This window comes from Microbacterium esteraromaticum (genome assembly GCF_016907315.1).
Lineage (GTDB): Bacteria > Actinomycetota > Actinomycetes > Actinomycetales > Microbacteriaceae > Microbacterium > Microbacterium esteraromaticum.
On record NZ_JAFBBS010000001.1, the window covers coordinates 1,803,273 to 1,859,642 of the forward strand.

54 protein-coding genes (2 of these 54 running past the window's edge) are annotated in these 56,370 nt (G+C 69.1%); 26 read left to right on the forward strand and 28 right to left on the reverse strand.

Annotated elements, in window-relative coordinates:
• The 3 genes from JOE67_RS08720 to JOE67_RS08730 form a co-directional block, all read right to left on the reverse strand.
• Positions 1 to 116 carry the 5' end (the start) of a hypothetical protein gene (locus tag JOE67_RS08720; protein ID WP_204975142.1) on the reverse strand. The gene continues 331 nt to the left of window position 1, outside the view, so only the first 116 of its 447 coding nucleotides appear in the window; it begins with the start codon at positions 114 to 116; the stop codon falls past the left edge of the window.
• 95 nt (positions 117 to 211) lie between these two features.
• A complete protein-coding gene (nucS, locus tag JOE67_RS08725; protein WP_204975144.1) occupies positions 212 to 907 on the reverse strand; it encodes an endonuclease NucS in 696 nt (231 codons plus the stop codon).
• Between the two features lie 9 nt (positions 908 to 916).
• Positions 917 to 2,140: an MFS transporter gene (locus JOE67_RS08730; RefSeq protein WP_204975146.1), complete on the reverse strand. Its 1,224-nt coding sequence runs from the start codon at positions 2,138 to 2,140 to the stop codon at positions 917 to 919.
• A gap of 70 nt (positions 2,141 to 2,210) precedes the next feature.
• On the opposite strand from JOE67_RS08730, the gene JOE67_RS08735 reads away from it, so the two are divergent.
• A complete protein-coding gene (locus tag JOE67_RS08735; protein WP_204975149.1) occupies positions 2,211 to 3,284 on the forward strand; it encodes a LacI family DNA-binding transcriptional regulator in 1,074 nt (357 codons plus the stop codon).
• Positions 3,285 to 3,302: 18 nt separating this feature from the next.
• Here the strand turns inward: JOE67_RS08735 and JOE67_RS08740 are convergent, their stop codons facing one another.
• On the reverse strand, positions 3,303 to 4,118 hold the full coding sequence (locus JOE67_RS08740; RefSeq protein WP_204975151.1) for an aldo/keto reductase: 816 nt from the start codon (positions 4,116 to 4,118) through the stop codon (positions 3,303 to 3,305).
• 107 nt (positions 4,119 to 4,225) lie between these two features.
• Between JOE67_RS08740 and JOE67_RS08745 the strand changes: the two genes are divergently transcribed.
• Genes JOE67_RS08745 through mnhG form a run of 6 tightly spaced genes read left to right on the forward strand, consistent with a single transcriptional unit; the run spans position 4,226 to position 10,571 of the window.
• The gene (locus JOE67_RS08745) at positions 4,226 to 7,144 is read left to right on the forward strand and encodes a Na+/H+ antiporter subunit A (protein WP_204975153.1); all 2,919 of its coding nucleotides are present in this window, start codon (positions 4,226 to 4,228) and stop codon (positions 7,142 to 7,144) included.
• Positions 7,144 to 7,743, forward strand: coding sequence for a Na(+)/H(+) antiporter subunit C (locus tag JOE67_RS08750; protein WP_204975155.1), 600 nt, complete (start codon positions 7,144 to 7,146; stop codon positions 7,741 to 7,743). Before JOE67_RS08745 ends, JOE67_RS08750 begins: the two co-directional genes overlap by 1 nt.
• Entirely contained in the window at positions 7,740 to 9,293 is a 1,554-nt protein-coding gene (locus JOE67_RS08755) for a Na+/H+ antiporter subunit D (protein ID WP_204975157.1), read from the forward strand. Before JOE67_RS08750 ends, JOE67_RS08755 begins: the two co-directional genes overlap by 4 nt.
• Complete coding sequence (locus tag JOE67_RS08760) at positions 9,293 to 9,910, forward strand: Na+/H+ antiporter subunit E (protein WP_204975159.1); 618 nt, start codon at positions 9,293 to 9,295, stop codon at positions 9,908 to 9,910. Before JOE67_RS08755 ends, JOE67_RS08760 begins: the two co-directional genes overlap by 1 nt.
• Positions 9,907 to 10,176, forward strand: coding sequence for a monovalent cation/H+ antiporter complex subunit F (locus JOE67_RS08765; RefSeq protein WP_204975161.1), 270 nt, complete (start codon positions 9,907 to 9,909; stop codon positions 10,174 to 10,176). Before JOE67_RS08760 ends, JOE67_RS08765 begins: the two co-directional genes overlap by 4 nt.
• Positions 10,173 to 10,571 (forward strand): monovalent cation/H(+) antiporter subunit G, encoded by a 399-nt coding sequence (gene mnhG, locus JOE67_RS08770; protein ID WP_204975163.1) that lies wholly within the window; start codon positions 10,173 to 10,175, stop codon positions 10,569 to 10,571. The genes JOE67_RS08765 and mnhG overlap by 4 nt, the downstream gene beginning before the upstream one ends.
• Positions 10,572 to 10,634: 63 nt before the next feature.
• Here the strand turns inward: mnhG and JOE67_RS08775 are convergent, their stop codons facing one another.
• From JOE67_RS08775 to argG, 6 genes are all read right to left on the reverse strand, one after another.
• Positions 10,635 to 11,396 carry an alpha/beta fold hydrolase gene (locus tag JOE67_RS08775; protein ID WP_204975165.1) on the reverse strand — a complete coding sequence of 254 codons (762 nt, stop codon included), beginning with the start codon at positions 11,394 to 11,396 and terminating at the stop codon, positions 10,635 to 10,637.
• Between the two features lie 41 nt (positions 11,397 to 11,437).
• The gene (locus JOE67_RS08780) at positions 11,438 to 14,077 is read right to left on the reverse strand and encodes a penicillin acylase family protein (protein ID WP_204975167.1); all 2,640 of its coding nucleotides are present in this window, start codon (positions 14,075 to 14,077) and stop codon (positions 11,438 to 11,440) included.
• Between the two features lie 104 nt (positions 14,078 to 14,181).
• Entirely contained in the window at positions 14,182 to 16,365 is a 2,184-nt protein-coding gene (locus tag JOE67_RS08785; protein WP_338041544.1) for a YhgE/Pip family protein, read from the reverse strand.
• A complete protein-coding gene (locus JOE67_RS08790; protein WP_204975169.1) occupies positions 16,362 to 19,397 on the reverse strand; it encodes a YhgE/Pip family protein in 3,036 nt (1,011 codons plus the stop codon). The genes JOE67_RS08785 and JOE67_RS08790 overlap by 4 nt, the downstream gene beginning before the upstream one ends.
• Positions 19,394 to 20,008, reverse strand: a complete 615-nt coding sequence (locus JOE67_RS08795; RefSeq protein ID WP_204975171.1) for a TetR/AcrR family transcriptional regulator — start codon at positions 20,006 to 20,008, stop codon at positions 19,394 to 19,396. The genes JOE67_RS08790 and JOE67_RS08795 overlap by 4 nt, the downstream gene beginning before the upstream one ends.
• 230 nt (positions 20,009 to 20,238) lie before the next feature.
• Entirely contained in the window at positions 20,239 to 21,669 is a 1,431-nt protein-coding gene (argG, locus tag JOE67_RS08800) for an argininosuccinate synthase (protein WP_204975172.1), read from the reverse strand.
• A gap of 142 nt (positions 21,670 to 21,811) precedes the next feature.
• On the opposite strand from argG, the gene JOE67_RS08805 reads away from it, so the two are divergent.
• The gene (locus JOE67_RS08805) at positions 21,812 to 22,525 is read left to right on the forward strand and encodes a ZIP family metal transporter (RefSeq protein WP_204975173.1); all 714 of its coding nucleotides are present in this window, start codon (positions 21,812 to 21,814) and stop codon (positions 22,523 to 22,525) included.
• Between the two features lie 22 nt (positions 22,526 to 22,547).
• Here JOE67_RS08805 and JOE67_RS08810 read toward each other — a convergent pair whose 3' ends face one another.
• Together JOE67_RS08810 and JOE67_RS08815 are read right to left on the reverse strand one after the other, a co-directional pair.
• Positions 22,548 to 23,516: an acetylxylan esterase gene (locus tag JOE67_RS08810; protein WP_204975174.1), complete on the reverse strand. Its 969-nt coding sequence runs from the start codon at positions 23,514 to 23,516 to the stop codon at positions 22,548 to 22,550.
• 19 nt (positions 23,517 to 23,535) lie between these two features.
• Positions 23,536 to 24,459, reverse strand: a complete 924-nt coding sequence (locus tag JOE67_RS08815) for an N-acetylglucosamine kinase (protein ID WP_204975176.1) — start codon at positions 24,457 to 24,459, stop codon at positions 23,536 to 23,538.
• Between the two features lie 171 nt (positions 24,460 to 24,630).
• Here JOE67_RS08815 and JOE67_RS08820 point away from each other — a divergent pair, with 171 nt between their 5' ends.
• Positions 24,631 to 26,160: an FAD-dependent oxidoreductase gene (locus JOE67_RS08820; protein WP_204975179.1), complete on the forward strand. Its 1,530-nt coding sequence runs from the start codon at positions 24,631 to 24,633 to the stop codon at positions 26,158 to 26,160.
• Between the two features lie 201 nt (positions 26,161 to 26,361).
• On the opposite strand, the gene JOE67_RS08825 is transcribed toward JOE67_RS08820, so the two are convergent.
• The 3 genes from JOE67_RS08825 to JOE67_RS08835 form a co-directional block, all read right to left on the reverse strand.
• Entirely contained in the window at positions 26,362 to 26,547 is a 186-nt protein-coding gene (locus tag JOE67_RS08825; protein WP_204975181.1) for a hypothetical protein, read from the reverse strand.
• 25 nt (positions 26,548 to 26,572) lie between these two features.
• Positions 26,573 to 27,583 carry a glycosyltransferase family 2 protein gene (locus JOE67_RS08830; protein WP_338041545.1) on the reverse strand — a complete coding sequence of 337 codons (1,011 nt, stop codon included), beginning with the start codon at positions 27,581 to 27,583 and terminating at the stop codon, positions 26,573 to 26,575.
• A gap of 131 nt (positions 27,584 to 27,714) precedes the next feature.
• Positions 27,715 to 28,395 (reverse strand): sortase family protein, encoded by a 681-nt coding sequence (locus tag JOE67_RS08835; RefSeq protein ID WP_204975191.1) that lies wholly within the window; start codon positions 28,393 to 28,395, stop codon positions 27,715 to 27,717.
• A 181-nt stretch (positions 28,396 to 28,576) separates the two neighbouring features.
• On the opposite strand from JOE67_RS08835, the gene JOE67_RS08840 reads away from it, so the two are divergent.
• Positions 28,577 to 30,127, forward strand: coding sequence for a helix-turn-helix transcriptional regulator (locus tag JOE67_RS08840; protein WP_204975193.1), 1,551 nt, complete (start codon positions 28,577 to 28,579; stop codon positions 30,125 to 30,127).
• A 276-nt stretch (positions 30,128 to 30,403) separates the two neighbouring features.
• On the opposite strand, the gene JOE67_RS08845 is transcribed toward JOE67_RS08840, so the two are convergent.
• The 9 genes from JOE67_RS08845 to JOE67_RS08885 all read right to left on the reverse strand — a co-directional run bounded on the left by JOE67_RS08845 (position 30,404) and on the right by JOE67_RS08885 (position 38,026).
• On the reverse strand, positions 30,404 to 30,997 hold the full coding sequence (locus JOE67_RS08845; protein ID WP_204975195.1) for a TetR family transcriptional regulator C-terminal domain-containing protein: 594 nt from the start codon (positions 30,995 to 30,997) through the stop codon (positions 30,404 to 30,406).
• Positions 30,998 to 30,999: 2 nt separating this feature from the next.
• Positions 31,000 to 31,557 (reverse strand): hypothetical protein, encoded by a 558-nt coding sequence (locus JOE67_RS08850; protein ID WP_204975197.1) that lies wholly within the window; start codon positions 31,555 to 31,557, stop codon positions 31,000 to 31,002.
• A 125-nt stretch (positions 31,558 to 31,682) separates the two neighbouring features.
• The gene (locus JOE67_RS08855) at positions 31,683 to 32,792 is read right to left on the reverse strand and encodes a phage holin family protein (RefSeq protein WP_204975199.1); all 1,110 of its coding nucleotides are present in this window, start codon (positions 32,790 to 32,792) and stop codon (positions 31,683 to 31,685) included.
• Positions 32,786 to 33,565, reverse strand: a complete 780-nt coding sequence (locus JOE67_RS08860) for a hypothetical protein (RefSeq protein WP_204975201.1) — start codon at positions 33,563 to 33,565, stop codon at positions 32,786 to 32,788. Before JOE67_RS08860 ends, JOE67_RS08855 begins: the two co-directional genes overlap by 7 nt.
• Positions 33,562 to 34,560 carry a VWA domain-containing protein gene (locus JOE67_RS08865; RefSeq protein ID WP_204975202.1) on the reverse strand — a complete coding sequence of 333 codons (999 nt, stop codon included), beginning with the start codon at positions 34,558 to 34,560 and terminating at the stop codon, positions 33,562 to 33,564. The genes JOE67_RS08860 and JOE67_RS08865 overlap by 4 nt, the downstream gene beginning before the upstream one ends.
• Entirely contained in the window at positions 34,557 to 35,597 is a 1,041-nt protein-coding gene (locus JOE67_RS08870) for a VWA domain-containing protein (RefSeq protein ID WP_239528055.1), read from the reverse strand. Before JOE67_RS08870 ends, JOE67_RS08865 begins: the two co-directional genes overlap by 4 nt.
• Positions 35,588 to 36,076, reverse strand: coding sequence for a hypothetical protein (locus JOE67_RS08875; RefSeq protein ID WP_204975203.1), 489 nt, complete (start codon positions 36,074 to 36,076; stop codon positions 35,588 to 35,590). Before JOE67_RS08875 ends, JOE67_RS08870 begins: the two co-directional genes overlap by 10 nt.
• Positions 36,063 to 36,953 (reverse strand): DUF58 domain-containing protein, encoded by an 891-nt coding sequence (locus JOE67_RS08880; protein ID WP_204975204.1) that lies wholly within the window; start codon positions 36,951 to 36,953, stop codon positions 36,063 to 36,065. Before JOE67_RS08880 ends, JOE67_RS08875 begins: the two co-directional genes overlap by 14 nt.
• Before the next feature lie 8 nt (positions 36,954 to 36,961).
• Entirely contained in the window at positions 36,962 to 38,026 is a 1,065-nt protein-coding gene (locus JOE67_RS08885) for an AAA family ATPase (RefSeq protein ID WP_204975205.1), read from the reverse strand.
• A 92-nt stretch (positions 38,027 to 38,118) separates the two neighbouring features.
• On the opposite strand from JOE67_RS08885, the gene JOE67_RS08890 reads away from it, so the two are divergent.
• Complete coding sequence (locus tag JOE67_RS08890) at positions 38,119 to 38,442, forward strand: hypothetical protein (RefSeq protein ID WP_204975206.1); 324 nt, start codon at positions 38,119 to 38,121, stop codon at positions 38,440 to 38,442.
• A 142-nt stretch (positions 38,443 to 38,584) separates the two neighbouring features.
• Here the strand turns inward: JOE67_RS08890 and JOE67_RS08895 are convergent, their stop codons facing one another.
• Positions 38,585 to 39,286, reverse strand: a complete 702-nt coding sequence (locus JOE67_RS08895; protein ID WP_204975207.1) for a Pr6Pr family membrane protein — start codon at positions 39,284 to 39,286, stop codon at positions 38,585 to 38,587.
• A 33-nt stretch (positions 39,287 to 39,319) separates the two neighbouring features.
• A complete protein-coding gene (locus JOE67_RS08900) occupies positions 39,320 to 40,249 on the reverse strand; it encodes a DMT family transporter (RefSeq protein ID WP_204975208.1) in 930 nt (309 codons plus the stop codon).
• Between the two features lie 222 nt (positions 40,250 to 40,471).
• Between JOE67_RS08900 and JOE67_RS08905 the strand changes: the two genes are divergently transcribed.
• The 7 genes from JOE67_RS08905 (at position 40,472) to JOE67_RS08935 (ending at position 47,907) form a co-directional block, all read left to right on the forward strand.
• On the forward strand, positions 40,472 to 41,758 hold the full coding sequence (locus JOE67_RS08905) for an adenylosuccinate synthase (RefSeq protein ID WP_204975211.1): 1,287 nt from the start codon (positions 40,472 to 40,474) through the stop codon (positions 41,756 to 41,758).
• A 113-nt stretch (positions 41,759 to 41,871) separates the two neighbouring features.
• Positions 41,872 to 42,978, forward strand: a complete 1,107-nt coding sequence (locus tag JOE67_RS08910) for a lactonase family protein (protein WP_204975213.1) — start codon at positions 41,872 to 41,874, stop codon at positions 42,976 to 42,978.
• A 179-nt stretch (positions 42,979 to 43,157) separates the two neighbouring features.
• Positions 43,158 to 44,567: a dihydrolipoyl dehydrogenase family protein gene (locus JOE67_RS08915; RefSeq protein WP_204975215.1), complete on the forward strand. Its 1,410-nt coding sequence runs from the start codon at positions 43,158 to 43,160 to the stop codon at positions 44,565 to 44,567.
• A gap of 175 nt (positions 44,568 to 44,742) precedes the next feature.
• Positions 44,743 to 45,564 carry an ABC transporter ATP-binding protein gene (locus JOE67_RS08920; RefSeq protein WP_204975216.1) on the forward strand — a complete coding sequence of 274 codons (822 nt, stop codon included), beginning with the start codon at positions 44,743 to 44,745 and terminating at the stop codon, positions 45,562 to 45,564.
• Positions 45,561 to 46,238: an ABC transporter permease gene (locus JOE67_RS08925; protein ID WP_204975219.1), complete on the forward strand. Its 678-nt coding sequence runs from the start codon at positions 45,561 to 45,563 to the stop codon at positions 46,236 to 46,238. The genes JOE67_RS08920 and JOE67_RS08925 overlap by 4 nt, the downstream gene beginning before the upstream one ends.
• Positions 46,235 to 46,963 carry an ABC transporter permease gene (locus tag JOE67_RS08930; protein WP_204975221.1) on the forward strand — a complete coding sequence of 243 codons (729 nt, stop codon included), beginning with the start codon at positions 46,235 to 46,237 and terminating at the stop codon, positions 46,961 to 46,963. The genes JOE67_RS08925 and JOE67_RS08930 overlap by 4 nt, the downstream gene beginning before the upstream one ends.
• A gap of 20 nt (positions 46,964 to 46,983) precedes the next feature.
• The gene (locus JOE67_RS08935; RefSeq protein ID WP_204975223.1) at positions 46,984 to 47,907 is read left to right on the forward strand and encodes an ABC transporter substrate-binding protein; all 924 of its coding nucleotides are present in this window, start codon (positions 46,984 to 46,986) and stop codon (positions 47,905 to 47,907) included.
• 59 nt (positions 47,908 to 47,966) lie between these two features.
• Here JOE67_RS08935 and JOE67_RS08940 read toward each other — a convergent pair whose 3' ends face one another.
• Positions 47,967 to 49,277, reverse strand: a complete 1,311-nt coding sequence (locus JOE67_RS08940; protein ID WP_204975225.1) for an AI-2E family transporter — start codon at positions 49,275 to 49,277, stop codon at positions 47,967 to 47,969.
• 94 nt (positions 49,278 to 49,371) lie between these two features.
• Here JOE67_RS08940 and JOE67_RS08945 point away from each other — a divergent pair, with 94 nt between their 5' ends.
• From JOE67_RS08945 to JOE67_RS08975, 7 genes are all read left to right on the forward strand, one after another.
• Positions 49,372 to 49,719, forward strand: a complete 348-nt coding sequence (locus JOE67_RS08945) for a hypothetical protein (protein WP_204975227.1) — start codon at positions 49,372 to 49,374, stop codon at positions 49,717 to 49,719.
• Between the two features lie 4 nt (positions 49,720 to 49,723).
• Positions 49,724 to 50,029: a chorismate mutase gene (locus JOE67_RS15660; RefSeq protein ID WP_204975230.1), complete on the forward strand. Its 306-nt coding sequence runs from the start codon at positions 49,724 to 49,726 to the stop codon at positions 50,027 to 50,029.
• A gap of 254 nt (positions 50,030 to 50,283) precedes the next feature.
• The gene (locus JOE67_RS08955; RefSeq protein ID WP_204975232.1) at positions 50,284 to 51,177 is read left to right on the forward strand and encodes an SIS domain-containing protein; all 894 of its coding nucleotides are present in this window, start codon (positions 50,284 to 50,286) and stop codon (positions 51,175 to 51,177) included.
• 31 nt (positions 51,178 to 51,208) lie between these two features.
• A complete protein-coding gene (locus JOE67_RS08960; protein ID WP_204975234.1) occupies positions 51,209 to 52,195 on the forward strand; it encodes an ROK family protein in 987 nt (328 codons plus the stop codon).
• Positions 52,192 to 53,160: a 1-phosphofructokinase family hexose kinase gene (locus JOE67_RS08965; RefSeq protein ID WP_204975235.1), complete on the forward strand. Its 969-nt coding sequence runs from the start codon at positions 52,192 to 52,194 to the stop codon at positions 53,158 to 53,160. Before JOE67_RS08960 ends, JOE67_RS08965 begins: the two co-directional genes overlap by 4 nt.
• A complete protein-coding gene (locus tag JOE67_RS08970; RefSeq protein ID WP_204975236.1) occupies positions 53,157 to 54,023 on the forward strand; it encodes a class II fructose-bisphosphate aldolase in 867 nt (288 codons plus the stop codon). The genes JOE67_RS08965 and JOE67_RS08970 overlap by 4 nt, the downstream gene beginning before the upstream one ends.
• Positions 54,024 to 54,042: 19 nt before the next feature.
• Positions 54,043 to 54,816, forward strand: coding sequence for a DeoR/GlpR family DNA-binding transcription regulator (locus JOE67_RS08975; protein WP_204975237.1), 774 nt, complete (start codon positions 54,043 to 54,045; stop codon positions 54,814 to 54,816).
• Positions 54,817 to 54,966: 150 nt separating this feature from the next.
• Here JOE67_RS08975 and JOE67_RS08980 read toward each other — a convergent pair whose 3' ends face one another.
• The gene (locus JOE67_RS08980; protein ID WP_204975238.1) at positions 54,967 to 55,680 is read right to left on the reverse strand and encodes a phosphotransferase; all 714 of its coding nucleotides are present in this window, start codon (positions 55,678 to 55,680) and stop codon (positions 54,967 to 54,969) included.
• A gap of 277 nt (positions 55,681 to 55,957) precedes the next feature.
• Between JOE67_RS08980 and JOE67_RS08985 the strand changes: the two genes are divergently transcribed.
• A protein-coding gene (locus JOE67_RS08985) for a carbohydrate ABC transporter permease (RefSeq protein WP_204975239.1) crosses the window boundary here: on the forward strand, positions 55,958 to 56,370 show its 5' portion. 580 nt of this gene lie beyond the right edge of the window; the window shows 413 of its 993 coding nt (coding positions 1–413); the start codon lies at positions 55,958 to 55,960; its stop codon lies beyond the right edge, outside the window.

Consider the following 56,370-nt stretch of genomic DNA (forward strand, 5'->3'; position numbering starts at 1 on the left):
AGGGACTTCTGGTGATGCGCCACCGCGTCGAACACCGAGCATCCGGTGGCGAGCAGAGCGACGGGCAGCAGGAGGGCACCGGCGAAGGCGGCGCGGAGAGCGGGACGGTTGGTCATGCTTCCAGCCTCGCGGCGCCCGACTCCTGGGTCATCGGTCCGCGGAGTGACCCGCATACACCGCACGGATGATCCCGGCGCGGCCCAGATGCGCGTCAGAACAGGCGGGGGATGCCCGATTCGATGCCCTTCATGCCCTCGTAGTCGAGCACGACGCAGCGGATGCCGCGGTCTTCTGCGAGCACGCGGGCCTGCGGCTTGATCTCCTGCGCAGCGAACACGCCCGTGACGGGAGCGAGATGCGGGTCGCGCCCGAGCAGCTCGAGGTAGCGGGTGAGCTGCTCGACGCCGTCGATGTCTCCACGGCGCTTCACCTCGACCGCGATCGCGGCGCCATGGGCATCCCGCACCATCAGGTCGACGGGACCGATCGCCGTCGGATACTCGCGGCGCACGAGGGTCGCGCCCTCGCTGATCAGATCGACCTGCTCGGCGAGCAGGCGCTGCAGGTCGGCCTCTACGCCGTCTTTCTGCAGGCCAGGGTCGATGCCCAGCTCATGGTTGGAGTCGTGGATGATCTCGTAGATCTGCACGCGCAGTGCGTCGCCGGTCTTCTTGTGGGTGACGCGCCAGACCTCGATCACGCCGGCACTGGCCTCTTCCTCGCCCGGGATCTCGGGGGCGAGCGAGCACGGCGGGCTCATCCAGTTCAGCGGCTTGTAGCTGCCGCCGTCGGAGTGCACGAGCAGACTGCCGTCACCCTTGTGCACCAGCAGACGCGTGGCGAGGGGCAGATGGGCGTTGAGCCGGCCGGTGTAGTCGACCGAGCAGCGGGCGATGACGAGACGCACCCGAAGAGCCTACTTCGTCGCAGCGGGCTCGATGGTCTTCAACGGCTTCGCAGCCGACGAGAACAGACCCGACATGACCACGAGCGCCACCAGGATGAAGAGGGTGTTGAGCAGGCCGAAGTGCTGGCTGATCACGCCCAGGACCGGCGGGCCGCCGAGGAACGCGACGTAGCCGATGGTGGCCGCGGCGCTCACGCGCGCTGCGGCCTTAGCCGGGTCGTCGGCGGCGGCCGACATGCCGAGCGGGAAGCCGAGCGAGGCGCCGATGCCCCAGAGCGCCGCCCCCAGCAGCACCAGCGGAAGGCTCGGGGCGAGGATGAAGAGCAGGATGCCGGATGCCGCCGTCACCGCCAGCACGCGCAGCACGCCGACCCGGCCGAAGCGGTCGACGAGCGGCCCGCCGAACAGCCGGACGACCGTCATGCCGACGGAGAAGACGGTGAGCGCCAGGGCGCCCATGCCGACCTCCTGCTCGTGACCCTCGACGACGCCGAGGGTGATCCAGTCGTTGGCGCCGCCCTCCGCGAACGACATGCCGAGCATGACGACGCCCAGCGCGTAGGTCCGTGGTTCCCGCCACACCTCGAGCGCAGTGTGCATGCGCTGACGGAAAGGCGGCTTCTCGTCTGGTGCCGGATCGAGCGCCGCCTCGCGCGCGGGCACCTGGAAGAAGCAGACGACCGCGGCGGCGATGATGACCGCGCCGACGACGCCGGCGTGGGTCGCGACGTTCATCGAGAGCAGGGCCGCGCCTGCCCCCGCTCCGGCGCCGATGACGGTTCCGAAGCTGAAGAACGCGTGGAACACCGGCAGGATCGTCTTGCCCATCTGCTGCTCGATGGCCGTCGCCTCGACGTTCATCATCACGTCGACCGAGCCGTTGCCGAATCCGAAGAGGATCAGCCCGGCGATGACGACGGGAACCGATCCGAAGATGTCGGTGCCGAGCCCGATCAGGATCACTCCGGACCCGAACAGCGCCATGCCGATCAGCATCCCGAGCCGTGCGCCCGTTCGGGCCATGACGATCGGGCCGGTCGAGATGCCGATGATCGACGAGATGCCCATGCCGAGCAGCAGCAGGCCGATCTGCGCCTTGTCGATCTGCAGTGCGGCGGCGATGCTGGGCACGCGGGAGGCCCAGGTCGCGATCGACAGCCCGCTGGCGAGGAAGATCGCGAAGATCGCGATGCGCCAGCGGACGAACTGCGAGCGGGTGAGGGCTGTCTCCATCCGCCCATCGTAATCGAAACGATTCGATCCGCCAGAATCCGCCCGTGAGCGATCGGGTTATCCTCGGATCATGAGCACCGGAACGCGTCGAGCGACCATCGCCGATGTCGCGCGCGAGGCGGGGGTCTCGACCTCCACGGCTTCGGTCGTGTTCAGCGGCAAGGTGAACGTCGCCGATGCGACTCGCGAGAAGGTGCTCGCCGCGGCAGCGGCTCTGGGCTACACCGGACCCGATCCTCGCGCGGCCTCGCTTCGGACGGGCCGCAGCGGCATCGTCGGCGTCGTGCTGGGGGGAGAGCTGCGGCACGCGTTCCTCGACCCGGTGACGACCGTGATGATGGACGGCCTGACCGATGCGCTGGCCTCGATCAGTGCCGGCATCCTGCTGCTGCGCGACGACCCTCGCGACGACGAGCCGCCCCCCATCGCCGACGCTCCCGTCGACGCCGTCGTGCTGATCGGATGCTCGACGCGCACCCGCGAGGTGCTCGACGTCGTACGGCAGCGCGGCCTGCCCGTCGTGGTCATCGAGGGCGACGCGGGAGACGATGTGCCCGAGGTCTCTCTCGACAATCGACAGGCGAGCGCACGCATCGCGCAGTACGTATTCCAGTTGGGGCATCGGCGGGTGGCGACGATCACTCTGCCGCTGGATCCCGCCCGCGAGCGCGCGCCGCTCACTGCGCAGCGCGTGACCGCGGCGACCGTTCCGGTGACGCTCGACAGGCTGAGCGGGTTCCGTGAGGCGTACCCAGACGCCCCCGGCATCTCTGCAGGCGGAAGCCTGGTCGACGAGGGCTACCTCGTTGCGCGCACGCTGCTCGCCAGCGATGACGGTGTGCTTCTCGACGACCGGCCCACGGCGATCGTCGCGCAGAGCGATCTGCTCGCGGTCGGCGCCATCCGGGCCGCCGAGGACCTGGGCCTGCGGGTGCCCCACGACCTCAGCGTGGTCGGATTCGACGGCATCGCCGCCGACGGCCTCGGCTCTCTCGTGCTGACGACCATGTCGCAGCCGGCGCTCGCGAAGGGCCGCGCGGCCGGTGAGCAGATCGCGCGCATGCTCAAAGGCGAGCGCGGCGAATCGGTGCACTTCACGTGCGAGTTCCGCGAAGGCGACACGGCGGCGCCGCCTGCCGCCTGACCGCATCCGCCGTCGGGATCAGAGCATCTCGAGCGGAACCGGATGCCGGGGTGCGGGAAAGAGCCGGTCGATCTCGGCCTGCACGTCGGCGGACAGGGTGACGCCGAGCACGGCGGCGTTCTCACGAGCGTGCGCCACCGATCCGGCCTTCGGAATGGCCAGGACATCGCCCTCGCGGACGACCCAGGCCAGAACCAGCTGGGCGGGGGAGAGGCCGACGGATGCAGCGAGCTCTGCAAGCCGCGGATCGTCGAGCATCCGTGCCTGCTCGAGCGGGGAGTATGCCATGACCGGAATGCTCTGCGCCCGCAGCAGAGGGAAGAGATCGACCTCGGGTCCGCGGCGCGAAGGGTTGTAGAGCACCTGGTCGGTCGCGCATCCGGGCGGCAGCTCGGACATGTCGTCGAGATCGAGGTTGCTCACGCCCCACGCCAGGATGTCGCCGTCATCCATGAGGCGCTCGAAGGCAGCCACCGTCTCGCCGAACGGCACCGCACCCCGCCAGTGCAGCAGGTACAGGTCGAGACGGTCGGTGCCCAGGCGGCGGAGGCTGGCGTGAACCGCTCTGCGCACGCCGGCGGCCGAGGCGTTGTACGGCAGCACCTTGCTCACCAGGAACACGTCGTCGCGCCGTCCGCGGATCGCCTCCCCCACGAGATCCTCAGCGCGTCCGTCGCCGTACACCTCAGCGGTGTCGATGACGCGGAGACCGGCATCCAGCCCTGCCCGGATCGCGGCGATCTCGTCGTCTCGACGAGTCGGCTCGTCGCCGACGAACCACGTGCCGATGCCGATCTCGGGCACCGTGGGGCCATGCGGGAAACGGATGCTCATGCGCTCACATTACGAGCCGGCGACGCCGCGGGCGCGGATGCACCCGTAGAATAGAGTCACATCGCCCGCCTGTGCCGGAAGGCCTCGACGAGCTTGAGGAGCCGCTTATGCTGTTGCTCCTCGCCGTGTTCCTGGCAGGGTCTCTGGTTCTCCCCCTCCTGGTGCGCTGGCTCGGAGCACAGGCATTCGTGCTCGGCGCGCTCGTGCCCGCTGCAGCCTTCGTGCACGCGCTCACCCAGACGCCGCGCGTGCTGGATGCCGCGGATGCGCCCTTCGAGAACTACGCGTGGATCCCGCAGCTCGGGCTCAACCTCTCGATGCGCATGGACGTTCTCGGCTGGGTGCTGACGCTCATCGTCACGGGCGTCGGCGCGCTCGTGCTGCTCTACTGCCGCTGGTACTTCTACGACGACGGGCGCGAGGTCGCGCAGTTCGCCGGCGTGCTGCTGGGCTTCGCGGGCGCGATGTACGGACTGGTGCTCACCGATGACCTGGTCATGCTGGTCATGTTCTGGGAGCTCACGAGCATCCTGTCGTACCTGCTCATCGGTCATTACCGCCGCCGTGCAGCCAGTCGTCGTGCCGCCCTGCAGGCGCTTCTCGTGACGACCCTCGGCGGACTGGTGATGTTCGTCGGGGTGGTCCTGCTCGTCGTCGACGCCGGCACCTCCAGCATCCGGGAGCTGCTGGCCCTCGCCCCGACTGGGCCCCTGGTCGACGCCGCGATCGTCATGCTGCTCATCGGCGCCATCTCGAAATCGGCGCTCTTCCCCTTCCACTTCTGGCTGCCAGGCGCCATGGCCGCGCCGACCCCGGTCAGCGCCTACCTGCACGCCGCCGCGATGGTGAAGGCCGGTATCTACCTCATCGCGCGCTTCGCGCCGATCTTCGCGCTGTCGGCGCCCTGGCGCCCCATCGTCATCACGCTGGGCGTCTTCACCCTGCTGCTCGGCGGCATCCAGGCGCTGCGCGAGACCGACCTCAAGCGCATCCTCGCCTTCGGCACCGTGAGCCAGCTCGGCTTCTTCGCGGTCGTGGTCGGCTATGGAACGCCGGCTGCGGCTCTGGCCGGCCTCGCCCTCGTGATCGGTCACGCCCTGTTCAAGTCGGCCCTGTTCCTCATCGTCGGCGTGATCGACCGCCAGCTCTCCACGCGCGACATAGACGAGCTCTCGGGTGTGGGCCGCCAGGCGCCCGTGATGGCGACAGCGGCGTTCATCTCGGTCGCCTCGATGATGGGCATCGCGCCGACGATCGGCTACGTCGCGAAGGAGTCGACCCTCACCGCCCTGCTCGAAGACGCCCAGCACGGCTCTGTCTGGGGATGGGTCGCGCTGGCCGGCGTGACACTGGGCGCGATCCTCACCGCGGCCTACGGATGCCGCTTCCTCTGGGGCGCGTTCTGGCGCAAGAAGGATGCCGCCGGCGTCTCCATGCCCGAGACGGCATGGCCGGATCCGCCCGTCGGCTTCCTGTCCGCCCCGATCGTCCTCGCCGGCCTCACCCTCGCCGCAGGCATCGGCGCACCGGCGGTCGACGTCGCCCTGCAGGGGTACGCGACCACGCTCGGCGACGAGGAGCCGGGTCACCTCGCCCTGTGGCACGGCATCGAACCAGCCCTTCTGCTGTCGATCGGCGCGATCATCGCAGGCATCGGGGTGTTCGTGCTCAGCATCCGCACCCGCTGGGACCGCAGGGCCCGCGTGCTGCGATTCACCGCAGCCGACGCGTACTACCTCGTCATGCGCGGTGTCGACCGCCTCTCAGTGCTGACGACGAGCCTCACCCAGCGCGGTTCGCTGCCGCTGTACGTCGGCACGATCTTCGTGGTGCTGCTCGCCGCCGAGGCCACCGCTCTCGTCGCCGCCATGCCCGATCGGGTGGCGCTCTCGGCCTGGCACACGCCGGTGCAGATCGTCGTGGCGCCGGTGATGGCCGTCGCCGGCATCGTCGCCGTGCGTGCACGCAAGCGCTACACGGGCGTCGTGCTCGTCTCGGTCACCGGCCTCGGAATGGTCGTGCTGTTCGCGACGAGCGGCGCTCCCGACCTCGCCCTCACGCAGATCCTCGTCGAGACGGTCACGATGGTGACCTTCGCCCTCGTGCTGCGTCGTCTGCCGTCGCGCATGGGAGAGCACAACGCCTCGGTCGGTCGCATCCCGCGCGCCGTGCTCGCCGTGGGAGTGGGCGTCGTCATGGCCTTCGTCGCGATCGTCGCGACACAGGCGCGCATGTTCGACCCGATCTCACTCGACTTCCCGCAGCTCGCATACGAGCTCGGCCACGGCAAGAACGTCGTCAATGTCGCCCTGGTCGACCTGCGCGGATGGGACACGATGGGCGAGCTGAGTGTGCTCGTGCTGGCCGCCACCGGTGTGGCGTCGCTGGTCTTCGTCACCCATCGCGCCGACCTGCTCTCGGCCACCCGCGACCTGCCCGAGACCAAGCGCCGCTCCACGGCGCGGCGGCCCATGGTCGAGACCGACGAGGGCCTGCGCTTCCAGACCGCCGAGAACAGCGACGCCCCTCGTGCCTGGCTGGTGGGCGGACAGCAGGTGAAGGCCGAGAACCGCTCGATCCTGCTCGAGGTCATCGTGCGCGTGCTGTTCCACACGATCATCCTCGTGTCGATCTACCTGCTCTTCGCGGGCCACAACGGGCCTGGCGGCGGCTTTGCCGGCGGGCTGGTCGCCGGCATGGCGCTCGTGATGCGCTACATCGCCGGCGGACGCTGGGAACTGGGGGCCGCGGCTCCGACCGACGCCGGGCGCCTGCTGGGCGCCGGTCTCACCCTGGCCGTCGGCGCTGCTCTTCTGCCCCTGTTCTTCGGGATGGCTCCGCTGCAGAGCACCGTGTGGGAGGCCGAGGTACCGCTGCTCGGCCACCTCGAGTTCGTGAGCTCGACCGTCTTCGACGTCGGGGTCTACCTCGTGGTGATCGGTCTCGTGCTCGACGTGCTGCGCAGCCTGGGCGCCGAGGTCGATCGGCAGGCCCTCGAGATGCGCAGCAGGGGGGTGGTGATCTGATGGATGTCTCGCTGACCCTCATCGTGATCATGGCCGTGCTGTTCGCCTCCGGCGTCTACGCCATGATGGAGCGCAGCCTCACCCGCGTGCTCATCGGCTTCCTGCTGCTCGGCAACGCGACCAATCTGCTGCTGCTGATCGTGATGGGCGTGCCAGGTGCCGCGCCGTTCTACGGCGAGAAGGGCGCGGTCAGCGACCCGCTGCCTCAGGCCCTCACGCTCACCGCGATCGTGATCACCTTCGCTGTCTCGGCGTTCCTGCTCGCTCTCATCTACCGCTCATGGCAGCTCGGCCAGGCCGACACCGTCGAGGACGACCTCGGCGACATCGCGGTGCGCGAGCGCACCGATGCCGAGGAAGACCTCATCGACGACGAGTCGTCGCTCGAGGACGAGGAGGCCACCACCGACTTCGTCGGCGTCAGCACCGCCCCGATCACCGTGCTCAACATGCGCGATCATCCGTCGATCGTCGACGACGCACCGGTGGATGTTCCGGATGCCCGAGACGCGGCATCCCGGCATCCGGATGCCCGTGCCGCAGAGCCTGACGGCGGACCCGCTGATGAGAAGCCTGACGAGAAGGGGGAGCAGCCGTGAACGCACTCGTTCCCCTGATCGTGATGCTGCCGCTGCTGGGGGCGGCCGTCACCCTGATCTTCGGCCGCAACCCGCGTCTGCAGGTCGTGGTCACGACCGGCACGCTCGTCGCGGTGTCGATCATCGCGGCCGTGCTGCTGGCGGCGGTGGATGCGGCGAACGAGCCTTTCGCCGTGTCGGTGGGCGGCTGGCCGGTTCCCTTCGGGATCATCCTCTACGTCGACCGCCTCGCCGCGCTGCTCGTGCTCATCTCGAGCATCGTGCTGCTCGCGGTGCTGCTGTTCTCGATCGGTCAGGGCGCCGCCGACGGCGCCGAGGAGACCCCGATCTCGATCTTCAACCCGACGTATCTGATCCTCGCCGCCGGCATCTTCGACGCGTTCATCGCGGGCGACCTGTTCAACCTCTACGTCGGATTCGAGATCCTGCTGGTCGCGTCGTATGTGCTCATCACGCTCGGCAGCACCGAGTCGCGCATCCGCACGGGCGCGGTGTACATCGTCGTGTCGCTGGTCTCATCGATCCTGTTCCTCGCGGCGATCGCCATGATCTACGGCGCAGTCGGCACGGTGAACATGGCCCAGGTCGCCGAGCGCGTGGCGCAGCTGCCGCAGGAGACGCAGCTCGTGCTGCACCTCATGCTGCTGATCGCGTTCGGCATCAAGGCCGCCATCTTCCCCGTGTCGTTCTGGCTGCCCGACTCGTACCCGACCGCCCCCGCACCCGTCACGGCGGTCTTCGCCGGCCTGCTGACCAAGGTCGGCGTGTACGCGCTGATCCGCACCGAGACGCAGCTGTTCGCGAGCAACGACATCAACATGCTGCTGCAGATCGTGGCGCTCGCGACCATGGTGATCGGGGTGCTCGGCGCGGTGGCGCAGGCCGAGCTGAAGAGGATCCTGTCGTTCACCCTGGTGAGTCACGTCGGCTACATGATCTTCGGCCTGGCGATCGCGACCGAGGATGCCATCGGCGCCACCGTGTACTACATCGTGCACCACATCGTCGTGCAGACCACCCTGTTCCTCGCCGTCGGACTCATCGAACGCAAAGCGGGCAGCACGTCGATCCTGCGGGTGAGCGGGCTGATGAAGGCCGCCCCTGTGCTGGCGGTGCTGTACTTCGTGCCCGCCATCAACCTCGGCGGCCTGCCGCCCTTCTCGGGGTTCATCGGCAAGGTCGCGCTGTTCGAGGCCGCCGCCGGCGTGGGCACGCCCATGATGATCGTGCTGATCTTCGGCGGCATCCTGACCTCGCTGCTCACGCTGTACGCGCTGATGCGCGCCTGGAACCTCGCCTTCTGGCGCGAAGACGACGGCGCCGCCGACAACGACGGCCGGATCGAGTACCTCGGCAACGCGCCCGCAGCCGACGAGCAGGGCGAGACGCGTGAGATCCCCGCGATCATGACGTATGCCACCGCGGGCATGGTCGCGGTGACCGTGGCGCTCACCGTCTTCGCGGGCCCGCTCTACGCGCTCTGCGACCGTATCGGCGCCGGACTGCTGACACCGGTGACCCTCGAGCAGATCGACGAGGGGGCCGGCTGATGCGCGAGACCCGGCGTCGCATCGTGCGCGACATCCTTCTGCAGCTGCCGTTCATGATCTGGCTGGTGCTGCTGTGGCTGCTGCTGTGGCACCAGTTCACGCCCCTGGCGGTGGTCACCGGCATCCTCGTGGCGGTCTTCGTCACGCGCGTCTTCCGCCTGCCGACGGTCGAGCTGGTCGGTCGTGTGAACCTCTGGCACTCGCTGGTCTTCATCGTGCGCTTCCTCGGTGCGGTGGTGATGGGCGCCGTGAGCGTCACGATCCAGGTGTTCGACTTCCGCCGCCAGCCGGGATCCGCGATCATCCAGGTGCCGCTGCGATACGCCGACGACATCGTCACCACGCACGTCGCCGTCACTGCATCCCTCATCCCCGGCTCGCTCGTGGTCGAGAGCGACCGCGACCGGCGCATCCTGTACCTGCACGTCATCGGCGTGCGCAACCGCGAAGAGGTCGAGGCGTTCCGTGCCGAGGTGCTGCGCTGGGAGCGACGCATCGTGCGCGCCGTCGGCACGCCCGAGCAGTACGAGGCGCTGAAGCGCGATCTCGCATCTGAGCGGTCGACGCAGTCGAGCCCGTCCAGCCCGTCGAACTCGCCGAAGGGGGGCATCAGGTGAATCCGCTGCTCATCGCGATCCTGGTCGTCTTCGGCCTCGCCGCCATCCTCTGCGTGATCCGCATCATACGAGGGCCGTCGATCCTCGACCGCACCGTCGCGTCGGACGTGCTGCTCACCGAGGTGATGTGCGTGCTGGGCGCCGACATGGCGATCAACGGGCACACCAGGAACATCCCCGTGATGCTGATCATCGCGGCTGTCGGCGTCTTCGCATCGATCTCGGTCGCCCGCTACGTCGCACGAAGGGACAACACGGCACCATGAGCGTGACATCCTTCCTCGAGATCGCGGTTCCCGCGCCCGTCGCCGAGACCATCGCGCTGGTGCTCGTGCTGCTCGGCGCGATCCTCTGCCTGTCGGCGGCCGTCGGACTGCTGCACTTCCGCGATGTGCCCAGCCGGCTGCACGCGGGAACCAAGCCGCAGGTGCTCGGCCTCGTGCTCATCTGCCTCGCGGTCGCGGTCGCGCAGCGCACGATCGGCGGCATGCTGCTCGGACTGGTGATCGTCATCCCCGTGATCCTGCTGCAGTTCGCGACTGCGCCGCTCTCGGCGCACATGGTCGGACGGCAGGCGTACCGCAACGGCACGATCCAGGCCCACAGCCTCGTCGTCGACGAGTACGCCGAGTCGAAGCAGACCCCGCCTGCCGCCGGCTGACGGGGGCGGGGCGCCGGGCCTCTGGGTCGGAGCGGTCTTCGTCGGAGCGGTCTTCGTCGGAACTCAGAGGTCGCGGACGAAGTCCCTGATCGTGGCGGCAGCGCCGCCGGAGTCGCTGATCAGCGTGCCATGGCCGTGGTCGGGGATCTCGGCGAAACGGGCATCGGGAACCATGTCGAGGATCTCACGGCACCACTTCATCGGCGCCAGCGGGTCGCGCTGCCCTCGTACGACGAGCACGGGAACACCCACGCGAGGGTAGGCGTTCTCGGGGCGGTGCACGATGGTCGCCTTCATCTTGCGCACGAGGTTCGGCCCGCCGCGCAGATACTCGCGCGCCCCTCGCCACAGCACGACGGGCCGCTCGTGCAGCAGATCCCAGAGCAGGTAGCCGGCCTGGGCCCGGATGCTGCGCGACGCGCTGTTGACCGTCGGCCCGGCGAGCACGAGCGCCGAGACGACGTCCGGATGCCGCACCGCGAGCTCCGCGGCGATCTGGCTGCCCATCGAGTGGCCGAGGATCACGGCGTCGTCGATGCCACGGCTTTGCAGGAACGCGGCGACGTGGTCGGCGAGCCGCTCCATCGTCGGCGTCTTCGGAGGCTCGGGCGCTTCACCGAAGCCTGGCAGATCGAGCCCGATGATCCGGCCGTCGAGGTGGGTCGTGAGGTCGAGGTAGACGCTGCGGCCCATCCCGATCCCGTGCAGCAGCAGGATCGGGCGAGGTCCGGTGCCGAAGTCCTCGTAGACGAGCGTGGCCCCGGCGTGCGTGAATTCGCCGATGTTGGCGGGCGTGCCCTCGGGTGCGAGCAGTCGTTCCGGCATCCCTCTACGCTACCTGGCCGGATGGGCTCGCCCGCCGCGGACTACCCGGCGGGAGCGAGCACCAGCCGGTCGACCGTGGCCTTCGCGACGGCCTTCTTCGAGAACGCCCAGGGCTTCTGCACGCCCTTCGCCCAGTCGTCGGTCTGGTCGGTGTAGTGGGCGTTGAACGCGTGCCCGCTCGCGCCGGTGAGGTGGTTCCACGTCGAGGAGTCGAAGTCGTCGAGATCGATAACCATCCGCATCGACGGCACAGTGACGGTCGCGTACGACTCGCCGAGGTGCCATCCGGTCGCGTTGACCACCGACGCGCCGCCGCCCACCGGATAGGGGCCGCGGTTGAACAGCATCTCGATCGGCGCGATGCCCGAGGTGCCGAGTGTGCCGTGGGTCAGGGTGAGTGCGTGCAGGTCGCCCCAGCGCCAGGCGGTGACATCCTCGCCCTGCAGCCCGGCCAGCTCGTCGTAGGCCTGTTCAGCAGACAGAGCCAGCATCGACTTCATGTCGTCGACGCCGAGCTTCTCGTTCGCCCAGAGCGGGTCGTTCTCGTCTTCGAGCATCGCGCCGATGACCGTGAAGAGCCGGCCCTGGTCGCTCACGGGCATCGGAACCTCGCGGTCGACGAACACGTTGTGCGCGAGGTTCGACCAGAGCACGTTGGCGTAGGCGGCCGCCGCCGAGCCCGGCGTGTTCTGCGCGTCCCAGGTGCGCAGCAGATCGACGGCGGCACGGGGGCCGGTGCGGTCGACGGGCACGTCGGACATCGCCGCGGCCAGCTGCTTGCCGATCCACATCTCGTCGTCCATCTGGATCTCGCGCATGTCCTGCGCGGTCAGCGGCGCGGCGGCGGCGCGGCGTTCGATGAGGTGGGCGATGCGCGCCGCGCGGTAGCCGTAGTCCCAGTCCTTCGAGAGGAAGTACTTGTAGTCGTCGCCGACGATCGCGTTGTTCGCGGTGACGATGTAGCCCTCCGGCGGGTTGTACGACACGGGCAGCTCGTCGAAGGGGATATAGCCCTTCCAGTCGTAGGTGCTGTCCCAGCCGGGCTGGGGCAGGGTGCCGTCGCCGGCTCCGCGGATGGGCAGGCGACCGGGCGCCTGGTAGCCGATGTTGCCTTCGAGGTCGGCGTAGATCAGGTTCTGCGCCGGCACATCGAAGAGGGATGCCGCGCGGCGGAAGCCATCGAAGTCCTCCGCGAGATTCATGGCGAAAAGGGCGCTCGAGGTCGTGCCGGCATCGAGCGCCGTCCACCGCAGGCTCAGGGCGGTGTCTCCCGCGGGGATCTCGGGCGCTCCCTCGAGCACGAGCGGCTGGTCGCCTGCGCTGACGACCGGGTCGTCGGCGATGGCGGTGAAGTCGTCGGTGAGACCGGAGATGATCGGGCCGTGGGCCGTGCGGCGGATCGTCAGCGGCACGTCCTTGCCGCCGGCGACCTTGATGACGTCCTCTTCGATCTCGAGCGGCTGCTTCTTGCCGTCGCGCCAGTACGCGTCGCCGTCGATCTTCTCGACGTAGAGGTCGGCCACGTCGGTGGTCAGGTTCGTGAAGCCCCATGCCATCTTCGCGTTGTGCCCGATCACGACACCGGGCATGCCCGAGAAGGTGAAGCCGCCGACGTCGAACGGGCAGGCCTCGGTCACCTCGCGGCAGGTCAGCTGCATCTGGTACCAGACCGAGGGCAGTGCTGCTCCGAGGTGGGGGTCGTTGGCGAGCAGGGGCTTCCCGCTCTCGGTGAGGTCGCCCGAGACGACCCACGAGTTCGATCCGATGCCCTCGCCGGCGCCCCCGAGAAGCATGCTCGCGGCTTCGATGACGCTGTCGGCCTCCTGCCATTCGACGGTGCGCAGCGCATCGGTCACCTCGGCGTCGCCCCCGGTGAAGGATGCGGGCGTCGCGTCGGTCGTGACGGGCTCGACCGCCGAGATCCTCGGCACGATCACGGGGTTCTCGTCGAACGGGTAGTCGGGGTAGATCTTCTTCACGAGCGCGCCGGTCTGCTCGCTCGTCTCTCCGGCGGCGGCGAGGCGTGCGGCGAGCAACGCTCGATCGGTCTCGTCTTCGATGTTGGTGCGGAGGTCCCAGGCCATCGCCTTCAGCCAGGCCACCGAGTCGGCCGGCTGCCATGGTTCCGGCTCGTAGTCGGGGTTCTGCATGCCGAGAACGGCATACTCGAGCGAGAGCTCGGCCCCCGACCGCGACGACAGATATGCGTTCACACCGTCGGCATACGCCTGGTAGTAGCCGAGGGTGGTCTCATCGAGCGCCTCGACCTCCTTCTCGGCGGTCTTGCGCCAGCCGAGGGTGCGCAGGAACTTGTCGGTGTCGACCTGCGAAGCGCCGAACATCTCCGAAACCCTGCCCGAGGTGACGTGGCGGCGGAAGTCCATCTCGAAGAACCGGTCCTGGGCGTGCACGAAGCCCTGTGCGAAGAGCAGGTCCGACGCGGTGGAGGCGGTGATGGTCGGGATGCCGCGGTCGTCGCGCTGCACGATCACCGACTTCTCGAGGCCCTTCAGCGTCACCTCGCCCGAGGTCTGCGGGAAGGAGCGCTGGATGGTCCATGTCACGAAGAACGCGGCTGCGACGGCGACGACGACGAGGGCGGCCACGACGAGGAAGGCGATCCTGCCGATCCGGGCTGAGAGGCTGCGAGCGGGTACGGCGGTCGGAATATCGGTCGTCATCGGCGGAAAGTCCTCAAGGGTAGGTGGGACTGCGTGTCACGGAGTCCGGGTGCGCGTCTCGGGAAGGCGCGTGCCCTGGCATCCTACCCACTCGCCGAGCGACTTCACATGAGCTTCGTCGACTTCAGTGCGGCCAGCATCTTCTGGTTGCTGTGGATGAACGGCAGCCGCAGCACCAGCCCGAGCAGCAGCGCCGGGATCGCGAACGATGCCAGCCAGCCGAGCGACACCCAGTAGTCGTTCTGGTAGATGCCGGCGATGGCCGACCTCATCGCCGCCACAGCGTGTGTCGCGGGCAGGAAGGGGCTGATGTTCTGGAACCACTGCGGTAGCACCTGAAGGGGGTAGGCGCCGCCCGACCCCGAGATCTGGATCACCAGCAGCAGCACCGCGAGCGCCTTGCCGGCGTTCCCGAAGGTGACCACGAGCGTGTAGATGATCAGGGTGAACACCAGGCCGGCCACCCACCCGGCGAGGATGAGCAGGAACGGATGCTGGGGCTGCACCTGCGTGAAGAAGACGCTGCCGAGGCAGACGAGAGAGCTCTGCAGGAAGGCGACGAGCGCGAAGATTCCGAACCGTCCGAGATAGGTCTCGGTGGGGGAGAGGTCGGGAAGGCCGGTGGAGCCGTCGCGAGGAGGATCGACCCGGATCGCGACCGAGGTGAGCAGGGCGCCGACCCAGAGGGCAAGCACGGTGTAGAGCGGCGTCATGGCGGCGCCGAAGCTGACGACCGAGTACACCGGCACGCGCGTCAGCTCGACCGGCTCGGCGAGATGCATCGCGAGGGCTCGCGGATCGGCGCCGATGGCCTTCGTCAGCTCGCTGAGGTCGCCGGTCTCGATCGCGGTCGACAGTGCTGCGCTCAGCTCGCTGAAGCGGTCGGCGGTGTCGGTGAGCGATTCGGAGATGCCGGTGGTCAGCTTCTGGGCATCCGCCAGTGCCGAACCGGTCGACGACGATCCGGTGAGCGACCCCGCGGCCGAAGACAGGTCGTCCGCGATCGAGTCGACGCCGGCGCTGATGCTGGACAGGGTAGACGCCAGCGAGTCGAGCTTGGGCTGCAGGCTGTCGGTGTACGAGCGTCGGGCGTCGTCGACGGCGGCCTTCGCCTGGGCGGTGAGCTTCTTGATCTCATCGCGGGTCGCCTGACTCGACGCGTTCGAGTCGGTCACCTGCGACGCTGCCTCGTCCAGGCGGTCCTGCAGCGACTGCTGGCGCGCGATGGCGGCGTCGATGCGCGAGACCGTGGCGTCGAACGCATCGACGAGGTTCTCGGGAAGCACCGGACGCACGTCGTTCACGAGTCCGTCGCGCAGGTTCTGCTGCTGGTCGATCTGCACCTGCACCCGGTCGGCGAGGGCGCTGATCGTGCCGGCGGCGCTGGCCGACTGCGAGCCCATCGCGGCATACACGTCATCGATGCTGTCTGAGACCCCCTGGTAGCTCGCAGAGGTCTGCTTCAGGGCGTCGCCGAGCGCCGCAGTCGACGATGACAGCACCTTCTTCAGCGACGCCGCGGCGTCCTTTCCTCCGCCGAATGCTCCTCGGGCGTCGCGCAGTGCGTCGCCTGATCCGGCGATGAGCCCCGAGGCGCTGTCGACCAGCGGCCGGCTCGACGCGATCAGCGAGCTGAACATGTCGGCGGTCGATGCGCCGGCGCGCAGCTGCGAGGCGACCGAGTCGACGCGGGCCTGCAGTTTCGAGAGCGCGGCCTGGGTGTCGGCATCGTCGAGGTAGTCCGAGAGCGACGTGATGATGTTCATGCCCGCTTCGCCGAGCGTCTCGGTGAACACCTCGTTGATGCTCGTCGACACCTCGCTCGCGCCCTGACCCGTGATCTTCGGCGCGAGCGCGTTCTTCTTCTCGTTGAGGTAGTAGTCGATGCGGGTGCGGTCGGCTCCGCTGGTGTAGAAGGTCATCATGTCGGCGCTGAACGTGGGTGGCAGCACGATCGCGGCGTAGTACTCGCCCGAGCGGGTGCCGTCGACGGCGTCGTCTTCAGAGGTGATGACCCAGTTGAGTTCGTCGTTGGCGCGCAGCGCCGATACGACCTGCTCACCGACGTTGAGGCGGATGGGCACGAGGTCGCTCTGATACCCGTCGTCTGTGTTCGCGACGGCCACGGTCAGGTTGCGGGTGTTGTCGAACGGGTTCCAGCTGGCGATGACGTTGAACCAGGTGAACAGCGAGGGGATGACGACGAGCCCGAACAGTACGATGACGGCCATGACGCTGCTGGTGGCACGGCGGATGTCGTGCCGCATGACGGCGAGGATGCTGCTCACTTGTCGCCCTCCTTCTCGTGCGTCGGGTCGGTGTCGGGGCCGGGGTCGTCGCTCGCGGCCGGGTCCCGGTCGGCGTTCGGGTCCGCGCCGGTGGCCGGGTCCGGATCGGGTTCCGGATGCCCGGAATCGGGGCCATCGGCGTCGGCGGCGGTCTCGGTGGCGGCATCCGCGGGCTGTGCCCCGGCGGGCGGTGTCGCGGGGGCGTCCGGCTCTGGCGCCTGCGCGATGTCGTCGGCGAACAGTTCGTCGAAGACGACGGTGTCGTCATCCGGCTCGGCCGTCGCACCGGCCGCTTCGGCCGCGCCGGCCGGATCCGCAGACCTGCCGTCCACGGCATCCGGATGATCCAGCACTGCGGTGCGGGCCGTGACCGGACCCGACGGGTCGGCCGCCGAGACGCCGGCTGCAGCGGCGGAGGCGGAGGCCGCGGCGCCGACCGGCGCGGCCTCACCGCCGTCGGCGAGCAGCTGGCCCCTTCCGGAGTTCTCGACAGACAGCGCGCGGCGCAGCTCGGCATCCGGCATCTCGCCGACCTCGGCGGCCTGCTCGATGCTCTGCCTGATGTACTCCAGCGTGACGACGAAGCCGATGAGCAGCAGGCACCACAGCGCAGCCAGGCCGAGCACGACCGCCTTGGCGCCGGGGATCAGCCACCCGCACAGCGCCAGCACCACGAGACCTGCAGCGCCGACGAGCAGAGTGAGCCGAAGGCGGGTGGTGTAGCGCTCGGCGAAGCGCTGGGCACGCTGAGCGACATCGGCGCGGAACCCGTCGCCGTCGGTGAGCGCGCGGATGATCTCGGGGGTGCGCCTGCGACCGGTGATCTGCACCTCCTCGCTCACCATGAGCTGGGTGTCGGCGAGACGGCGGTTGAACAGCAGGGCGAAGTTGCCGAGCCGGCCTCGCAGGAAGAGCCCGAGCACCCAGGCGAGGGCGACGAAGATCGCCAGCGTGCCCATGAAGCGCCACCAGTGCAGGCCGTAGAAGCCGCTGATGGTCTCGCGCATCGCGTCGATGCCGTACGTGAACGGCAGGAACGGATACAGCCCGCGGAAGAAGTCGGGCATCATCTCGATCGGGTACAGCCCGGAGGCGCCGGGGATCTGGAAGATCACCAGCAGGATGCACAGGCCCTTGCCCACGATGCCGAAGCACACCGACAGGGCGTAGATGATGCTGAGGTAGGCGAGGCCGATGAGTATGCCGGTGCCGACATACGCGAACGCATTCGCCGTCTGCACGCCGATCACGAGGTTGCCGATGGTGACGAGAGCCGCCTGGAACACGACGATCGTCGCGAACAGCAGCCAGCGGCCGATGTACGCCTGGCGCACGGTGATGCCCTCGACGCCCTCGGTGTCGACCTCGACGCGCATGATCACCATGAGCACGAACGCGCCGATCCACAGCGAGAGGTTGGTGAACAGGGCAGCCATCGCAGAGCCGTAGGCGGCCGTCGGGAACATCGCGTTCGTGCTCACCTCGACGGGCGACGCCATGAAGCGGGCGATCTCATCCGGTTCGAGGCCGGTGATGGTGCTGAGCTTGTTCCAGATCTCGGCCGAGCCGAGGGCGAGCACGTCGGTGCGCACCGTGCCGAGTCCGGTCTCTGCCGAGGCGAGGTTGCCGTCGAGGGCGGTGAGGGCGTCGGAGGTGCCGGCGAGCTGAGCCTTGAGGCCGGCGAGCAGGCTCTGCGCCTGGGCGACCTGGGTGCGCTGCGCGCCGAGGGCCGACGAGAAGGCGTCAGCGCTCGACGAGAGCTGCGACATCGCCCGGTTCAGCTGCGGCACGCTCTGGGTGAGCGCATCGCGGATGGCCGTCGCCGAGGTGGCCGCCTGACCGACGGCGCCGTTCACGCTGTCTGCAGCCTTCGTGACCGAGGCGATGGTGCTCGACACGTCTTTGTTCAGCTGCTCGAGCTGGCTGAGCACCTGCCGGTCGGCGGCGTTGCGCTCTTTGAGTGCGTCGATCGCGGCGCTCAGCCGCTCTGCGGCCGGCGAGCCGGGGTCGGTGCCGTCGAGCACGGCCTGCAGCTCGTCGAGAGCCGTGGCGTTGCTGTCGATCACGGCGGTCAGGTCGTCGACGGTCGTGCCGACGGCGACGTTCGCCTGCTGCAGACCGGCTGCGAGGGTCGCGATCGACCCGTTCATCTTCGCGGCGGCATCGGCGATCAGCGTCGAGCCCGAGACGTAGGCCGAGGTGACGCTGTCGGTGACCGCCAGCAGCTCCTGCTGTGCCTCGGCGGCGATCGTCTTCGCCTGGCCGACGGCGGTCTGCACCTCCCCGAGAGTGCGATCGACCTTGCCGAGGGTTCCGGATGCCCGGTCTATGCCGCGTGCGGCATCGTCCAGGCCGGTCTGCAGCGTGGCGAGCCGATCGCGCGCCGACGACACCTTGCCCGTCGCATCGTCGAGCGCGCTGACCGTCGAGTCGCGGGCGTCGCTGAGGCGGTCCTCTGCACTGAGGCCGGCGTCTTTGAGCTGCTCGCTGATGGCCTCGGCGACCGTCGAGACGAACGTGCTGTTGATCTGGTTGTCGAGCGTCGAGGCGCCGACGTCGGTGATCTTCGGCGCGATCGCGTTCGCCTTCTCGTTGACGAAGTACTTCAGCTCGGGGCGCGTGAATTCGCCTGTGGTGACGCTGAGGAAATCGTGGCTGAAGTCGGGCGGGATGATGATCGCCGCGTAGCTGCGGCCGCTGCGCACGGCATCCATCGCGTCGTCCTCATCCACGAACTGCCAGCCGAGCTTGTCGTTCTTCTTCAGCTGGTCGACGAGCTCGCCGCCGACGTCGATGTGACCCGTGAGATCTGACGACGCCCCGGCGTCCTGGTTGACGATGGCGACGCTGACCTGCTGGGTGTTCGAGTACGGATCCCAGAAGGCGACGATGTTGAACCACGCGTACAGAGACGGCGTGACGATGACGCCGATGATGATGATCCACGCCTTGCTGACGCGGGCCAGCCGGCCGAGGTCGCGACGGTAGACGCTCCAGGCGTTGGGGCGGCCGGCGGTCTGGGTGTCGCTCACGCGGTGATCTCCGTGATGTCGGGGTGGGCGGCCAGCAGCTCGTCGGTCTCGCGCCACGAGAGTCCGGCGATGCTGAGCACGGTGCGCACGGCGAGATCGGCGGCGCCGCTGCTCGACGCGTCGGTTCTGGAGACGACGGTGCGCGCGACCTCTTCGATCAGGCGGGCGAGGGTGGGAGCGGCGACATCGGTGCGGAATCCGCCGTCTTCCTGACCTCGCTGCACGAGGTTCGCGACGGCACGGCGCAGGGGTGCGAGGGCTGCGGCGGTGTGCTCGACATGCGCCTCGTCGAGTGCGAGCGCGGCGGCGAACTGCACGTGCGCGGCCTCCTGCCACAGCCGCGCGGCGAGCCGGGCGAGAGCGATGCGCGAGTCGGCGTCGGTGATCGACTCGGCGATCGCGTTGAAGCGCTGCGCCCCGGTGACGATGATCTCGCGGATCAGGGCGTCGCGGTCGTCGAAGTGACCGTACAGCGTGCGGCGGCTGAGGCCCGCGCTGCGTGCGATGACGTCGACGCTCGCATGCGGATCGTGCGCGAGCGTGCTGCGCGCGGCGTCGAGGATGCCGGCGCGGTTGGCGCGCGCGTCGGAGCGGGCGGGGCGGGTGGTCATGCCTCAAGGATAACTATGTTGCACATGCGTGTGCAACATAGTTCGGTGAACTCCCAGGTCGCTCGGCCGGGGCGTTCACAGTTCAGGAACATTGCCCCGCATGGGGCCCGATCCTGCCGTTCTCGGGGCGGCACAGCGGGCTGCTCCTGAGTTGTGAACGCCGAAGCGGGCTGACGGCACACAGAAGGAGGGCGGGTGCCGAAGCATCCGCCCTCCTGGAGACGTGGGTATCAGTCGGTGCCGGAGTCGAACGCCGCGCCCTCGGACGCGAGGTCGACGGCCTCGGCGAGCTGCTCGTCTGCCGTCTCGGATGCCGAGATCTCAGCCGCACCACCTGCGGTGACCTTGCCGACGAGCTCGCCCGTCGCGCCGCCGACGAGGCCGAGGCCCGCGTACTGCTCGAGGCGCGAGCGCGAGTCGGCGATGTCGAGGTTGCGCATCGTGAGCTGGCCGATGCGGTCGACCGGGCCGAAGGCCGCATCGCCCACGCGCTCCATCGAGAGCTTCTCGGGGCCGTAGGAGAGGTTCGGCGACACGGTGTCGAGGATCGTCCAGTCGTCGCCGCGACGCAGACGCAGGGTGACGGTGCCCGAGATCGTCAGACCCACCCAGCGCTGGATCGACTCGCGCAGCATGAGCGACTGCGGCTCGAGCCAGCGGCCCTCGTACATCAGCCGGCCGAGGCGACGGCCCTGCTCGTGGTAGGTCGCGAGGGTGTCTTCGTTCAGGATGCCGTTGACCAGGCGCTCGTACGCGATGAACAGCAGTGCCATGCCGGGGGCCTCGTAGATGCCCCGCGACTTGGCCTCGATGATGCGGTTCTCGATCTGGTCGCTCATGCCCAGGCCGTGGCGACCGCCGATGGTGTTCGCCTCCATGACCAGGGCCACGGGGTCGCTGTACTCGGTGCCGTTGATCGCGACCGGGCGTCCGCCCTCGAACGTGATCGTCACGTCTTCGGTCTCGATCTCGACCGACGGATCCCAGAACTTGACGCCCATGATCGGGTCGACGGTCTCGAGCGAGACGTTCAGGTGCTCGAGCGTCTTGGCCTCGTGCGTGGCGCCCCAGATGTTGGCGTCTGTCGAGTAGGCCTTTTCGGCCGAATCACGGTACGGGAATCCGCGCTCGACGAGCCACTCGCTCATCTCCTGGCGTCCGCCGAGCTCGGTGACGAAGTCGGCGTCGAGCCACGGCTTGTAGATGCGAAGGCGCGGGTTGGCGAGCAGCCCGTAGCGGTAGAACCGCTCGATGTCGTTGCCCTTGTAGGTCGAGCCGTCGCCCCAGATGTCGACGCCGTCGTCGCGCATCGCGCGCACGAGCAGCGTGCCGGTCACGGCACGGCCGAGGGGAGTGGTGTTGAAGTAGGTCTTGCCGCCGGAGCGGATGTGGAAGGCGCCGCACGACAGGGCCACGAAGCCCTCTTCGACGAGTGCGGTCTTGGCATCCACCAGTCGCGACGCCTCGGCGCCGTACTCGAGTGCGCGGCCGGGGATCGAGGCGATGTCGCTCTCGTCGTACTGGCCGAGGTCGCCGGTGTAGGTGAAGGGCACCGCGCCCTTCTCGCGCATCCACGCGACGGCGACGGAGGTGTCGAGACCACCGGAGAAAGCGATGCCGACCTTTTCGCCGACGGGGAGGGACTGGAGCACCTTGGACATGCCGCCAAGTCTATCGGCGCTCGGCGTGTCGCCCCGGCTCGCGTTTCGCCGTTCGCATCGCCTCAATGGCGGGAATCCGGGCCGCCCGACTGCCATTCACGCGATTCGAAGGCGGGGAGGCAGGCGGCGTAGCCTGGGCCGCATGGCTGAAGCGGTGCTGTGGGGTGCGGTGGCGGCGTCGCCGCTGCTGGTCGGGGCACTGCTGGCGCTCGTGCGCAGGTGGCCGGCTCGGCTTCTCGGCATCATCCTCGGCTTCGGCGCGGGTGCGCTGATGGCATCGATCGCGTTCGAGCTGTGGGAGCAGGGGGTCGAGCTCGCCGGTCACGGTCCGCTTATCGCCGGCGTCGCCGCCGGTGCGCTCTGCTACTACATCGCCGCGCGCATCCTCGATGCACGTCAGGCGAAGAAGAAGAAGAAGCAGGATGCCGGTGGCGGATCGCTCGCGGTCGGGGCGCTGCTCGACGGCATCCCGGAGCAGCTCGTGCTCGGCATCGGGCTCGCCTCGGGTGAGGGCGTGGGAGTCGCGCTGATCGTCGCCATCATCGTGTCGAACCTGCCCGAGTCGATCGGGTCGGCCTCCGACCTGCTCGAAGGTGGCATGCGCAAGGGACGCGTCGTGCTGCTGTGGGCGGGCGTCGCGGTGCTCTGCGCGCTCGCGACCGTGGCCGGGTTCGCCCTGGCATCCGTGGTCGGCGACGGCTTCCGCGCCGCGGCGAACGGCTTTGCGGCAGGAGCCCTGCTGGTGATGCTCGTCGACTCGATGGTTCCCGAGGCCCAGCAGAAGGCGAAGGAGTCGACGGGACTCGCGACGGTCATCGGCTTCGCGTTCGCCGCCTGGCTCGCGCTCGCCGCCTGATTCGGACGCCGAGGCGGGCCGCTCAGGCGAGGCGGGCCGCCATCCAGGCGGCCTGGCGCTGCCAGTGGATGCCCAGACCGCCCTCGTGCTGGTTGAACGGGTACTCCATGACCTCCGCGCCGCCGCGGTGGTGGTTGGCCGCAGCGTAGACGGTCGACGGCGGGCAGACCGGGTCCATCAGGGCGACCGAGTAGAACGCGGGCGCATCGGCGCGGGCTGCGAAGTTCGCCCCGTCGAAGTACGACAGGGTCGTGAAGGTCTGCTCGACGGCATCCCGATGCACCGAGAGGTACCGCACGATCTCCTGATACGGATCGGAGTCGGTCAGTCCGACAGCCCGCTCGAAATGGCACAGGAAGGGCACGTCGGGCATCACGCCGACCAGCCCGGAAGTGAGGCCGGCCGCGGCGATCGCGAGCCCGCCGCCCTGGCTGGTACCGGTCACGGCGATGCGATCGGAATCGACCTCGGGGAACGAGCGCACGGCATCGATCAGCAGCGCCGCGTCGGTGAAGACGCGCCGGTAGTAGTACTGCTCGGGGTCGTGGATACCTCGGGTCATGAACCCGGCGACCGACGGGCCGGTGCCGTGCGGGTCGGGTGTCGCCCCGCCCGTGCCCCAGCCGCTGCCCTGTGCGCGGGTGTCCATGAACGCCCAGGCGTAGCCGGATGCCACCCACGCGAGCCTCTCGTGCGGCAGGCCGCGCCCGCCGTTGTAGCCGTTGTACTCGACGATCGTGGGCAGCGGCCCGGTGGTTCCGGCCGGCACGACGAACCACGCACGCACCCGGTCGCCGCCGAATCCGCTGAAGGAGAGGTCGTAGACGTCGACCAGGGTCAGCGGCGTCTCGATGCGCGTGCGCTCGGCGGGCTGTGCGACGGCGCGCGACTCGGCGAGGGTGCGCTGCCAGAACTCGTCGAAGTCGGCCGGTTCGGCGATCGTGGGGCGGTAGTCGTGCAGCTCGGCGGGGGAGAGGTCGAAGCGGGGCATGAGGTTCCAGTTCTATGGGTCAGCGGGTGCGCTCGGCGAAGCGCTCGTGCAGCGGATGCCCTGAGCCGAGCCCCGCGAGGGCCACAGCTCCGTCGAGCCCTGATCCTGCGGGCGGCACGAAACGGGCATCCGGACGCTCTGCCCGCACGGCGCCCTCGAAGGCCGAGCGGATGACGTCCGACCCGAAGACCCCGCCGATGGCGCCGACGGCGGCGTCGGCAGGCGCGTCGGTGACCCGCAGCGCGGCGAGGATCGCGGTCGCGAGCTCTGCCGCGGCGCCGTGGCAGATGCGGATCGCGACGGCGTCTCCGGATGCCGCGTGCGCGGCCGTCGGCGCGGCGAAGGAGGCCACGGTGCGCACGCGATCCTCAGAGGACTGCAGCGCGACGTACGCGGTCTCGAGGTCCGGCCAGCGCACCTGCACGTCGGCGGTCAGGGCGGTCGCGGGGCCGCGGCCGTCGTGCGCGCGCATCACGGCATCCAGCGCCGCACGGCCGATCCAGTAGCCGCTTCCGGCATCGCCCATGATGTAGCCCCAGCCGTCGACGCGGGTCGAGTGCTCGGGGCCGACGCCGAGCGTCACGACGCCGGTGCCGGCGGCGACGACGGCACCCTGCTGATCGCCGAGCACTCCGAGGAACGACGTGACCGAGTCGTGCGTCACGACGATGCGATGCACGTCGGCGAGATCGGGATGCTGCATCAGGGCATCCGCCTCATCGTCGGCAGACGTGAGACCAGAGACGCCGAACGTGACCGTGTGCGGCGCGTGCCCCGTCACGCGGGCGACCTCGGCGACGACAGCCGCGAGCTGCGGTAGCAGCGGGCGATCGGTGAGCACCCCGGGGAACAGCCACTCCTGGGCCGATCCGTCGACCTCGACGAGGCGGGTCTTGATGCCCGTCTGGCCGGCATCGATGGCGAGAAGCGTGTGCTCGGGCAAGAGAGAGTCCCCTCGGTCGCGGGCCGCCGCGCGCGGCCAGATGCCAGCGTAGGACACCAGCGCCCGCCCGGGTGGCGAAGATGTCAAGCCCCCTTCGCCGCCCGCACGATCACGATGTACTGGTGAGCCACTCCGCCCCCGCGGCACCCGCCTCCAGCGAAGGAGAACATCGTGACCTCCCTGTGGCTCGACGACCAGCGTGAGCGCATCACGTCAGACACCTTCGAATCCGGCGCGCATTACGACGCGGTCATCGCCGGAGCCGGCATCACCGGCCTCACCACCGCTCTGCTGCTGGCCCGCGCCGGACTCTCGGTCGCGGTGCTCGAGGCCAGGTTCGTGGGAGCCGTGTCGACGGGGCACACGACTGCGAAGCTGAGCCTGCTGCAGGGCAGCGTGCTCTCGGGCATCCTGTCGCGCGGATCGAGCCACGTTCTCAAGGCCTATGTCGAGGGCAACCGCGAGGGCCAGGCGTGGCTGCTGCGCTACCTCGAAGAGCACGGCGTCGCGGTTCAGCACCGCGACGCGTTCACCTACGCCTCGACCCCGGACGGCGTGAAGAAGCTGGATGCCGAGTACGAGGCGTGTCGCAAAGCCGGCCTCGAGGTCGAGAGACTGCACACCCTCGACCTACCCTTCGAGACGCACGGCGGCCTGCGCCTGCGCGACCAGGCCCAGTTCGATCCCATGGACGTGCTGCGTGCGCTCGCCGCGGATCTGCGCGAGCGCGGTGGTGTGATCATCGAGGGTGCCAGGGTGAAAGACGTCGAGACCGGCGAGCCGAGCAAAGTCACGACCTCGCTCGGTGAGGTGTGGGCGGGCACGGTGGTGCTGGCCACGGGCATCCCGATCCTCGATCGCGGCCTGTACTTCGCCAAGGTGAAGCCGATGCGCTCGTACGCTCAGGCGTACCGGGTGCCGGGGGAGCTGCCGCAGGGCATGTATCTCTCGATCGACTCGCCAGGGCGGTCGCTGCGCACGGCACCGGTGGGCGGAGAGAACCGCCTGCTGGTGGGCGGCAACGGCCACGTCGTCGGACGGGAAGACGACACGCAGCGACTCGTTGACGACCTCGAGCAGTGGACCCAGCAGCACTTCCCCGGTGCGGTGCGTACCCACGCCTGGTCGGCGCAGGACTACCAGTCGATGAACCTGGTTCCCTTCGTCGGCTGGATGCCGCGCACCGGCAAGCACGTCGCGCTCGCCACCGGCTACAACAAGTGGGGCATGACCAACGGGGTCGCCGCGGCGCTGAGCATGACCGCCGACATCCTCGACGGGAACATCTCGTGGGCGCAGACCCTGCACCACCGGATCACCCTGCCGAAGGACGTCGCGAACAGCGTCGTCGCGAATGTACAGGTGGCGGGCGAACTGGCATCCGGATGGGCGGGAAGCCTGCGCCCGCTGCCCGACGAGCCGCCCGCCGAGGGCGAAGGCGTCGTCGGTGCGGAGGACAAGGAGCCGGCCGCGGTCTCGACCGTCGACGGCGTGACGTGCAGGATGTCGGCCGTCTGCACGCACCTGGGTGGCATCGTCTCGTGGAACAGTGCCGAGCGTTCGTGGGACTGCCCGCTGCACGGCTCTCGCTTCGCCGCCGACGGCACGCTGCTGGAGGGCCCGGCGGTCGAAGACCTCAAGCCGATCGACGAGCCGGAGCTGCCCGGGGACGAGCACGTTCCGGTGGAGGACCTGCCGTAAGAATCTGGGTCGGGCGGGCCGAGGTGCGCGCTACCACCTGACGTCGTCGGCGGCCACTTTCGATCAGCCGCGACAGAGGTGCGCGTCAGCGACGGCAGGGCTTGCGACGTGGGCGAGACCTCGCCGCAAGCCCTCGGGATCGGTCTATGGGCCAGATCGGTCGACCATCCGTTCCGGACGGTCGACCGATCGAGGTCGATGTCACACAGTGACACCAGCCGCCTGCGCACGCTTCTTGGGAAGGATGCGCTTGACCGCAAGGGCGGCGCCGATCAAGGTGAAGACAGCGAGCCCGACGAAGATCGGGTTATCTGCACCGAAGATTGCGGCTCCGCCGGCGCTGGCTGCACCGAGTCCGGTTGCTGCTGAGGGTCCGTAGATGTTCATATTTCCCTTTCGATGTGATGGTCGGTTACCATGTCGCGCGCGTTCGTAGCACGGAGGCCGAGAGCGCCCACAAATGGATTAGCTGCAGGTACAGGTCGTAGGGCATCTCGATGATGAGTACGCCAGCGAGCAGTACCTGTTTCCACCCCCGGCGGGAAACCGTGATGGCCCGCTCGAAGACGAAGATGAGAGTGACGGCCATCCAGATCCAGTGCAGATAGACAGCACCTGTCACGAACGCAGCCACCAGGGTTGAGAGATAGATCGCCGTTGCGAGGATGCCGATGAGTCCCCAGATCTGGAGGAACCAGTGCTTGGCCGTATAGCGGGTGAGGCCGTAGTGCCAGTTGTTCTCGATGGCGCCGCGCTTCCAGCGGTAGCGCTGACGCCATAGGTCTCCCCACGATTCCATGACCTCGGTCTTGAGAGCACACGACGGCGGGGCGATGATCTTGTACCCGATGTGCTGGATTGCGAAAGTGAGCTCGTTGTCTTCAGTGAGCGCTTTCGTGTCGTAGACGTGCGAGATCTCGCCAGTGCCGGGGATACGGCCGGATTCCCTGGCGGCGATGACGTCTTTGAGGCAGATTGCGGAGAAGAGAGTTGCTGTCCCCGTGAGGACGAGTGTTTGGCCCTGCTTGCGCTCCACGTCGCGGGCGTAACGGGCGTATTCATTGCGCTGAAGCATCCCTACGAAGCCGCCGCCGTCTTTGCCGAGGAACACTCCGCCGACGGCGTGGTATCCCTGGGCTCGGTGTCGGAGGGCGTTGGCGATGAAGTCCGGGGCGAGAGTTGAGTCGGCGTCCATGACGAGGACGTGATCGATGTAGTCAAGATCGGGAAGGTTCGCGTCGAGCCATTGGTTCAAGGCTCCAGCCTTCTTGTGGGAGTTGTCGGAGGTCGTGAAAACGTCGGCGCCGTGAGCGCGAGCGAGTGTTGCCGTGTCATCGGTGCAGTTGTCGGCGATGACAACGATCCGGTCGGGTAGGCGTGACTGCCGACGCAGGCTTTCGAGCGTCTCGACGATGGGCGCCAATGGCTCTTCTGCTCCGCGGCCGTTCCCGTGATGTTCGGAACGTTGTCTTCTGCCTTCGTTGTGTGCGGGGATCAGTACGGTTACCCGGGTGGGCTGAGCTCCCACCGCGATCCACGTGCTGCGAACCCGCCTCATGACCGCACCTCCACGAATTGAGCAACGGCAATGAAGTTGTGCGTCGACGGACTCCGGTCGGCGTTCTGCAGGCAGGTGACGAGGATGAGCCGACCGGCCGTCGACGTGGAACCGTCGCCCCAGATATCTGCGCGATACGGCAGTTCGGTCTTCAGCGGAGTGTCGACGGATTGGATCCGGTAGACCAGCCAATGAGAACCACTGGTCTGCGTGCGGAGCAGCACCTCACGACCGACGAGCTTCTTCCCTTGGGGATACAGGCGGTTGAAGACGGTCTCGAATGATGGCGCGGAGTGCCCGGCGATGATCGTCAGACTTGAGCTGTCAGTGCTGGGCAGTGCAAAGTCCATGCACTGGAAGACACCGCCTCGATTCGGACCGCTAAGCGGCGGCTCGATGGTGGCTCGGCAATCCCGTGGCATAGGGCCGACGGCTGCATCGATGGCAAGACCAGGGTCAGAGGAGAGAATGGCGATCTGCTCCGCGGGTCCTTCCGGGATCGCCGGTCGCGACGGTGTGGCCGCTGTTGTCGGCAGCGGCTCGCCCGGCGCAGAAGCGGGAGGCACAGGCTTCAGATGCGTCGATCCCGTACACGCCGCCACGCCAAAGGCGACGGCGGCGAGCAGCACGATGAGGGCCGGTATGCGGCCGCGATGAGACACGATGTCGCCCTCCATGTACGAACTGAGCTTTGGGGAGGGGGGCGATGTGTGATTGTGCGGCTGCATCCGATTCCGGAACGAGATGCAGTGCTCTCCGATCTTGACGTGCCTCAGGGAAGGGCGAAGGGCCTTTTCGCCCTTCGTGAGGGGTCTATCCCCGCTGATTCACCCCGGGTGAGTTCGTATGCTCATCCCCATGGGCAACGATTTGGGGATCGGCTCAGCGGGGGACTTTGGGCTGGGGAACGCGCTGTACGCGGAAAAATGGAATGAGGCTGCGGTCATCATCGAGCGGCATTTCGTCACTCTGGTGACTTTCACCGACCAGTTGCCGCTGCTTGTTAGCGCGCTCGAGCTACTCCCCGAGCCAGTTCGTGACGCCCACCCGGCACTGAAGCCGGCCTACGAATTCGTGGGCGTCAGGTCGCTGCACGGTCAACTCGTGTCGCTCGACCTCGAGCGAATCCGGGCAGGCGGTGAAGCAGCGCGCCTCGAGATGCATAGGCTCGCTGTGGCATTCATCGCACGGCGTCTCCGGGGGGCTGCGGCAGACGCGTGCGCCATCGTCGATGACGCAGAATCTGCCGTACTCGAAGCAGTCCACCAGATCGGTTCGCCGGCAGAGTCGTTCGCCTCGTTGTATTTCCTCCATGCGGGAATCAGCCACCACGTCGCCGGCGATCTCAGCGGCGCAAAGGACCTGTATCTCCTGGCATGGCAGTGGCGTCAACCGAATGCCCCAGGCACGGAGCGCCTCGTCGGTAGACACCTTGCCCTACTGGCCGCGTTGAGCGGCGAGACCGTGGCCGCTGAGCATTGGCTCGCCATGACCGACCCGCAGCTAGAGCACAAAACAGCGGCCAGGTTCCGGGTCGTGAGCGACGGGGTGCGGATCCTGGCCCAGTTCATCATCGCGCTGGACCGACTCGACCTCGAGGCAGCTGGCAGACTTGTGGCTCGTCTGCCCAGCACAACTCGATACTTCGAGTTCGGTCACTACTCGGAGTGGGCGTACAGCCGATGGCTAATGTTGACGGGACACCCTCGTCAGGCGAATCACCACATCGACGCACTGAGTCGCCTGCCAATACCTGCGGAGAGTTACATTAGTCACCTGCTGCGCAATGCGCGCGCCGACGCCATGCTCGCGGAAGGGGACGTGGACGGTGCAATCGCCCTTTTGCCCACGTCAGGGGACAGTGCTTGGACACACCTGCTCCGTGCGCGAGCCGCAGCGATACGCAGTGAGTTCCGGATGGCGATAGGCGAACTCGACGCAATACCCTCCGTTCACAGTCGATATGTGGACGACGATGCCCTCGTGTTGCGGGCGGCGTCCTGGTATCGGCTGGGGGAACATGAGAAGGCGCGTGAAGCGTCGGCCAACCTGGTTAGAAAATTCGATGGCCGGCTGTACCCGCTCGCCACGGTACCTCGGTCCGTGGTCACTGCCCTTATCGACCTAGTCGACGGCGAGCCGGGTCGAGGCAGGATTCGCGATGCCTGGGGTGAACGTGATTTGCCGGAGATATACCCATTCCGACTTATAGCGGCCCTAACCCTTACTGACCGCGAACGAGTGATCATCAACCACCTAAAGGCGGGTGCTTCACGTCGCGAGATCGCAACCGTTGAAATTGTCAGCCTCAACACTGTCAAGTCACAGATCAGTACGCTCTATCGCAAACTGGGAGCCCGAAGCGGAGATGAGGCGATCGCGAACGCCCAGGGCCTGGGGCTGATCTGAGTGTCTCGCGGCTGCCGCGGCTGAGAAGCTAGTGTCCAACCGCCGTCCCCTCATCTCGTGAGCGGAATTCGGCAGATGAGGAGCAAGAATCCACCCTATGCTCCCCGGAAGTGCATGTTCCAAGAGCTGGTCCCATATACGGCTCCCCGTGGATTCATGTATAGCGATGGTTAGGGTGACATCGTCATCACGGACCTCCTGATGTGAGCGCAGAGGTGACCGCTGCGCCTACTCAGCGGTGAAGAAGTCGCAGCAGCGCGCGAGGAGCGGTGGTCGTCAGGTTCGCGGGTCCGCCAGCTCATCGAGGTGACGCCCGAGGGTGTCCAGCATCTGCGTCGCGGCCTGCGGATGCCCCCTCCAAAGGCCATGCATCGCGATCCCGTCGATGAGTGCACGCAGTCGCCGCGCCTCATACTCCGGGTCGCGCCCGCGACCGAGCTGCCCCGCGTCGGAGAGTATGTCGACGGCGGACGCACATGCCCGGTCGACGGCGGCGCTCAGCGCGATGGCGGCTGGCTGCAGACCATCGTCGGTCAGGGCGAGGACGCCGAGTTGAACCTGCGCGAGCAGTTCGGTGCGTCGATCGGCGTCAAGGGGAAGAAGCTGGGCGAGCAGTGCATCGACGAGCGGCCGGCCGCTGAGATCGAGCGCCAGGATCCTGCTCGCGGCCCGCTGCTCGACGAGCTGCAGGCAGTACACGCGCAGCGCCTGCTGCGTGGGAAACGCGCGTCGCAGCGATGCTGCGGCGATACCCGCCTCTGCGGCGACGCCCCGCACAGAGAGCCCGGCAAGGCCGTCGCGCTCGAGCACGCGCAGGGCCGCGGCCGCGATCTGCTCTGTGCGCTCTTCGGCGTCGATTCTCCGGGGCACGGTCAGGCTCCGGGAACGGTGGTCGGCCGGGCGGCGGATGCCTGCTTCGGCCACACCGTGTAGCTCAGTGCCCAGATGAGGTCGATCGCGAGGACGATGCCGAGGATGCCGAAGTAGCTCGACAGTGCGGCGGTGCGCTCAGCGTCGTCCACGAGCAGGATGATGGCGCCGAGGATGGCGGCGGCGATGCCCATGGCGACCGCGGTGAGCAGCGCGTCGCGCCAGCATTTCGCCGTGTAGCGGGCGCCGGTGAGCCGCTCGGGCGGCGGCCCGTCGGCGAACCGGTGCCGGAAGCGGACGTCGGCCCAGGCGACCATGCGCTTGCCGTAAGCGACGGATACGCCGATGTAGATCGCGGCCAGCCCGTGCTGCCAGGAGGCCGTCCCGCCGCCGAGCAGATCGATCGCGACGAGCCCGAGCAGGATCACGTCGATCAGTGGCGCGAGCACGAGAAGAGCGGCGCCGAGTCGGGATCGGCGCAGGACGTAGCGCGCGGCGAGTCCGGTAAGGATTGCCACCCAGAATGCGACCTCGCAGATCACGATCGCTGTCAGGATCACGACGCCTCCCCTCGTTTTGTTAGTACAAGTGTACTCGAATAACGGGCGGATCAATGCATGCGGCTCGCTTGCTCGCTCGCTGAACGGCCGCGGGAGAGAGCGACCACCGTGGCAGCGCACGCGCGTCAGAACCCCGGATACTCCTGCAGTCGCTTCTCGAACTCGGCACGGTCGCCCTCGGGCAGCACGCGGCGGGCGAAGACGACGAGCTGGATGCCCTCGAGCGGCTCGCCGGTCTGCTTCGCGATCGCCTCGCGCTGGGTGCGGAACTCGCCGGTCGGATCGTTCGACAGGTCGTAGGCGTACGCGTAGAAGTACAGCGGGTCGGGGAAGGTGTCGCTGTAGTACTCCCAGGTGTGCTGCCGCGCGGGCTCGGTCGAGCCGTACAGCTTCGCCACCATGTCGGGCGAGATGCCGGTGTCGATCTCGTTCAGCGGGTACAGGTCGCTCATGCCGCGCTCGACGAGCACCTCGCTGATCGTCTGCATGACCTCGCGCTTGCGCGTGTCGTCCTGCACCGGCTGCTCGGTCGTCCATACGGCCGACGTGTACCTGCGCAGCATCGACTCGCCGCCGTAGCCGTTGCGCTCGGGGCTGACGTCGTCTTTGCCGTTCTGCACCCACGTGTAGCCGAAGCGGTCTGAGACCCGCTCGCGGATCGCGGCCATGAGGGCATCGCCCTCGGCCTGCACCTCTTCCAGCGACGGGGCGGCGAGGGCATCCTGCGGCGAGTGGTCCTTCACGCCCGGATACGCCTCTTCATGCCGCTGCCGCTCGGACTTGGTGCCGTCGTACGCCTGGTTCACCGCGGACTGCAGCGCTCCCATCGCGCCCACCGTCGCGACGTTGAAGACGAGCGAGACGGCGAGGGCGATCGCGCCCAGCATCCGGCCCCTCACGGTCAGCATGGCCGCCACGATCACCCCGACGATCGCCAGCTGCAGCACGAGCAGCGTCACGCCGTAGAGCGCGTCGGTGCCGCCGGCCAGCATGAGCAGCAGCAGGATCACCGTGAAGATCGCCGTCACCGAGATGGCCGCGAGGCCGAGCGCGTTGACGCCGGCCTTCCGGTCGCTCGTCGGGTCGGTGTAGGTGATTCCGGATGCCGGGGGCAGGCCGGCCGCGGCATCCAGCCCTCCCCGTGCACGGGCCGCGCCCGCGTACCCGCCGGGCGGCGGAAGGGGCGGTGCGCCCTCGGCCCCGCCGACGTATCTGCTGCGCTGACGATCTACCACGGCCTGTCCGTTCCTCCGCCGCCTTCGCCGTCGTCACCCTGGCCGTCGCCGAGCTGATCCTCGCGCTCCTGCGCACCCTGGTTCAGCCGGTCTTCGATGTCGTCGAGCTTGTCCTGCGGGGTCTCGGTCTGCTCGCCCTCGCCCTGCTCGGGCTGCTCCGGCTGCTCGGGCGGGGGCTGCTGGCTCTGCCGCTGCTTCTCCTGCTGACGCTGCTGATTCTCGTCGAGCGTGTCGCTCATGTCGCGATCCGGCTGCGGCGACTGCCGCTGCGCCTCGTCGCTGCTGCACTCCTCCGGCGTCTCGACGGTGATCTCGAGCGCCTGGCCGTACAGCTCGGCCGCCTGGGCAGGGTCGCCGCCGGCCTGCGCCGCGTCGCCCTGACGCTCGACGACGAGCGACAGGTTGATCAGCACGGGGCACACCTCGAGGCCCTGCGCGAGCGGCAGCGCGCGCTCGAGCTCGGCACGCGCGGCGGCCAGCTCTTCGGCGCCGGCGAGAGCGGTGCCGATGTTGTACGGCGCCCTCACCGGCTCGAACCAGTTGAGCACGTCCTGGCCCCGCGCGGCCGACTCCGACTTGGCGTACTCCCCCGAGACGAACGAGCTGATCGACGTATGCGCGAATGCGTACATGCTGAGCAGCTTCACGACGAGCAGCAGTGCGGCGAGAGTGAGAGGCAGGGTCGCGATCGCGATCCAGCGCCGGATACTGCGGCGCCGGCGATTCACGGCGAGCAGGGCCGCCGCGGCGTCGGCGTGCGTGGGGGACGTCATGAGCTCGCCTCCTTCACGCGCCTGGTCGAGGTCGAGAGGCCGCGCAGCCTCACGATCGACATCGTCGCGATGGCCACCTCCACGGCCAGCAGGGCGATCAGAGCGAGAGCCGCGATCCAGTACAGCTCGATGACGTTGCCGACCTCTCCCGAGGCCGCGTAATCGGTGGTGCTCGTCGGTGCCTCCGGCAGCTCGATCTCGGCATCCGCAGCCCGCTGCTGATACTCGATGCCGAGCTGCTCAGACACCTGGCGCAGATTGTCCTCGTCGATCACCGACATCGCGGGCTCGCCCTGGTATTCGATGTACTCGCCGGCTGCGGCGCCGGCGCCGGTCGTCTTCTTCATCGGGCCGCCGTCCGTCGTGCCGTAGCCGAGCACGGCGCCGCCGTCGACGTACTTCGCGCTCGACGCGAACGACTCCGGCTCGCTCGAGGCCGTCTGCTCGCCGTCACCGAGGTAGAACACCATGCGCGCCCGTTCGGGCGACGCCTTGGCCGCCGCCGAGAGGGTGTCGGCCAGCATCCGGTTCGCGATGCCGATCGACGAACCGCGCGACTGATCCGTCACCTCGGGGCGCATCACGTCGAGCGACGACATGAGCGCCGTGGCATCGGTCGTCAGCGGCAGGCGCAGCTGCGCCGCCGCGTCGAAGCTGATCAGCGCGAAACGAGCGCCGGGGTACTCGTTGACGATCGCCTGCACGTCGGCGCGCACGCCGTCGATGCGCGGCCGGTCGCCGGCCCAGTCCTCGGCGACGATGCTCGCGGTCGTGTCGACGACGATCACGACATCGGTGTCGGTCGCGAGCGTCTGAGAGGTGCCTCCGGGAATTCCAGGGCGCAGCAGCATCGCGAAGACGACGACGATCATGCCGAGGCGAAGCGCCCAGAGACCGCGCGAGGGGCCCTTCACGAGAGCGCGGATCACGAAGAACGCCGGCACTGCGCAGAGCAGCGCGAGCAGGATCGGATGCAGAACGGGCTGGAAGATCACGCGCGCCCCCTTCCGGCATCCGGGGCGCTTCGGGTGTCGCGCACCCGTCCGGCGTCTCGCACGAAGACCAGCAGGACGATGAACCCGAGCACGGTGACGAGCATCAGGGCGATCCACAGGTTCGGGCTGTCGACGAGCACCACCTGCGCCTGCCCCTTGAGAGCCGTCGCCTCCTGCTTCTGGATCTCGGAGATGATGTCGCCGACGGTCGTCGTGTCGCGCAGGGCGTACGACTGCCCTCCCGTGAGCGCGGCCGCATCCGAGAGCTGAGCGCTGACCTGCGCGTCCTTGCCCTGCACGGGGTTGAGCGCGAAGACCCGCACCCTCTTCGACTTCGCATACTGGGCGGCCTCTTCGATCGTGAGGATCGAGGCGCCGGCGAGCTCGTTGTCGGTCGCGAGGATCACCGACCGGCTGCGCTCGTCGTCCTGATGGTCGAAGCGCATGGTGCACGCGGCGAGGCCGTCGCCGATCAGCGAGGCACCAGGTCCGTTGAGCGTGCCGACCCAGTGCTCCGGCGTCTCGTCGCCGTAGTCGAAGCTGCCGCGCACGTTCTGCAGCTGCTCACGCACGAAGGTGTAGTCGTCGGTGAGCGGGAAGACCTGCACGGGCGAGCTGTTGAAGATCGTGAGCCCGATCCGCTCGCCCTCGAAGCCCTTCAGCAGCTCTTCGAAGACGCTCAGCACCTCGACGTCGACCTCCGACATCGATCCGGACACGTCGAGGCAGAGCATGATGTCGCGGCTCGTGTTGACCGGCTGCACGGTCTTCGGCGCCATCGGGCGCGCAGCCACCACGCCGCCGAGCAGCACTGCGACGGCACCGAGGGCGACGATGGCAGACAGCAGCGTCATCCGTCGCCGCACCGCAGTGCGGAATGACGGCAGCGCCCGCAGCCGCTCGGCTCGTGAGACGAGAGCTGCCGGTCGGTCGTCGCGCCGATCGCGAGAGCGGATGCCGAGCAGCACCCCGATCACGATCGCCGCGACGAGCGCGCCGAGGGCGACCAGCAGCATCCACCACATGCTCAGTGCCATGTCGTGACCACCTTTCGGGCGGCCTCGGCACCGTAGATCGGATCGATCGCCGGGCCGCGCTGGAAGATGCTCGGATAGTAGTGCCGGCGGATCGCGTCGATGAGTGCCGGGTCGACACCGCGGGCGACGAGATCGTCGAGCGAGAGCACCGGCGCCTCGAGCCCCGAATACTCGTTGACGAACGCGCGCACCACGCGGCTGAGCTCGAGGTTGGCCTGCCGAGGAGGAATATTCCCCGAACGGTATGCATCTTCGATGCGCTGCACATCAGCGAGATACTCGCCGCGCAGCTGGTCGAGCACCGCCGCGGTCGGCGGGGTGAACGTCGTCTCCCCTGCGAGATGGATGCTCCGCTTCGGCCGCGTGAGGAAGATCAGCAGCCAGGCCGCGGCGGCGAGCAGCAGCAGGATGCCGATGGCCAGCACCAGCCATCCCCAGCCGTACTGCGCGGGCGGATAGAGCTCGTCAGGAGCGGGCATGCGACCTCCTGTTGAGCATCGCGAGCAGCGCCGGAACCCCCGACACCTGGCCACCGAACTCGGCGTGCGTGATCTCGAGCCGGCGCAGCGCCGCGTCGCGCCGGGCGGTGTGCGCCGCTTCGTCGGCGGCGAGCTCGGCCATCACGTCGACGTCGCCGTGCACGAAGTCGGGGATCAGCCAGTCGCTGTCGATGTCGCGCCGGTGCGTGCCGCCCGAGCCCGGGCGGATCACGGGGTCGGCGTCGCGGACGGTCAGCCACAGCACATCGTGCTGCACCTTGAGCCGTCGCAGCAGCCCCTCGGTCTCGCCGGTCATCGGAGCCTCGTCGGTGATGAGCACCACGATCATGCGGCGCGAGATGTTGCGCGCGGCGTAGCGCAGCAGGGCGTCACGGTCGCCCATCGCGGTCGCCTCGTCGATCGCCGAGCTGATCGTGCGCAGCGCGTGCTCGAGCGCGCCCTCGCTGCTGCCGGTCGCCAGCCGTCGTACGCGGGCGCTGTCGCCGTAGACCACCGAGAAGTCGTCGCCGTGCCGCACGGTGAGGAAGCCGAGGGCGCCGGTCAGCAGCACGACGAGATCTCGTTTGCTCTGCTCGTCTTCGGCAAGGGCCTTCATGCCGCGACCGGAATCGACGAGGAAGAGCACCGTGTGCTTGCGTGTCGCCTTGGTCCGCTTGATGAGCGGTTCGCCGTGCCGCGCCGTCGCCCGCCAGTCGATGTCGCGCACCTGATCGCCGAACTCGTAGGGGCGCAGATCCTCGAAGTCGAGGCTGCGCCCGCGCAGCAGCGATGCGTACGCGCCGTCCAGCGCGTGCATCGACTTCTGCGACGAGCGGATGAAGAGCTTGCTCTTCACCTGGGTGATCAGGCTGGGCATGGCGCAGGTTACGGCGTGGGGACCGACGCGAAGATCTCGTCGATGATGTCTTCGCTGCGCACGCCCTCGGCATCGGCCTCGAACGTCAGCAGCACGCGGTGACGCAGCACGAGGTGGCGGAGCGACCGCACGTCCTCGGGCAGCACGTGCGTGCGCCCGTTGAGCAGAGCAAGGGCCCGCGACGCCTGCAGGAACGCGATGCTCGCGCGTGGGCTCGCTCCGTACTTGATGAACCGGGCGCGCTCCTCGCCGATGTACGGCGCCGGGTTGCGGGTCACGTAGGCCAGCTGAACGATGTAGTTGCGGATCGCGGGGTCGATGTACACGCGCGACGCGATGTCCTGCAGGTCGTGCACGTCATCGAGGCTGATCGCGCCGGGCACGTGCCGGTCGGGGTCGAGCGCGCCGGAGTCGATGCGGTTGAGGATCTCGAACTCCTCGGCGGGGCTCGGATACTCGACGATCGCCTTCAGAAGGAAGCGGTCCATCTGCGCCTCGGGCAGCTCGTACGTGCCCTCCTGCTCGATCGGGTTCTGCGTCGCGATGACCAGGAACGGCCGGGGAAGCGGATGCACCTCGCCGCCGATCGTCGTCTGGCGCTCCTGCATCGCCTCGAGCATCGCCGACTGGGTCTTGGCGCTCGAGCGGTTGATCTCGTCGAGCAGCACGAAGTTCGCGTGCACAGGGCCGAGCACCGTGCGGAAGCTGCCCGTCGCGGCGTCGTAGATCTGGCTGCCGGTGATGTCGCTCGGCAGCAGGTCGGGAGTGCACTGGATGCGCTTGAAGCTCGCCTTCACCGTGTCGGCGAGGGTGCTCGCGGCGGTCGTCTTCGCGAGCCCGGGCACCGATTCGAGCAGGATGTGCCCGCCCGCGATCAGCGCGACCAGCAGGCTCATCCGCAGGCGATCCTGCCCGACCATCTTCGTCGCGTACGAGTCGGAGATGACGGTGAGGATGCGCTGTGCGCGGGCGAGGTCGTCGTTCGAGAGCGGCGCTGCGCCGGCGGGCGCAGCGGGCAGGGGCGGCGGGGGCGGCGCCGATGAGGTCGACTCGGAAATCGGGAACTCAGACATCTCTCACTCCTCGTGCGCCTCAGGGATGCGTCGACGACCGAAGACCCCCGGTCAAGGGTAACCGCCCAGCTCCTGCGCGAGAGGATGGAGGGATGCCCCGCCTCACCCCTGCTCTCGCCCTTACTGCCCTTCTGACTCTCGGACTCGTCGGCTGCGCGGCACCGGCCGCCGATGAGACGGCACCGGATGCCTCGCCTTCGGCATCCGCTCCCGACCTCACGGTGGATGCGCACGGCGGCGCCGTCGTCACGCTCTCGACGATCGGCGGCACCCTGAACATCGCCGGCGTCCGCAGCGCGACGCTGGTGAAGAACTCCGTCGGCGGCGACCTGCTCTGCGCCGACGGCGTGCAGGCGAACGGCGACGGCAACTCGGTCGCCGGTGACGTGACGGGCACCTGCTCCCGGGTGGCCTAGCGTCTCGCAGGGCCTGACGCTTCCCGAGTGGGCCGGCTCCGCCGGGTTGCGCGGCCGAGAGGTCGAAAAGGCACCGCTACGGCGCGCTTCCGGTGCTTTTGTGACCTCTCGGGCGGGCCGGCGCAACCCGCGAAGCCTGGCGTCAGCGAGACGCGCGGGCCTCGGCGCGGCGGCGAGACCACCAGATCACCCCGGCGCCGACGGCGATGATCGCCACGGCGATGCCGACGATGTAGCCGGCGACCCCGAGGTAGCCGCCGGGAGTGAGGTGCGGGTCGAGGAACGGATACGGATACCAGTACGGGGCGCCGCTGCCCGGTGAGGTCACGAGGTTCGCGCGCATCAGGGTGTAGATCGCCCAGGCGATCGGGAACGCCGCGATGACCCCGAGGGCGGGCCAGCTCAGCATCCGGCGCTTCGGCGCGAGCAGCACATCAACCAGCAGGAACAGCGGGATGACGACGTGCAGCACCTCGTTCGACCACGGCACCGTCGAACCCTGCGGCAGCTCGATGCCCCTCAGCAGCACGTTGTACACGATGCCGGTCGTGATCATGTACGTCGCGACGCAGGCGAGCATGACGGCGAGCCAGCGGGGCTCGCGAGTGACCTCCCGGCCCGAGGTCCACGCCCAGACGGCGGCGACGAGCAGCATGATCGCGGCCGCGAGATTCGAGAGCACGGTGAAGAAGCTGAAGAAGTTCACCGCGACGGTGGGCAGGTGCGACCCCCATTCCGTCGTCGACTGCGCGGCGTTGGTCAGGGTGCGAGTCAGCTGGGCGATGATCGCGGCGAATCCGAGGAGGGATGCTGTGAGCCGAGCCCACGGCCACCAGGTCGTCATGCTCGAACTCTAGCGACCAGCAGCCGCGAGCGGTCAGGTGCGCCGACGCCAGCGGGTGCGGGTCACGAGCACTCCCAGCAGGCACAGCGCACCGCCGAGCAGCATCAGCGGGGTAGGCACCTCGCCGAGGATCATCCACGACAGCAGGATCGCGATCGCCGGCACGACGTAGGTCGTCGCCGAAGTCTGGCCGGCAGAGCTGCGCTGCAGCACGTACGCCCAGGTGGTGAAGGCGATGGCGGTGGGGAAGATGCCGAGGTAGACCACCCACAGCGTCGCGTCGACCGGTGCGGTGTGCAGCGCCACGACGAGGCGCCCCGTCCACGGCAGCAGCGCGACGGTTCCCGCGGCGGCGCCGAGCCAGGTGAGCGTGGTCGAGTCGGCGCCCGAGGTGAGCAGGTGCTTCTGCAGCAGCGTGCACCCCGCGTACATGACCGCCGCGAGCAGCGCCAGCAGCAGCCCGGTGACGTCGACCCCGGCATCCGTCCGCGAGTTCATCCCGATCAGCACGACGCCGACGAAGGCGATCGGCGCACCGATGATCAGCGGACGGGGGAAGCCTTCGCGAAGGAACAGGCCGCTGAACACGACCACCATGAGAGGCGCGAGGTTGACGACCATCGCGGCCGTTCCCGCATCGAGCGTGAGCTCGGCGGCGTTGAGCGCGAGGTTGTAGACGCAGAACCAGCCGACCCCCCAGACCGCCACCAGCCACCAGTGCCGTCGCTCGGGAAGCCGGATGCCGCGGCGCAGCGCGATGAGCGTGAGCACGGCCGTGCCGACCGCCATTCTCAGCAGCGCGAGCGCACCCGGCTCGTAATGCGGACCGGCGCCGCGGATGCCGATGAACGCGGATGCCCAGAGAACGACCGTCACGAGCGCGGCGAGCAGCACGAGCGGTCCGCTCGACCGTGGCGCCCCGGAGGGCGCGACGCGGGTGACGGGGTCGGTGGATGCGGGCATGCTCCGATCGTCGCAGGTGCCGCCGACATCGGGCGAGCACGCTCAGCGACAGCATCCGTCGCATTCCTGCCACCCGGCCGCGGCGGACGCGGCGGCGCGTCACGCGCAGACCCGCCCGGATGCCCTGAAAGGGCTCTCCGATAGGATGGTCTCGCCCGATCAGGGCCAGCTCATCTGCCGGTGCAAACCCGGCGAAAGCGTGCAGCACCAGGGGGTACACGCATGCCAGGAATCGTGATCGTCGGCGTCCAGTGGGGCGACGAGGGCAAGGGCAAGGCCACCGACCTTCTCGGTGAGCGCACCGACTGGGTGGTCAAGTTCAACGGCGGCAACAACGCCGGCCACACCGTCGTCATCGGCGACGAGAAGTACGCGCTGCACCTGCTGCCGTCCGGCATCCTGAGCCCCGGCGTCAACGCCGTGATCGGCAACGGCGTCGTGGTCGACCTGGCCGTGCTCTTCCAGGAGCTCGACGCGCTCGACGCGCGCGGCGTCGACACGTCGCGTCTGAAGATCAGCGCCAACGCGCACATCATCACCGCGTACCACCGCACGCTCGACAAGGTCACCGAGCGCTTCCTCGGCAACCGCCGCATCGGCACCACCGGCCGCGGCATCGGCCCGGCCTACGCCGACAAGATCAACCGCGTCGGCATCCGCGTGCAGGACCTGTTCGACGAGAACATCCTGCGCCAGAAGGTCGAAGGCGCCCTCGACCAGAAGAACCACCTGCTGGTCAAGGTCTTCAACCGCCGCTCGATCACCGTCGACGAGATCGTCGACGACCTGCTCGGGTACACCGAGCGGCTGCGCCCGATGGTCGCCGACACCGGCCACCTGGTCGACGAGGCGCTCAACCGCGGCGAGGTCGTCGTGTTCGAGGCCGGTCAGGCGACCATGCTCGACGTCGACCACGGCACCTATCCCTTCGTGACCTCGTCGACCGCGACGGCCGCGGGCGCGGCATCCGGATCCGGCGTCGGACCCAACCGCCTCGACCGCATCGTCGGCATCGTGAAGGCCTACACCACCCGCGTCGGATCGGGTCCGTTCCCGACCGAGCTCGACGACGAGGTCGGCGAGTGGCTGCGCAAGACCGGCGGCGAGTACGGCACCACCACCGGGCGCGAGCGCCGCACGGGCTGGTACGACGCCCCCATCACCCGCTACGCGACCCGCGTCAACGGCATCACCGACATCGTGCTCACCAAGCTCGACGTGCTCACCGGCCTCGAGCAGATCCCGGTGTGCGTGGCCTACGACGTCGACGGCACCCGCTTCGACGAGGTGCCCGTCAACCAGACCGACTTCCACCACGCCAAGCCGATCTACGAATCGTTCCCCGGCTGGAGCGAAGACATCTCGAAGGCGCGCACGTTCGACGAGCTGCCGCAGAACGCGCGAGACTACGTGCTGACGCTGGAGAAGATGAGCAACACCCGCATCTCGGTGATCGGCGTGGGTCCGGCCCGTGACCAGGTCATCGTGCGCCACGACCTGATCGACTGAGCGGGCTCGGTTCGCGGAATGCACCACTTGCCGTCGAGCGCACCACCTGCCGATGTCGGGAAGTGGTGCATCCGACGCGAAGTGGTGAGCTCGGCGAGCGGAGAGGACGACGCATGACGCGCTTCTGGGTCGGCGGGTACGGTGCCGACATGGACGGGGATGCCGAGGGCATCGGCCTCCTGTCGGTCGATGACGGCCGCGGACCGTCGACGCTCAGGTACCGCGGGGTCGCGGCAGGCGTGGCATCCGCCTCGTGGCTCGCAGCGCACCCCACGCTCGACGTCGTCTACGCCGCACTCGAGGGCGAGGGCACTGTGCAGGCGTTCGCGCGCTCGGGCGAAAGCGAGCTGCGCCCACTCGGCCGGCCTCTGCGTGCCGGCGACGGGGTCTGTCACCTCTCGGTCTCGCCCGGAGGACGGATGCTCGTCGCCAGCTGCTACGGCGACGGGCGAGTCGTGCGCTTCGGCATCGCCGACGACGGCGCGCTGGTTCCCGCCGGGGTCGACAAGGCGGCGGCTCTGCGCGCCGCGCTCTTCGGGGAGACGGATGCGGCGGACGGTGCGGATGCCGATCCGCAGCGCGCCCGCGACCCGCACCCCACGCCCACGGGCGATGAACCGCGCCAGTCGCACGCGCACGCCGCCGTGTTCCTGCGCGACGGGCGCATCGCCACAACCGACCTCGGGTTCGATCTGGTGCGCATCTGGCGCGCGTCGGGGCAGGCGCTCGCACTCGACCACGAGGTCGTGCTGCCACGGGGAACGGGCCCCAGGCACATGGTGCTGCACCCCAGTGGCCACCTGCACGTGGTGACCGAGTACTCGTGCGAGGTGTTCACCCTGGCATCCGCCCGAGACGGCAGCTGGGGGCTCGTCTCGGCTACCCCCGCATCGCCGATCGCGCAGGTCGGCGTCGACTTCCCGGCCGAGCTCGCCGTGTCGCGCGACGGCGACACCCTGTACACCGCGCTGCGCGGCAGCAACACCCTCGCGGCTCTGCGCGTGCGCGGCGGAGGAGAGGTGCTCGAGCCGCTCGCGCTCGCCGATGCGGGCGTCGACTGGCCGCGCCATCACCTCGTCTACGACGGCACCCTGCTGGTGTCGGGGCAGCGGTCGGGCACGGTCAGCGTGGTCGACCTCGACGAGCGCACCGGCGCTCCGCGCGATGTGCGCCACGTCACCCAGGCGCCCACGCCGACCGTGATCATCCCGGCGCGCTGAGGCGCGGGTGACTGGCTGAGGTGCGCGCGGCCTGTCGGTCACAACTCAGGAGATCTGCGGCCCGAAGGGCTGATTCCGACCGGAAGCGGCGCCGACCGCCGTGTTCTTCCTGAGTTGCGAACCCGCGAATCGCGTGTCAAGCCCCGGCGGAGATCCGCTCCGTCGGCGAGACTGGCGGAATGAGCGACGAATACGACCTCATCGTCCTGGGCGCAGGCCCCGTCGGCGAGAACGTGGCAGATCGAGCAGTGCAGGGCGGGCTGACCGTCGTGATCGTCGAGAGCGAGCTCGTCGGCGGCGAGTGCTCGTACTGGGCCTGCACCCCGTCGAAGGCGCTGCTGCGGCCGATGCAGGCGCTGCGTGCTGCGCAGCACGTGCGCGGCGTCGACGGCGGTACCATCACGCCCGCCGAGGTGCTGGCACGACGCGATGACTTCGTCTCGAACTGGTCTGACGACGGCCAGGTGACCTGGCTGCGAGACGCGGGCATCGACCTCGTACGGGGCCACGGGCGGCTCACCGCCGAACGCGAGGTCACCGTGACGACGGCGGACGGCGAGCGGGTGCTGCGGGCCAGGCACGCTGTGGCCATCGCGACGGGGTCGGATGCGGTGATCCCGGGCATCCCGGGTCTTGCCGAGGCCTCTCCGTGGACGAGCCGCGAGGCGACAGGCGCGGACCACGTGCCCGAATCGCTCGCGGTCATCGGCGGCGGAGTGGTCGGCGTCGAGATGGCTACGGTCTACGCGGGGCTCGGTTCGGCGGTGACGCTGATCGCCAGGCACGGACTGCTCGAGCGCATGGAGCCGTTCGCCGGAGAGCGGGTCGTCGAGGGGCTTCGCGGCCTGGGCGTCGACGTGCGGCTGAACAGCAGCACGTCCTCCGTGCGGCGCGAAGGCGACCGGGTCACGCTGACTCTCGACGGCGGCGACGAGATCACGGCGGCGGAGGTGCTGGTGGCGACGGGGCGCCGTCCGCGCAGCGCCGACATCGGGCTCGAGGTCGCGGGGCTCGAGCCTGGCCGGTCGATCGAGGTCGACGACACGATGCGCGTGCCGGGCAGCGACTGGCTGTACGCGGTCGGCGACGTCAACGGCCGGGCACTGCTCACGCACCAGGGCAAGTACCAGGCGCGTGCCGCCGGCGATGTGATCGCGGCCCGCTCGCGCGGCGAGGTCGTCGCAGACGGCCCGTGGGGCCGTCATGTCGCGACGGCCGATCACGCCGCAGTGCCGCAGGTCGTGTTCAGCGAGCCCGAGGTCGCCTCGGTCGGGCTGACGGCGGATGCCGCGCGCGAGTCCGGCCGTGAGGTCGAGGTGGTCGACTACGACCTCGGCTGGGTCTCGGGCGCCGGGCTGCATGCCGACGGCTACCAGGGGCAGGCGCGGATGGTGGTCGACACCGAGCGCGAGGTGGTCGTCGGCGCGACCTTCGTAGGTGCCGACGTCGCCGAGATGCTGCAGGCGGCGACGATCGCCGTCGCGGGCGAGGTGCCGATCAGCCGGCTCTGGCACGCCGTGCCGGCGTATCCGACGATGAGCGAGATCTGGCTGCGGCTGCTCGAGGAGTTCGGCAGGCAGTCGGCGTGATCGCGAACCAGGCTGCGCGCCGCGCAGCCAATCCGCTGCGCGGGCGGCTCCGAACCGGAGTCGTGGACCGGGAATCTCTGTGCGAGCCAGCCGGAATGTCCGACCCGTCGCCTACGCTCGAAGGGATGCCAGGAGGTACGTGCATGAGAGCTGTCCCCGCAGGAGTCGCGAGCCGATGATCGAGTTCCGATCGGTCACCAAGACGTTCCCCGATGGCACGCGCGCCGTCGACGACTTCAGTCTTGTCATCCCGTCGCACAAGACGACCGTGTTCGTCGGGTCGTCCGGATGCGGCAAGACCACGCTGCTGCGCATGATCAACCGCATGGTCGAGCCGACCTCGGGCGAGGTCGAGATCGACGGGGAGAGCGTGCTCGGCGGCGATCCGGTCGCGCTGCGCCGGCGCATCGGCTACGTCATGCAGAACTCCGGTCTCATGCCGCACTTCACCGTGCTCGACAACGTCGCCACGGTGCTGCGGCTCACGGGCGTCTCGCGGCGCGACGCCCACGCGCGTGCGCGCGAGATGCTCGACACGGTCGGCCTCGATCGGTCGCTCGCCGATCGCTATCCGAGCCAGCTCTCGGGCGGTCAGCAGCAGCGCGTCGGCGTCGCCAGAGGGCTCGCCGCCGATCCGAACATCCTGCTGATGGATGAGCCGTTCGGCGCGGTCGACCCCATCGTCCGGGCCGATCTGCAGCAGGAGCTGGTCCGCCTGCAGGTCGAAATCGACAAGACCGTCGTCTTCGTCACCCACGACATCGACGAGGCCTTCCTGCTCGGCGATCAGGTCGTGATCCTCGACCGCGGGGCGCGGATCGTGCAGGTGGGCAGCCCCAGCGAGATCATCGAGAACCCGGCGGATGCCTTCGTCGAGGCGTTCATCGGCGCCGAACGAGGCCGCCGTGCACTGACGGTCAAGCAGACGCCGAACGGCGCGGTCGTCGTCGACTCGGAGGGGCGCACGCAGGGGCGCCTGGTGGAGGACCCGGAATGAGCTGGGTGGTGGACAACCTGGGGCTCATCGTCGAGCTCACGGTGATCCACCTGCGCCAGAGCCTGATCCCCATCCTGCTGGGCCTGCTGCTGTCAGTCCCGCTCGGCTGGGTCGCGTGGCGCTACCGTCTGGTGCGTGGCCCGGTCATCGTGCTGACCGGGCTGCTGTACACGATCCCCTCGCTCGCCCTGCTGATCCTCATGCCGGCGGCGCTCGGGTACTCGGTGATCAGCGAGAAGAACCTCATCGCCGCACTGACCATCTACGCCGTGGCGATCCTCGTGCGCGCGGTCGCCGACGGTCTCGAGTCGGTCGATGCCGACGTGCTGCAGGCGTCGACGGCGATGGGCTACGCCGCGCCGCGGCGCTTCTTCGCCGTCGAGCTGCCGCTCGCGGGCCCCGTGATCCTCGCCGGGCTGCGGGTGACGGCCGTGTCGACGATCTCGCTCGCGACCGTCGGCATCCTCATCGGCGTCACGAATCTCGGCTACCTGTTCACCAACGGGCAGCAGCGAAGGCTCATCCCCGAGGTGCTCGCCGGTGTCGTCGCGGTGGTCGTCATCGCCCTGGTCGTCGATCTCGTCCTCGTGCTCGCGGGGCGCATGCTCATGCCGTGGACGCGCGCGGCGACCATCCGGACCCGCGGAGCCCGGCTGAAGGCGGTGGGCGCATGAACCTCTTCGCCGACGCGTTCGCCTGGCTGTTCTCGCCCGACCGGCTCGAGGGCACGTACGCGCTGCCGACCCTGCTCGGCCAGCACCTTCTGTACACGATCGTCTCGGTGGTGGTCGCCGCCGCAATCGCCCTGCCTGCCGGGTGGCTCATCGGGCACACCGGCCGAGGCCGCGAGATCGCCGTCGCCATCTCGGGTGCCGCGCGCGCCATCCCGTCGTTCGGTCTGCTGGTGCTGCTGGTGCTCGTGCTCGGCATCCTGCAGACACCGCTCGCCGCTGTCATCACCTTCGTGCTGCTCGCCATCCCGTCCCTGCTCGCCGGCGCGTACACCGGGCTCGAGGCGATCGACCGCCGAGTGATCGACGCCGCGCGGGCGATGGGCATGACCGAGTGGCAGATCTTCACCAAGGTCGAACTGCGCCTCGGCCTCCCGCTGCTGATCGGGGGCCTGCGCTCTGCGCTGCTGCAGGTGATCGCCACCGTCACCATCGCCGCGTACGTCAACCTCGGCGGACTCGGGTGGCCCATCATCCAGGGCATCCCCCTCAGCCGATTCGACCAGGTGCTCGGCGGGGCGATCCTCGTGGCCGCTCTCGCCCTCATCGTCGACCTTCTCATGGCGCTCGCGCAGCGAGCTGCCGTGCCCAGGGGTCTGCGCGCCCCGGCATCCCGAACCCCTTCCTCCAGGTCACGCGCTCGCCGCGTGGCATCCGCTCCCGCCTGATCCCCACCGAAAGGCACGTCATGTCCACCCACAGCAAGACCCGCACCGCTCTCACCGCCGGTGTCGCCGTCATCGCCGCTCTCGCGCTCGCCGGGTGCGGATCGAACGCCAACCCGCTCGACAAGCCGACCGGCGACACGGGCGGCGACAAGGGCGGCGACACGATCGTCGTCGGCTCGCAGGCGTACTACTCGAACGAGATCATCGCCGAGATCTACGCCCAGGGGCTCGAAGACGCCGGCTTCACGGTCGAGCGCAAGTTCAACATCGGCCAGCGCGACGCGTACATGCCCGAGGTCGAGTCGGGCAACATCGACGTCTTCCCCGAGTACACCGGCAACCTGCTCGAGTTCCTCGACAAGGAGGCGACGGCCACCAGCCCCGACGACGTCTTCGCCGCCCTCAAGGACGCACTGCCCGACGAGCTCACCGCGCTGCAGTTCGCCGACGCCAGCGATCAGGACACCTACACGGTGCTGAAGTCGTTCGCCGACGAGAACGAGCTCACCACGATCGCCGACCTGTCGAAGCTCAAGGAGCCGGCCACGATCGGCGCCGCCCCCGAGTTCGAGCAGCGGCCCTACGGTCCGGCCGGCGCGAAAGACGCGTACGGCATCGACCTGAAGTTCTCGGCGACCGGTCAGGGCACGCTCGACGCGCTGCTCGCCGGCACCGTGCAGGTCGCCGACATCTACACCGCAGACCCGGCCTTCAAGACCCAGGACATCGTCGCTCTCGAAGACCCCGAGAACATGATCCTCGCGTCGAACGTCGTGCCGATCGTCTCGAGCGACATCGCAGACAAGGTTGGCGATGTGCTCGACGGCATCAGCGCCGAGCTGAGCGCCGAAGACCTCGTCGACATGAACGTGCAGAGCACGGTCGACGAGAAGTCGGCGCCGGAGATCGCCAAGGCCTGGCTGAAGGACAAGGGCCTCATCTGATCTTCAGCTGAGACCGGAAGAGGCCGGGTGGGTTCGCCCACCCGGCCTCTTCCGTGCTTTCAGACCCGCTCGTCCTGTCGGGGGATGAAGATCTGGTTCAGGACGATGAGGATGGATGCCGTGGCCGGCACCGCGACGAGGGCTCCGAGCAGGCCCAGTAGGGTGCCGCCGACCAGCGCGCCGATCACGACGAGCAGGCCCGGCACCGAGACCGTGCGGTTCATCACCTTCGGGGTCAGCACGTATGCCTCGATCTGGATGTAGATCAGGTACACGACGCCGAAGATGAGCGCGTTGACGGGGTTGGCGAGCACCGCGACGACGGTGCCGATGGCGAGGAAGAGAAGCGGACCGACCAGGGGGATCAGCGTCACGAGGAATGCGACGACCGCCATCAGCGGCGGGAACGGAAGCCCCAGGATCAGGTACAGCACCAGGGCCATCATCGAGTTCGCGAACGCCAGGATGACCATGCCCTGCACGTACCCGCCCACCGACTCGGTGATCTGATCGACGATGTCGCGAGCCTGCTGGCGCTTGCGTGCCGGGGCCAGTCGCAGCGTCGCGGTGATGATGCCGGGAAGGCCGGCGACGAAGTACAGCGTCAGCACGAAGACGATCACGAAGGCCGAGATGCCTTCCGCGATCGATGTGCCGACCTTCAGGGCGCCGCCGCCCAGAGCCGTCAGCGTCTTGCCGTCGGTGAGCAGCTTCTCGCCATCGGAGAGCAGCTTGCCGATCTGGTCTCCGAACTGCTTCTCGAGCAGCAGGTACAGGTCGGTGTGCATGAACTGGTCGACGACCTCTGGCACCGACTTCACGAACGACGCGACCTGTTCGACGACGATCGGCACGATCATGACGAGCACGAGACCCACGGCCACGACCAGCGCGACGATCACAGTCGCGACGCTGAGGCCGCGGGAGAGGCCGCGTCGCTCGAGCAGGCGCACGGCCGGGTTCAGACCCAGAGCGGCGAACAGGGCGAACGCGACGTACACGAGCACCGTCGAGAGGTTGGTGAGCGCGATCGCCAGCAGGAAGGCCGACAGCCCGCCGAGCGTCAGCAGGAAGCCGAGGCGGAACGGCCTGTCCATGCGTGTCCAGGTCGAACGGCGCGGGGTGGGCGCATCGGCAGGAGACGGATGCGCAGCGGCTTCCGCCGCCTCCGCCGCCTTGATGGCGCCGGTCGTCGCCCCGGTCTCGGCAGCCGCCGCCGCGTCAGCCGAGGTCGCCGCGGCGTCGGCCTGCGCGGCCGCCCCGACCTCGGCGGCCTGAGCGGCGTCGGCCGCCCGAGCTGCTCGGGAGGAGGCGCGCGACTCGGCGCTGTCGCCGCGGCCGGTGGGCGACGACGGATCTTCGATGCTCATGGCGAATACTCTAGGGCGGCCGCCCATCGCGCCCTGTCATACCCACGCGGGGTTGACTATCGTGAGAAGTGCGACCGAGTATCTGGAGGATCTCATGTCCGACGAACACGCACACGACGCATCCGAACCCGTCGAGGGCTCGTACACCGACGCCGATCACGCCGACGGAACGGCGGTCGCGCATCACGCCGACACGCGCCCCGGTCAGGTCGACGGCGAGTACACCGATGGCGTCTACTCGGCCGATGGTCGCGAGGTGCACCACCCCCACCACGGCGAGGGACAGTACACCGACGCCGACCTGACTGAGAGCGGCAGGCCGGATGCCTCGGCAGAGCACCGCGCCAGCCGCCTGGTCGAAGAGGACGAAGGCGAGTACACCGACGGCACGTACCCCGGTGACGACACCCACACCGGTCGCACCGACGCCGGGCACAGCTGACGCTGTGGGAACGGACGACGCGCAGGCGGCGCGCGCAGAACTGCTGCGCCTGCGAGCCAGCATCGACAACATCGACGCCGCACTGATCTTCATGCTCGCCGAGCGGTTCCGCTGCACGCAGCAGGTCGGCAGGCTCAAGGCCGAGCACGAGATGCCCGCATCCGACCCCGGCCGCGAAGAGCAGCAGACCGCTCGGCTGCGCGCGCTCGCCGAAGAGGCGCACCTCGATCCGGAGTTCGCCGAGAAGTGGTTCAACTTCGTGGTGGCCGAGGTCATCCGGCACCACACTGAGGCGGCCGAGAACCGCTGATTCGCGGCGTCCTGCAGAGGCTGGGCGTTCACAACTCAGGAAACCCGGGCCACCTCTGCCCGTCGCGGCGTGCCCGCCGCCAGTTCCGGCCGGATTCTCCTGAGTTGTGATTGCTTGATCGCCGTGATCCGAGAGCCGGTGACCCGGGGCGGCAGGGAGGCCCATACCCGCGGCGCTTCAGTGGACGCACTTTCCATGGCACAATATGATCGTTAGAACGAATAAGCGTCACAATCTTGCATCCAGGAGTTGCCATGACCACCACCGCCGGCGCGCACATGCGCGCGGAGCTCACCTCGCAGCCTGAGACCTGGGCGCGCGCCGCCGCGATGCGCGACGAGCAGGCTCTGCTTCCGGCATCCGGCGCCCGCATCGCCGTCGTCGGCTGCGGCACCTCGTGGTTCATGGCCCAGTCCTACGCCGCGCTGCGCGAGACCGCCGGTCACGGCGAGACCGACGCTTTCACGGCCTCCGAGTTCCCGTTCGGGCGCAGCTACGACGCGATCGTCGCGCTCACCCGCTCCGGTACGACGACCGAGGTGCTCGAGCTGACCGAGCGCGTCACGGGCGCCACTCCTGTCATCGCCGTCGTCGGCGACACCACCTCGCCGCTGGTCGACCTGGCCGACACCGTGATCGGGCTGCCCTTCGCCGACGAGCAGTCAGTCGTGCAGACCCGCTTCGCCACCACCGCGCTCGCGCTGTTCCGCGCCTCGCTCGGTGAGGACCTCGACGGCGCGATCGCCGACGCACAGGCCGTGCTCGAGGGCACGGACGATGCGGCGCTCGCCGAGGCCGAGCAGTACAGCTTCCTCGGCATGGGCTGGGCCATGGGGCTCGCACATGAGGCCGCCCTGAAGATGCGCGAGTCGTCGCAGTCGTGGACCGAGTCGTACAGCTCGATGGAGTACCGCCACGGCCCGATCGCGATCGCCGCCCCCGGCCGCATCACCTGGCAGCTGGGTGCCGCGCCCGACGGCCTGCAGGCGCAGGTCGAGGCGACGGGAGCACGTTTCGTGCAGCACGCGATCGACCCGATGGCCGACCTCGTCCGGCTGCACCGCGTCGCTCTCGACCGGGCCGTCGCGAAGGGCCTCGACCCCGATCAGCCGCGCAACCTCACCCGCTCGGTGATCCTCGACGACTGACCCCGGCCCGAACCGACGACGGAGCACGCGCATGTCCGATGAGAGCGGCATCCCCGAGGTGATCAGCGACGAATCAGGCGAGCGGCTCGCGCGCGCCGTGACGATCGGCGCTGGCGTGCCCGTGCTCGCCTTCGACGTCGGCGGCACCGACATCAAGTCGGCGCTGTTCGACGCCGACGGCACGGCTCTCGGGCTGCGCCGCACGCCCACTCCGGCCGGCGGCGACGACAGCCCCGCGCGCCTGATCGACCGGCTCGCTGAACTGTCGGATGAGCTGCGTGCACAGCATCCGGACGTCGTGCCAGAGGCGATCGGCCTCGTCGTACCGGGCATCGTCGACCCCGAGCGCGGGATCGGCGTGTTCAGCAGCAACCTCGGCTGGCGCGACGCGCCGATGCGCGACCTGATGGCCGCCCGATTCGGGATGCCCGTGGCCTTCGACCACGACGTGCGGATGGCGAGCTGGGCCGAGCACGTGCTCGGCGGCGCTCGCGACTACGCGAACGCGGTCGTGCTGATCATCGGCACCGGCATCGCCGGGGCGCTGCTCATCGACGGACGCCCGTACACCGCCGGCGGCTACGCGGGCGAGATCGGTCACTCGCCCATCGGGGAATGGCCCTGCCCGTGCGGCGCACGCGGATGCCTCGAAGCCGTCGCCTCGGCCGGTGCGATCTCGCGCCGCTATACCGATGCCACCGGCGAGGTCGTCGACGGGGCGCGCGAGGTCATCGCCCGTGCCGCCGCCGGAGACGAGACGGCAGCGGGCATCTGGAACGACGCACTCGACGCGCTCACCATGTCGATCGCGCAGCTGACTGCGGTGATCGCGCCGCAGGCCGTGGTGATCGGCGGCGGGCTGTCGCGCGCCGGCGGCGCGCTGTTCGACGAGCTGCGCGCCCGTCTCTCCGATCGCCTGAGCTTCCACCGCATCCCCGAGCTGGTGCCGGCCGAGCTGTCGGGCAACGCAGGGATCCTCGGATCGGCGCTGCGCGCCAGGCAGGCGGCTCGCGCATGATCATCACCGTCACGCCGAATCCGGCGCTCGATCTCACCTGGCACGTCGCGTCGCTCGCCGTCGGCGGCACGCACCGGGCCGATGCCGGGCAGGTGCGTGCCGGAGGCAAGGGCCTCAACGTCGCACGGGTCGCGCACGCGCAGGGTGCGCCGGTGGTCGCGGTGACGACCGCAGGCGGAGCGACCGGCGCGGAGTTCGCGTCTGAGCTCGGGTCGTCGGGCGTGCCGCGCGTGCTCGTTCCGGTCGAGGCGGCGACGCGCCGCAGCGTCGCCCTGGTCGATGAGTCCCTCGGCGACACGACGGTCGTCAACGAGCGGGGCGTCGCTCCTTCCGCGTCCGAGTGGCAGGCGCTTCGGGATGCCGTCGCCGCTGCCCTCGCCGGCCCGCATCCCGCCGGCCCCGCGCGGGTGCTGGTGATCTCGGGGAGCCTGCCTCCCGGCATCCCGGACGACGCGCTGCCCGGCCTGATCCGCCTCGGCCGCGCCGCCGGCGTGACGGTGATCGCCGACACGTCGGGACCTGCGCTGCTCGCGGCGGCGGATGCCGGGGCATCCGTTCTCAAGCCCAACGAGCACGAGCTGCGCGACGCGACCGGTCTCGACGACCCGATCGACGGCGCACGCGAGCTGATCCGCCGCGGCGCCGAGCTCGTGCTTCTCTCGCTCGGGGCTGAGGGGATGCTGGCCGTCTCGCCCACGGCATCCGGCGGCCTCTCGGTGCTGCACGCCCGCCTCGGCGAGCCGCTTGCCGGCAACCCGACGGGGGCGGGGGATGCCGGCGTCGCGGCGTGCGCCGTGCTGATGGACGCCGGCGTTCAAGACCCGGCGCAGATCCTGCGCCGCGCGACCGCCTGGTCGGCCGCGGCGGTGCTCATGCCGCTCGCCGGCTCGATCCACCCGTCCTGGCCCGACCTCGAGGCCGCCCTCACGCTCACCGACCGCAACAACCCGAAGGAGATCCGATGACCCTCGCATCCGCACGCGAACTGATGCGGTCGGCCGCATCAGCCGGCACCGGCATCGGCGCGTTCAACGTGATCCACCTCGAGACGGCAGAGGCGCTCGTCTCGGCGTCCGAGCGCGCCGGCCTGCCGGTCATCCTGCAGATCTCGCAGAACTGCGCCGACTACCACGGCGGCCTCGAGCCGATCGGCTGGGCCACGCTCGCCATCGCCCGCCGCGCCAAGACACCCGTCGCCGTGCACCTCGATCACGCCGAGCGCCCCGAGCTCGTCGATGAGGCCATCGAGCTCGGCTTCGGGTCGGTCATGTTCGACGGCGGCAAGCTCGAGTACGAGCAGAACGTCGAGATCACCGCAGCCGTGGCATCGCGCGCCCGCGCCGCCGGCGTCTACATCGAGGCCGAGCTGGGCGAGGTGGGCGGCAAGGACGGCGCTCACGCCCCTGGAGTGCGCACCGACCCCGACGAGGCCCGCGCGTTCGTCGAGGCCACCGGCGTCGACTCGCTCGCGGTCGCGGTGGGCTCGTCGCACGCCATGCTCGATCGCTCGGCATCGCTCGACATCGACCTGATCGCACGCCTCAAGAGCGCCCTCCACGGCATCGGCCGCACCGGCTGCGACATCCCGCTCGTGCTGCACGGCTCGTCCGGTGTCTCAGACGACGTGATCGTGCAGGCCGTGCGCGCCGGAATGACGAAGATCAACGTCTCGACCCACCTGAACGGCTTCTTCACGCGGGCGATCCGCGAGACGCTCGCCGCCGATGAGAAGCTCGTCGACTCGCGCAAGTACCTGACGCCGGCGCGTGAGGCGGTCGCCGAGGAAGCGGCCCGCATGCTGCGCCTGTTCGCCCTCGTGGCGGACTGAGTGTCAGACTGAGCCCGACATGAAGCGCGCCGCCCGACTCACCGCCATCCTCGATCTGCTCGCCGCCCAAGGTGAGGTGAGCGTCGACGAGCTCGTCGAGCGCTTCGGCGCGTCGGCAGCCACCACCCGCCGCGACCTCGACAGCCTCGCCGAGCGCCGGCTGCTGACGCGCACGCACGGCGGGGCGGTGGCCCAGTCGGTCGCGTACGAGCTGCCCATCCGGTACCGCAGCCACCACGGCACGGGAGCGAAGGAGCAGATCGCGGCGGTCGCCGCTGCACTCGTCGAGCCCGGCCAGGTCGTCGGGCTCTCGGGCGGCACGACCACCAACGCGATCGCCACCGCGCTCGCCGCCCGCGACGACCTCGCAGACCACGGCCTCACGGTCGTCACGAACGCCGTCAACATCGCCGCCCAGTTGGCGATGCGCCCCGAGTTCAAGGTCGTCGTCACCGGCGGCGTGATCCACCGCCGCAGCTTCGAGCTCGTCGGCCCCTTCGTCGAGCAGCTGCTCGGGGGCATCCGGCTCGACATCGCCTTCATCGGCGTCAATGGCCTGTCGGCAGAAGCCGGCGGCAGCACGCACGACGAGGCCGAGGCCGCCGTCAACCGCCTGATGGCCGCGCGCGCCGCCCGCGCCGTGATCGTCGCCGACGCCTCGAAGATCGGACGCACGGCTTTCGCGCACGTCGGCGGCGCCGAGCTGTTCCCGCTCGTGATCACCGACCCCGCCGCGACCGGCGATCAGCGCGCGACGCTCGAAGGTGCCGGCTTCGAGGTGCGGACCGGCTGACCCGGCCGGTCGCGCATCGTCACGACGGTCGGCGCCCGGTCCGCGCGTTCACAACTCAGGAGAACCTGGCCGGATCCTGCCTTCCAGCGACCGATGAGGGCCAGATCCGCACATGCGACCTGAACTGCGAACGTGCCGCCATCCGCACGCTCACCCCGCCCACCGCCTGAGCTGAGCGGTGAGCCGCTCGAAGTACTCCGGCGGGCCCGCCTGCCGGAACCACAGCCACAGCTCGGCGGCGTGGATCGGCGCCCACGCGCGGGCCTCGGCGGGGTCGGCGCCGTACCCCTCGACCAGTGCGTCGAACGAACGAGGGTCCTTCTGCGCGGCGCCCCACGCCGCACGAGAAAGCTCGCGCATCGGGTCGCCCGCATGCGCGGCCTCCCAATCGACGATCGCCGTGATCTCTCCGTCGACCGCGAGCACGTTCGCATCGGTCCAGTCACCGTGGCAGAAGACCTCCGGATGCCGCTCCGGAATCGCCAGAGGCAGAGGCGGACCGCCGGCGTCGCGATAGCGCCGGACGATCAGCGCATCGTCCGGCGCACCAGGCAGCCCCGGCGGAACAGGAAGCGCGTGCAGGCGGCGCAGGAGTGAAGCCGAGGTGCGAAGCGCCGCGACCCGTGCATCCGGTGTGCCGGCGTCGAGACGCTCGCCTGGCAGCAGAGTCATCAGGATCGCCCCCGGCTCGACCGAGACGATCTCGGGCACCGGAAGGCCGCTGCCCTGCAGCGCGCGAAGCGCCGTCACCTCGGTGTCGTGACGCGTGCGGTCGCGCATCCGCTTCTCGACGAGCAGCCGCCCGTCGCGTCGAAGCACCCGCACGCTGCCGACCGCGCCCTGCAGCACGAGGTGAGTCGACACGGGCCCGCCTTCACGGTCAGGAGATCGGCACCCGTCGGCGGTCGTCGTGCGGTAATCCCGTCTGACCAGCCCCGAGAACAACCCCTGCGGGCGCCATTCCGCTAATGATGCACGTCTGTGAGCCGCCTGGCAAGGGCCGTCCTGAAAGCGCAACGCGACAGTAGCGTCTGGTCATGCACACGTGCCAGTCGTCCCCCGTCGCGCTCTGTCGTGCGCGCGCCGGCGCAGCGGATGCCCTCGTCGTGGCGCGTGGGTGCGAATACGGCGGGAGCGGCAGATGAGCATAACGACGACGCCGGAGGCACTCGTCCCGGCAGAGCAGCAGGCCCAGAAGAAGCGGCGATGGTTCCGGCGCGGTCCGAAACCGGCGCGCGACCGCTACAACAAGCGCGAGGCGATCGCCGGGTACCTCTTCATCACGCCGTGGATCATCGGGTTCCTGGTGTTCACCGCAGGCGCGATGATCTACAGCCTGTACATCTCGTTCAGCAACTACAACCTCGCCACCAACACCGCCCGCCCGGTCGGCATCGACAACTACGCCGAGCTGTTCGACGACCCGCGCGTGATGGTGTCGCTCGGCAACACCCTGTTCTACGTTGTGATGGCGGTGCCTCTGGAAATCATCTTCGCGCTCGTGCTGGCCATGCTGCTCAATCGGGTTGGTCGCGGTGCCGGTGTCTTCCGCAC

Bases quoted from the DNA above. Each gene is read 5' to 3' on its own strand.
- JOE67_RS08730 (WP_204975146.1), bottom strand. From the start codon at position 2,140: ATGGAGACAGCCCTCACCCGCTCGCAGTTCGTCCGCTGGCGCATCGCG.
- JOE67_RS08735 (WP_204975149.1), top strand. From the start codon at position 2,211: ATGAGCACCGGAACGCGTCGAGCGACCATCGCCGATGTCGCGCGCGAG.
- JOE67_RS08740 (WP_204975151.1), bottom strand. From the start codon at position 4,118: ATGAGCATCCGTTTCCCGCATGGCCCCACGGTGCCCGAGATCGGCATC.
- JOE67_RS08745 (WP_204975153.1), top strand. From the start codon at position 4,226: ATGCTGTTGCTCCTCGCCGTGTTCCTGGCAGGGTCTCTGGTTCTCCCC.
- JOE67_RS08750 (WP_204975155.1), top strand. From the start codon at position 7,144: ATGGATGTCTCGCTGACCCTCATCGTGATCATGGCCGTGCTGTTCGCC.
- JOE67_RS08760 (WP_204975159.1), top strand. From the start codon at position 9,293: ATGCGCGAGACCCGGCGTCGCATCGTGCGCGACATCCTTCTGCAGCTG.
- mnhG (WP_204975163.1), top strand. From the start codon at position 10,173: ATGAGCGTGACATCCTTCCTCGAGATCGCGGTTCCCGCGCCCGTCGCC.
- JOE67_RS08775 (WP_204975165.1), bottom strand. From the start codon at position 11,396: ATGCCGGAACGACTGCTCGCACCCGAGGGCACGCCCGCCAACATCGGC.
- JOE67_RS08780 (WP_204975167.1), bottom strand. From the start codon at position 14,077: ATGACGACCGATATTCCGACCGCCGTACCCGCTCGCAGCCTCTCAGCC.
- JOE67_RS08795 (WP_204975171.1), bottom strand. From the start codon at position 20,008: ATGACCACCCGCCCCGCCCGCTCCGACGCGCGCGCCAACCGCGCCGGC.
- argG (WP_204975172.1), bottom strand. From the start codon at position 21,669: ATGTCCAAGGTGCTCCAGTCCCTCCCCGTCGGCGAAAAGGTCGGCATC.
- JOE67_RS08805 (WP_204975173.1), top strand. From the start codon at position 21,812: ATGGCTGAAGCGGTGCTGTGGGGTGCGGTGGCGGCGTCGCCGCTGCTG.
- JOE67_RS08810 (WP_204975174.1), bottom strand. From the start codon at position 23,516: ATGCCCCGCTTCGACCTCTCCCCCGCCGAGCTGCACGACTACCGCCCC.
- JOE67_RS08825 (WP_204975181.1), bottom strand. From the start codon at position 26,547: ATGAACATCTACGGACCCTCAGCAGCAACCGGACTCGGTGCAGCCAGC.
- JOE67_RS08835 (WP_204975191.1), bottom strand. From the start codon at position 28,395: ATGGAGGGCGACATCGTGTCTCATCGCGGCCGCATACCGGCCCTCATC.
- JOE67_RS08840 (WP_204975193.1), top strand. From the start codon at position 28,577: ATGGGCAACGATTTGGGGATCGGCTCAGCGGGGGACTTTGGGCTGGGG.
- JOE67_RS08860 (WP_204975201.1), bottom strand. From the start codon at position 33,565: ATGACGTCCCCCACGCACGCCGACGCCGCGGCGGCCCTGCTCGCCGTG.
- JOE67_RS08870 (WP_239528055.1), bottom strand. From the start codon at position 35,597: ATGGCACTGAGCATGTGGTGGATGCTGCTGGTCGCCCTCGGCGCGCTC.
- JOE67_RS08875 (WP_204975203.1), bottom strand. From the start codon at position 36,076: ATGCCCGCTCCTGACGAGCTCTATCCGCCCGCGCAGTACGGCTGGGGA.
- JOE67_RS08880 (WP_204975204.1), bottom strand. From the start codon at position 36,953: ATGCCCAGCCTGATCACCCAGGTGAAGAGCAAGCTCTTCATCCGCTCG.
- JOE67_RS08885 (WP_204975205.1), bottom strand. From the start codon at position 38,026: ATGTCTGAGTTCCCGATTTCCGAGTCGACCTCATCGGCGCCGCCCCCG.
- JOE67_RS08890 (WP_204975206.1), top strand. From the start codon at position 38,119: ATGCCCCGCCTCACCCCTGCTCTCGCCCTTACTGCCCTTCTGACTCTC.
- JOE67_RS08895 (WP_204975207.1), bottom strand. From the start codon at position 39,286: ATGACGACCTGGTGGCCGTGGGCTCGGCTCACAGCATCCCTCCTCGGA.
- JOE67_RS08900 (WP_204975208.1), bottom strand. From the start codon at position 40,249: ATGCCCGCATCCACCGACCCCGTCACCCGCGTCGCGCCCTCCGGGGCG.
- JOE67_RS08905 (WP_204975211.1), top strand. From the start codon at position 40,472: ATGCCAGGAATCGTGATCGTCGGCGTCCAGTGGGGCGACGAGGGCAAG.
- JOE67_RS08910 (WP_204975213.1), top strand. From the start codon at position 41,872: ATGACGCGCTTCTGGGTCGGCGGGTACGGTGCCGACATGGACGGGGAT.
- JOE67_RS08915 (WP_204975215.1), top strand. From the start codon at position 43,158: ATGAGCGACGAATACGACCTCATCGTCCTGGGCGCAGGCCCCGTCGGC.
- JOE67_RS08920 (WP_204975216.1), top strand. From the start codon at position 44,743: ATGATCGAGTTCCGATCGGTCACCAAGACGTTCCCCGATGGCACGCGC.
- JOE67_RS08925 (WP_204975219.1), top strand. From the start codon at position 45,561: ATGAGCTGGGTGGTGGACAACCTGGGGCTCATCGTCGAGCTCACGGTG.
- JOE67_RS08930 (WP_204975221.1), top strand. From the start codon at position 46,235: ATGAACCTCTTCGCCGACGCGTTCGCCTGGCTGTTCTCGCCCGACCGG.
- JOE67_RS08935 (WP_204975223.1), top strand. From the start codon at position 46,984: ATGTCCACCCACAGCAAGACCCGCACCGCTCTCACCGCCGGTGTCGCC.
- JOE67_RS08940 (WP_204975225.1), bottom strand. From the start codon at position 49,277: ATGAGCATCGAAGATCCGTCGTCGCCCACCGGCCGCGGCGACAGCGCC.
- JOE67_RS08945 (WP_204975227.1), top strand. From the start codon at position 49,372: ATGTCCGACGAACACGCACACGACGCATCCGAACCCGTCGAGGGCTCG.
- JOE67_RS08955 (WP_204975232.1), top strand. From the start codon at position 50,284: ATGACCACCACCGCCGGCGCGCACATGCGCGCGGAGCTCACCTCGCAG.
- JOE67_RS08960 (WP_204975234.1), top strand. From the start codon at position 51,209: ATGTCCGATGAGAGCGGCATCCCCGAGGTGATCAGCGACGAATCAGGC.
- JOE67_RS08965 (WP_204975235.1), top strand. From the start codon at position 52,192: ATGATCATCACCGTCACGCCGAATCCGGCGCTCGATCTCACCTGGCAC.
- JOE67_RS08970 (WP_204975236.1), top strand. From the start codon at position 53,157: ATGACCCTCGCATCCGCACGCGAACTGATGCGGTCGGCCGCATCAGCC.
- JOE67_RS08975 (WP_204975237.1), top strand. From the start codon at position 54,043: ATGAAGCGCGCCGCCCGACTCACCGCCATCCTCGATCTGCTCGCCGCC.